The sequence below is a fragment of the Embleya sp. NPDC005971 genome (assembly GCF_040629175.1).
Taxonomy (GTDB): domain Bacteria; phylum Actinomycetota; class Actinomycetes; order Streptomycetales; family Streptomycetaceae; genus Embleya.
On record NZ_JBEXUX010000023.1, the window covers coordinates 38,414 to 96,084 of the forward strand.

Annotated in this window: 46 protein-coding genes and 1 pseudogene (1 of these 47 cut by a window edge); 25 read left to right on the forward strand and 22 right to left on the reverse strand. The window is 71.9% G+C overall.

From position 1 onward, the window contains the following. Window positions 1–241: 241 nt before the first annotated feature. The 3 genes from ABZ374_RS21295 to ABZ374_RS21305 all read right to left on the reverse strand — a co-directional run bounded on the left by ABZ374_RS21295 (window position 242) and on the right by ABZ374_RS21305 (window position 3,126). A complete protein-coding gene (locus ABZ374_RS21295) occupies window positions 242–1,096 on the reverse strand; it encodes a class II fructose-bisphosphate aldolase (protein WP_360313277.1) in 855 nt (284 codons plus the stop codon). A 166-nt stretch (window positions 1,097–1,262) separates the two neighbouring features. Then, on the reverse strand, window positions 1,263–2,195 hold the full coding sequence (locus tag ABZ374_RS21300; RefSeq protein WP_360313279.1) for a hexose kinase: 933 nt from the start codon (window positions 2,193–2,195) through the stop codon (window positions 1,263–1,265). A gap of 40 nt (window positions 2,196–2,235) precedes the next feature. Beyond that, on the reverse strand, window positions 2,236–3,126 hold the full coding sequence (locus ABZ374_RS21305; RefSeq protein WP_360313281.1) for an SIS domain-containing protein: 891 nt from the start codon (window positions 3,124–3,126) through the stop codon (window positions 2,236–2,238). Window positions 3,127–3,882: 756 nt separating this feature from the next. Here ABZ374_RS21305 and ABZ374_RS21310 point away from each other — a divergent pair. The 4 genes from ABZ374_RS21310 to ABZ374_RS21325 all read left to right on the forward strand — a co-directional run bounded on the left by ABZ374_RS21310 (window position 3,883) and on the right by ABZ374_RS21325 (window position 9,766). Next, the gene (locus ABZ374_RS21310; RefSeq protein ID WP_360313283.1) at window positions 3,883–5,418 is read left to right on the forward strand and encodes a carboxyl transferase domain-containing protein; all 1,536 of its coding nucleotides are present in this window, start codon (window positions 3,883–3,885) and stop codon (window positions 5,416–5,418) included. 9 nt (window positions 5,419–5,427) lie between these two features. Then, complete coding sequence (locus ABZ374_RS21315) at window positions 5,428–6,273, forward strand: AraC family transcriptional regulator (protein WP_360313285.1); 846 nt, start codon at window positions 5,428–5,430, stop codon at window positions 6,271–6,273. Window positions 6,274–6,422: 149 nt separating this feature from the next. After that, window positions 6,423–7,280: an NAD(P)H-binding protein gene (locus ABZ374_RS21320; RefSeq protein WP_360313287.1), complete on the forward strand. Its 858-nt coding sequence runs from the start codon at window positions 6,423–6,425 to the stop codon at window positions 7,278–7,280. A 971-nt stretch (window positions 7,281–8,251) separates the two neighbouring features. After that, window positions 8,252–9,766: an RNA polymerase sigma factor gene (locus tag ABZ374_RS21325; RefSeq protein WP_360313289.1), complete on the forward strand. Its 1,515-nt coding sequence runs from the start codon at window positions 8,252–8,254 to the stop codon at window positions 9,764–9,766. Between the two features lie 77 nt (window positions 9,767–9,843). On the opposite strand, the gene aspS is transcribed toward ABZ374_RS21325, so the two are convergent. Further along, window positions 9,844–11,145: an aspartate--tRNA(Asn) ligase gene (gene aspS / locus ABZ374_RS21330; RefSeq protein ID WP_360313291.1), complete on the reverse strand. Its 1,302-nt coding sequence runs from the start codon at window positions 11,143–11,145 to the stop codon at window positions 9,844–9,846. 333 nt (window positions 11,146–11,478) lie between these two features. Here aspS and ABZ374_RS21335 point away from each other — a divergent pair, with 333 nt between their 5' ends. Together ABZ374_RS21335 and ABZ374_RS21340 are read left to right on the forward strand one after the other, a co-directional pair. Continuing rightward, the gene (locus ABZ374_RS21335; protein ID WP_360313293.1) at window positions 11,479–12,318 is read left to right on the forward strand and encodes an SAM-dependent methyltransferase; all 840 of its coding nucleotides are present in this window, start codon (window positions 11,479–11,481) and stop codon (window positions 12,316–12,318) included. Between the two features lie 63 nt (window positions 12,319–12,381). After that, window positions 12,382–13,812, forward strand: a complete 1,431-nt coding sequence (locus tag ABZ374_RS21340) for a PLP-dependent aminotransferase family protein (RefSeq protein WP_360313295.1) — start codon at window positions 12,382–12,384, stop codon at window positions 13,810–13,812. A 432-nt stretch (window positions 13,813–14,244) separates the two neighbouring features. On the opposite strand, the gene ABZ374_RS21345 is transcribed toward ABZ374_RS21340, so the two are convergent. From ABZ374_RS21345 to ABZ374_RS21355, 3 genes are read right to left on the reverse strand one after another with little or no spacing between them, the layout of a single operon-like run. Further along, the gene (locus tag ABZ374_RS21345; RefSeq protein ID WP_360313297.1) at window positions 14,245–15,258 is read right to left on the reverse strand and encodes an NAD(P)/FAD-dependent oxidoreductase; all 1,014 of its coding nucleotides are present in this window, start codon (window positions 15,256–15,258) and stop codon (window positions 14,245–14,247) included. Then, window positions 15,255–15,773, reverse strand: a complete 519-nt coding sequence (locus tag ABZ374_RS21350) for an isoprenylcysteine carboxylmethyltransferase family protein (protein WP_360313299.1) — start codon at window positions 15,771–15,773, stop codon at window positions 15,255–15,257. The genes ABZ374_RS21345 and ABZ374_RS21350 overlap by 4 nt, the downstream gene beginning before the upstream one ends. 6 nt (window positions 15,774–15,779) lie before the next feature. Further along, window positions 15,780–16,835 (reverse strand): 3-oxoacyl-[acyl-carrier-protein] synthase III C-terminal domain-containing protein, encoded by a 1,056-nt coding sequence (locus ABZ374_RS21355; protein WP_360313301.1) that lies wholly within the window; start codon window positions 16,833–16,835, stop codon window positions 15,780–15,782. Between the two features lie 182 nt (window positions 16,836–17,017). Between ABZ374_RS21355 and ABZ374_RS21360 the strand changes: the two genes are divergently transcribed. The 5 genes from ABZ374_RS21360 (at window position 17,018) to ABZ374_RS21380 (ending at window position 22,441) form a co-directional block, all read left to right on the forward strand. Beyond that, window positions 17,018–17,941 carry a UbiA family prenyltransferase gene (locus ABZ374_RS21360; RefSeq protein WP_360313303.1) on the forward strand — a complete coding sequence of 308 codons (924 nt, stop codon included), beginning with the start codon at window positions 17,018–17,020 and terminating at the stop codon, window positions 17,939–17,941. Between the two features lie 264 nt (window positions 17,942–18,205). After that, window positions 18,206–19,111, forward strand: a complete 906-nt coding sequence (locus tag ABZ374_RS21365) for an ABC transporter substrate-binding protein (protein ID WP_360313305.1) — start codon at window positions 18,206–18,208, stop codon at window positions 19,109–19,111. 109 nt (window positions 19,112–19,220) lie between these two features. After that, on the forward strand, window positions 19,221–20,135 hold the full coding sequence (locus tag ABZ374_RS21370) for an amino acid ABC transporter permease (RefSeq protein ID WP_360313307.1): 915 nt from the start codon (window positions 19,221–19,223) through the stop codon (window positions 20,133–20,135). 53 nt (window positions 20,136–20,188) lie between these two features. Continuing rightward, on the forward strand, window positions 20,189–20,941 hold the full coding sequence (locus ABZ374_RS21375) for an amino acid ABC transporter ATP-binding protein (protein WP_360313442.1): 753 nt from the start codon (window positions 20,189–20,191) through the stop codon (window positions 20,939–20,941). A gap of 171 nt (window positions 20,942–21,112) precedes the next feature. After that, the gene (locus ABZ374_RS21380) at window positions 21,113–22,441 is read left to right on the forward strand and encodes a cyclopropane-fatty-acyl-phospholipid synthase family protein (protein ID WP_360313309.1); all 1,329 of its coding nucleotides are present in this window, start codon (window positions 21,113–21,115) and stop codon (window positions 22,439–22,441) included. A gap of 256 nt (window positions 22,442–22,697) precedes the next feature. Here ABZ374_RS21380 and ABZ374_RS21385 read toward each other — a convergent pair whose 3' ends face one another. The 3 genes from ABZ374_RS21385 to ABZ374_RS21395 are packed head-to-tail and all read right to left on the reverse strand — an operon-like array spanning window position 22,698 to window position 24,207. Then, a complete protein-coding gene (locus ABZ374_RS21385) occupies window positions 22,698–23,795 on the reverse strand; it encodes a methyltransferase domain-containing protein (protein WP_360313311.1) in 1,098 nt (365 codons plus the stop codon). Beyond that, on the reverse strand, window positions 23,792–23,992 hold the full coding sequence (locus ABZ374_RS21390) for a hypothetical protein (RefSeq protein ID WP_360313313.1): 201 nt from the start codon (window positions 23,990–23,992) through the stop codon (window positions 23,792–23,794). Before ABZ374_RS21390 ends, ABZ374_RS21385 begins: the two co-directional genes overlap by 4 nt. Continuing rightward, window positions 23,992–24,207, reverse strand: coding sequence for a hypothetical protein (locus tag ABZ374_RS21395; RefSeq protein WP_360313315.1), 216 nt, complete (start codon window positions 24,205–24,207; stop codon window positions 23,992–23,994). The genes ABZ374_RS21390 and ABZ374_RS21395 overlap by 1 nt, the downstream gene beginning before the upstream one ends. 955 nt (window positions 24,208–25,162) lie before the next feature. Between ABZ374_RS21395 and ABZ374_RS21400 the strand changes: the two are divergent. Both ABZ374_RS21400 and ABZ374_RS21405 read left to right on the forward strand, forming a co-directional pair. Further along, window positions 25,163–25,714, forward strand: a pseudogene (locus tag ABZ374_RS21400) (DUF5753 domain-containing protein); the annotation flags it as partial. A 35-nt stretch (window positions 25,715–25,749) separates the two neighbouring features. After that, window positions 25,750–25,947 (forward strand): DUF397 domain-containing protein, encoded by a 198-nt coding sequence (locus tag ABZ374_RS21405; RefSeq protein WP_360313317.1) that lies wholly within the window; start codon window positions 25,750–25,752, stop codon window positions 25,945–25,947. A 326-nt stretch (window positions 25,948–26,273) separates the two neighbouring features. On the opposite strand, the gene ABZ374_RS21410 is transcribed toward ABZ374_RS21405, so the two are convergent. The 3 genes from ABZ374_RS21410 to ABZ374_RS21420 all read right to left on the reverse strand — a co-directional run bounded on the left by ABZ374_RS21410 (window position 26,274) and on the right by ABZ374_RS21420 (window position 28,507). Then, complete coding sequence (locus ABZ374_RS21410; protein ID WP_360313319.1) at window positions 26,274–26,996, reverse strand: hypothetical protein; 723 nt, start codon at window positions 26,994–26,996, stop codon at window positions 26,274–26,276. A 163-nt stretch (window positions 26,997–27,159) separates the two neighbouring features. Continuing rightward, a complete protein-coding gene (locus tag ABZ374_RS21415; RefSeq protein WP_360313321.1) occupies window positions 27,160–27,783 on the reverse strand; it encodes a GNAT family N-acetyltransferase in 624 nt (207 codons plus the stop codon). An 82-nt stretch (window positions 27,784–27,865) separates the two neighbouring features. After that, on the reverse strand, window positions 27,866–28,507 hold the full coding sequence (locus tag ABZ374_RS21420; protein ID WP_360313323.1) for a TetR/AcrR family transcriptional regulator: 642 nt from the start codon (window positions 28,505–28,507) through the stop codon (window positions 27,866–27,868). Between the two features lie 147 nt (window positions 28,508–28,654). Here ABZ374_RS21420 and ABZ374_RS21425 point away from each other — a divergent pair, with 147 nt between their 5' ends. Genes ABZ374_RS21425 through ABZ374_RS21435 form a run of 3 tightly spaced genes read left to right on the forward strand, consistent with a single transcriptional unit; the run spans window position 28,655 to window position 31,433 of the window. Continuing rightward, entirely contained in the window at window positions 28,655–29,881 is a 1,227-nt protein-coding gene (locus ABZ374_RS21425) for an acyl-CoA dehydrogenase family protein (RefSeq protein WP_360313325.1), read from the forward strand. Continuing rightward, entirely contained in the window at window positions 29,878–30,630 is a 753-nt protein-coding gene (locus tag ABZ374_RS21430; RefSeq protein ID WP_360313327.1) for an SDR family oxidoreductase, read from the forward strand. Before ABZ374_RS21425 ends, ABZ374_RS21430 begins: the two co-directional genes overlap by 4 nt. Next, window positions 30,630–31,433: an SDR family oxidoreductase gene (locus ABZ374_RS21435; RefSeq protein WP_360313329.1), complete on the forward strand. Its 804-nt coding sequence runs from the start codon at window positions 30,630–30,632 to the stop codon at window positions 31,431–31,433. The genes ABZ374_RS21430 and ABZ374_RS21435 overlap by 1 nt, the downstream gene beginning before the upstream one ends. 44 nt (window positions 31,434–31,477) lie before the next feature. Here ABZ374_RS21435 and ABZ374_RS21440 read toward each other — a convergent pair whose 3' ends face one another. The 5 genes from ABZ374_RS21440 to ABZ374_RS21460 all read right to left on the reverse strand — a co-directional run bounded on the left by ABZ374_RS21440 (window position 31,478) and on the right by ABZ374_RS21460 (window position 36,477). Then, the gene (locus tag ABZ374_RS21440) at window positions 31,478–32,110 is read right to left on the reverse strand and encodes an FMN reductase (protein WP_360313331.1); all 633 of its coding nucleotides are present in this window, start codon (window positions 32,108–32,110) and stop codon (window positions 31,478–31,480) included. A 59-nt stretch (window positions 32,111–32,169) separates the two neighbouring features. Next, window positions 32,170–33,288 (reverse strand): LLM class flavin-dependent oxidoreductase, encoded by a 1,119-nt coding sequence (locus tag ABZ374_RS21445; RefSeq protein WP_360313333.1) that lies wholly within the window; start codon window positions 33,286–33,288, stop codon window positions 32,170–32,172. 128 nt (window positions 33,289–33,416) lie between these two features. Continuing rightward, window positions 33,417–34,109 carry an FCD domain-containing protein gene (locus ABZ374_RS21450; RefSeq protein WP_360313335.1) on the reverse strand — a complete coding sequence of 231 codons (693 nt, stop codon included), beginning with the start codon at window positions 34,107–34,109 and terminating at the stop codon, window positions 33,417–33,419. A gap of 45 nt (window positions 34,110–34,154) precedes the next feature. After that, on the reverse strand, window positions 34,155–35,966 hold the full coding sequence (gene leuA / locus ABZ374_RS21455; protein ID WP_360313337.1) for a 2-isopropylmalate synthase: 1,812 nt from the start codon (window positions 35,964–35,966) through the stop codon (window positions 34,155–34,157). 289 nt (window positions 35,967–36,255) lie between these two features. Then, window positions 36,256–36,477, reverse strand: coding sequence for a hypothetical protein (locus ABZ374_RS21460; RefSeq protein ID WP_026218929.1), 222 nt, complete (start codon window positions 36,475–36,477; stop codon window positions 36,256–36,258). A gap of 384 nt (window positions 36,478–36,861) precedes the next feature. Between ABZ374_RS21460 and ABZ374_RS21465 the strand changes: the two genes are divergently transcribed. The 5 genes from ABZ374_RS21465 to ABZ374_RS21485 all read left to right on the forward strand — a co-directional run bounded on the left by ABZ374_RS21465 (window position 36,862) and on the right by ABZ374_RS21485 (window position 42,487). Continuing rightward, the gene (locus ABZ374_RS21465; RefSeq protein WP_360313339.1) at window positions 36,862–37,566 is read left to right on the forward strand and encodes a hypothetical protein; all 705 of its coding nucleotides are present in this window, start codon (window positions 36,862–36,864) and stop codon (window positions 37,564–37,566) included. Window positions 37,567–37,865: 299 nt separating this feature from the next. Then, on the forward strand, window positions 37,866–39,470 hold the full coding sequence (locus tag ABZ374_RS21470; RefSeq protein WP_360313341.1) for a DHA2 family efflux MFS transporter permease subunit: 1,605 nt from the start codon (window positions 37,866–37,868) through the stop codon (window positions 39,468–39,470). Between the two features lie 136 nt (window positions 39,471–39,606). Further along, window positions 39,607–40,233, forward strand: a complete 627-nt coding sequence (locus tag ABZ374_RS21475) for a TetR/AcrR family transcriptional regulator (RefSeq protein WP_360313343.1) — start codon at window positions 39,607–39,609, stop codon at window positions 40,231–40,233. A gap of 138 nt (window positions 40,234–40,371) precedes the next feature. Then, a complete protein-coding gene (locus ABZ374_RS21480; RefSeq protein WP_355547702.1) occupies window positions 40,372–40,602 on the forward strand; it encodes a DUF5302 domain-containing protein in 231 nt (76 codons plus the stop codon). A 139-nt stretch (window positions 40,603–40,741) separates the two neighbouring features. Next, entirely contained in the window at window positions 40,742–42,487 is a 1,746-nt protein-coding gene (locus ABZ374_RS21485) for a GMC family oxidoreductase (protein ID WP_360313345.1), read from the forward strand. A gap of 35 nt (window positions 42,488–42,522) precedes the next feature. Here ABZ374_RS21485 and ABZ374_RS21490 read toward each other — a convergent pair whose 3' ends face one another. Further along, window positions 42,523–46,005 carry a BTAD domain-containing putative transcriptional regulator gene (locus ABZ374_RS21490; RefSeq protein ID WP_360313347.1) on the reverse strand — a complete coding sequence of 1,161 codons (3,483 nt, stop codon included), beginning with the start codon at window positions 46,003–46,005 and terminating at the stop codon, window positions 42,523–42,525. Between the two features lie 167 nt (window positions 46,006–46,172). Between ABZ374_RS21490 and ABZ374_RS21495 the strand changes: the two genes are divergently transcribed. Both ABZ374_RS21495 and ABZ374_RS21500 read left to right on the forward strand, forming a co-directional pair. Further along, window positions 46,173–46,850 carry a hemerythrin domain-containing protein gene (locus ABZ374_RS21495; RefSeq protein WP_360313349.1) on the forward strand — a complete coding sequence of 226 codons (678 nt, stop codon included), beginning with the start codon at window positions 46,173–46,175 and terminating at the stop codon, window positions 46,848–46,850. A 251-nt stretch (window positions 46,851–47,101) separates the two neighbouring features. Then, on the forward strand, window positions 47,102–47,647 hold the full coding sequence (locus ABZ374_RS21500) for a YbaK/EbsC family protein (RefSeq protein ID WP_360313351.1): 546 nt from the start codon (window positions 47,102–47,104) through the stop codon (window positions 47,645–47,647). 79 nt (window positions 47,648–47,726) lie between these two features. Here the strand turns inward: ABZ374_RS21500 and ABZ374_RS21505 are convergent, their stop codons facing one another. Both ABZ374_RS21505 and ABZ374_RS21510 read right to left on the reverse strand, forming a co-directional pair. After that, the gene (locus ABZ374_RS21505; RefSeq protein WP_360313353.1) at window positions 47,727–49,520 is read right to left on the reverse strand and encodes an amidohydrolase; all 1,794 of its coding nucleotides are present in this window, start codon (window positions 49,518–49,520) and stop codon (window positions 47,727–47,729) included. A gap of 183 nt (window positions 49,521–49,703) precedes the next feature. Then, complete coding sequence (locus tag ABZ374_RS21510) at window positions 49,704–50,816, reverse strand: glutamate--cysteine ligase (protein ID WP_360313355.1); 1,113 nt, start codon at window positions 50,814–50,816, stop codon at window positions 49,704–49,706. Window positions 50,817–51,168: 352 nt separating this feature from the next. Here ABZ374_RS21510 and ABZ374_RS21515 point away from each other — a divergent pair, with 352 nt between their 5' ends. Further along, window positions 51,169–55,800 carry a hypothetical protein gene (locus ABZ374_RS21515; protein WP_360313357.1) on the forward strand — a complete coding sequence of 1,544 codons (4,632 nt, stop codon included), beginning with the start codon at window positions 51,169–51,171 and terminating at the stop codon, window positions 55,798–55,800. Window positions 55,801–56,106: 306 nt separating this feature from the next. Continuing rightward, a complete protein-coding gene (locus ABZ374_RS21520) occupies window positions 56,107–57,057 on the forward strand; it encodes an ATP-dependent DNA ligase (protein WP_360313359.1) in 951 nt (316 codons plus the stop codon). Window positions 57,058–57,110: 53 nt separating this feature from the next. Here ABZ374_RS21520 and ligD read toward each other — a convergent pair whose 3' ends face one another. Beyond that, window positions 57,111–57,671, reverse strand: the 3' portion of a protein-coding gene (ligD, locus tag ABZ374_RS21525; protein WP_360313361.1) for a non-homologous end-joining DNA ligase. The gene runs 321 nt beyond the window's last position; the window shows 561 of its 882 coding nt (coding positions 322–882); its start codon lies beyond the right edge, outside the window; its stop codon occupies window positions 57,111–57,113.

Below are 57,671 nucleotides of genomic sequence, written 5' to 3' on the forward strand. Positions count from 1 at the left end.
CCGGCGCTTGAGGACAACCAAAGCTCGGCCCCACCACACCGCAACCCGAGGGGCGAACCCCCCTCCAGCCCGTCCGGCGCTTGAGGACAACCAAAGCTCGGCCCCACCACACCGCAACCCGAGGGGCGAACCCCCCTCCAGCCCGTCCGGCGCTTGAGGACAACCAAAATCCCGCCCCACCACACCGCAACCCGAGAAACGAACCCCCTCAGCCCGTCCGGCGTTTGAGGACCCCGCGCGCTCAGTGCCCGGTGATCACCCGCAACAACGCCCCGACCGCATCCGCCACCGCCCCGCGCGAAGCGGAAAGCGCCGGCCGCGGATCCGCCTTCCCCGGCTCGGCCACCAACCGCGACCGCAACGTCCCGGTGTAGGCGATGTTGAGCGCCGTGCCCACGTTGATCTTCGTCATCCCAGCGGCCACCGCACTCCGCAGCTCGTCGTCCGGCACCCCCGAGGACCCGTGCAGCACCAGCGGTACGTCCACCGCCGCCCGCAACCGCGCGATCAGTTCGTGGTCGAGCGTGGCGGTCCGATCCAGCATCGCGTGGCTGCTGCCGACCGCGACGGCCAACGCGTCGACGCCGGTCGCCCGCACGTACGCGGCGGCCTCGTCCGGATCCGTCCGGGCCCCCGGCGCGTGCGCGTCGAGCGCCGGATGCCCCGGCTTGCCGCCGACTTCGCCGAGTTCGGCCTCCAGCGTGATCCCGCGCTCGTGTGCCCAGGCCACCGCGTCCGAGGTGGCCGCCACGTTGTCCGCGTAGCTCAGCCGCGACGCGTCGAACATGACCGAGCTGATCCCGGTCCCCTCGACGGCGTGCAACAGGTCCACCGATTCGACGTGGTCCAGGTGCAGCGCGACCGGTACCGCAGCCTCCTCCGCCAACACGCGACACGCGGCCGCGAACGGACCGAGCCGCCCGCGTCGGAACTTCACCGCGTTCTCGCTGATCGCCACCACGACCGGCAGCCCCGCCGCCTCCGCCGCGATCAGCACCCCCTCGGCGTGCTCCAAGGTGATCACGTTGAACGCGGCCACCCCCACCCCGTCCGCGCGCGCCGCGTCGGTCAATATCCCCGTCGAGGTCAACGGCATGTCATCTCTCCTCGTGAACGATCCCGACCACCATCAACCCCGAGCCCAGCCATCCCAAGCCCAGCCGTCCCGCGCCCGGCCGTCCCGCGCCCGGCAACCCCGAGCCCACCCGCGCCCGGACCCGCGCGGACACCGGCCCGCGCCCCGCCGAACCCTCGGCCGTACCTCATCGCGGCGGCTCCACCACATCGACCCGCACCCTCGGCCGCCAGGTCCGGTACAGCTCGCCGTCCACGTCCCCCGCCACCGGCGCGGCCACCGCCGCCGCCGACAGGGCCACCGCGTCCCGCAACCGGTCCGGCCAAGGGCTGCCCTCGGCCAACCCGCGCGCCAACGCCGCCACCGCCGCGTCCCCCGCGCCCGTGGCGTTGCCGTGCACCGAAGTCGGCGGCGCGGCCCGCCACCATCCCGCACCGGTCCCGGCGACCATGCCCTCCGAACCGAAGGAGGCAACCACCGCCGTGTCGGCCCGCGCCTCGCGCAACAGCCGCGCCACCGCCCGCAGCGGATCGCTCTCGCCCGTCGCCGCGAGCAACTCGTCGGCGTTCGGCTTGACCACGTCCGGCCCGGCCGCGACCCCGGCCACCAACGCCGGCCCCGACGCGTCCAGCAGCACCGGCACCCGCGCGGCGCGCGCAAGCGTCACCAACTCCGCGTAGCCGCCCGCCGCAACCCCCGGCGGCAGACTCCCGGAAAGCACCAACACCGTTGCCCCAGGCAAGAGTTCGGCCGTGGCGGCAACCACCCGCGCCCACTCCTGCGCGGTCCGCGCGGCGCCGAGTTCGTTGAGCGAGGTCGCGCCGCCCGAGCCGGTCTCCACGATCGTGGTGGTGCTGCGCGTCTCGCCCACCACCGGCACCGCCGTCAACGCGATGTCCGCCGCCGCGAGATCGGCCCGTATTCGTTCGCCCGTCACGCCGCCCAGCGGGGCCACCGCCGCGACGGCGACCCCCAGCGAACGCAACACGCGTGCGACGTTGATGCCCTTGCCCCCGGCGCGCCCGCCGACCGACACCGGCCGATTCGCGCCGTCCCGGATCATCCGGTCCAGGTGGTAGGTGACATCCCAGGCCGGATTCGGCGTCACCGTGAGGATCACGAGGTCTCCCGCCGGTCCCGGGCCCCGCCGCCGCCGTTCGTCACGACGCGTCCAACACCACGGACCGGGTCAGGTGCCTCGGCTCGTCCGGGTTCAGCCCCCGGCCCTCCGCGACGGCGACCGCGAGCTTCTGTACTCGGACCAATTCCGCCATCGGGTCGAGCGCACCGGCCACGAACATGCCGCCGGTGGCCGCGACCTGTTCGGCGAGGCCCTCCGGCACCGGCCCGAACACCCAGGTGATCCGGTTCGGCGCGGCGATGCTGATCGGCCCGTGCCGGTACTCCATCGCCGGGTAGCTCTCGGTCCAGGCGCCGGCGGCCTCGCGCATCTTCAGCGCGGCCTCCGCCGCGAGACCGGTCGACCAGCCCGAGCCCAGGAAGGTGAACTGCTCCGCCGCCACGAGCGCGGCGTCGGGCACCCAGGCAACAGCCGTCTCCGCGTCCCGTACCGCCGCCGCCGGGTCTTCCCCGACGTGCGCCCGCAGCAGCGCGAGCGCGGTGGTGGCGAACCGGGTCTGCACGACGGACTGTTCGTCCGCGAAGTCGAGCATCACGATCTCGTCCGCCGAGGTCATGATCGGCGTGCCCGGCGTGCCGGTGATCGCGGTCGTCGCGACGGCGCCGCGAATGTCCGCCAGCAGCCGCAACACCTCGGTGGTGGTGCCCGAACGGGTCAACGCGATCACCCGGTCGTAGTCCCGCACGCCGGGGAACTCCGACGCCGCAAAGGCGTCGGTGACCCCGAGCCCGGCACGCTCACGCAGCACCGCATACGCCTGACCGATGAACCACGACGTCCCACACCCGACGATGGCCACCCGCTCACCGGACTTGGGCAGTCCCACACAGTCCCCGGCCAACGCGGCGGCCCGCGCCCACAACTCGGGCTGGGTGGCGATCTCGGCAGAGGTATGGCTCACGGTCGTCATGGCGCTCCCGGGTCCTTGGCAGTGCGCACTGCTGCACTCCCATGCTTGAAACTATTCATTTGATAGCAGTTTCAAGCACGAATGAGCAATCCCGCGCGCTCCATCACCGCCCAATAAGCCCTATTAATCCCAAATCTCCCCCATCCCACCAGCGCCGCAGCGCCGCAGCTCGGCACCGCGGCCGCAGGAGGCACAGCATCGCGGCGACGAGGGTTGGCAAGGTGGCAACACGGAGCGAGCGGAGCCGCGCGGGGCAGAGCTGGTTGCCGGCATGAGGCGATCGGAGCAAGTCGACGGCTTGGCGACGAGGGCCACGCGGTGAGCGGGGTTGCGCAGCGCCGAGGCGACAACACCGGCGGTGACCCGAAGACAACCGCACCAGCACGCAACCACACAGGCGAACCACACGAAGGCAACCCGCGCCAGGAGACAACGCAAACGCCACACCCGAACAAGCGACCCGAGCCGCCCCCACAAGCAGGCAACACGGACGCGACCGCACCGGCGTGCCACGCAGGAACGACCACCACCGGGCCGTCCCGAACCGACGCTCGGCCCGCCGTGTGGGTTGATCGGCCCAAGGGCGGGTGGTGCCGGGACCCGGGTGGTTCCCGTATCGGCCGCGCCGCAGGTGGATGGGGTGTGGGGCTGTCGTTCGTGAGGCTGCGGCGTTACATTGGCGCGGCTCGCGGAGCAGGGCGTCGGGCGTGGGTTCGCGCCGGGGTCTGCTGCTTGATCGACGGGGGATCCGTACACATGGGAGAGGCCGACAACCGGGCCGCCTGGGGGCCGTTGGTTGCCGATCTGGCGCGGCGGCGGGCCGGGTCCCGGGCCATGGGTGGGCCGGCGAAGGTCGCCCGATACACGGCTGCGGTACCGGGGCGGCTGCCCGCCCGGGCCAGGGTCGCCGCGCTCCTGGACGAGGACTCGTTCGCCGAACTCGGCACGCTCACCGGCGGCGCGGAAATCCCCTCCGACGCGTTCGTCGCCGGTTCCGGCCTGATCGACGGCCGCCCGGTGTTCGTCGGCGCCGAGGACTTCACCGTCCAGGGCGGCTCGATCGGCCCGGGCGCCGCCGCCAAGCGGGCCCGGCTGGTCCGCCTGGCCGGCCAGGAACGCGCGCCGCTGGTGACCCTGCTCGAAGGCGCCGGCCACCGCGCGGGCAACGCACTCGCCGGGCACACCGCGACCCCCAACGACCTCCAGGCCCTGGTCGATCTCGCCGGCCTGGTCCCCACCGTCGCGATCGTGCACGGCCCGTCCGCCGGACACGGCGCGCTGACCGCCCCGCTGTCCGACTTCGTGATCATGGTCGAGGGCACCGGCGCCCTGTTCACCGCCGGCCCCCCGCTGGTCGCCGCCGCCACCGGCGAACGAGTCGACAAGCACACCCTCGGCGGCAGCCGGGTGCACTGCGTGGTCAGCGGCGTCGCACACAACGCCGTGCCCGACGATGCGGCCGCGCTCCGACTGGCCCGCCGATACCTCTCCTACTTCCCGTCCCACGCCTGGCAACATCCGCCGTACGCGGGACCGGAGTCGGGCAACACCGATGTCGGCCCGCGCGGCACCGAGGCCCTCCTGGACCTGATCCCCCCGGACGCCCGCCGCCCGTACGACATCAAGCCCGTCCTGACCGAGGTCTTCGACGCGGGCACGGTCCTGGAGCTGCAACCCGCGCACGGCGCCTCCATCGTCACCGCGCTCGCCCGCCTCGGCGGCCACGCGGTGGCGGTACTGGCGAACCAACCGGCGGTCCGGGCCGGCACCATCGACACCGACGCCGCCGACAAGGCCGCCCGATTCGTCCACCTCGCGGGCGCGTTCCACCTCCCGGTGGTCTTCCTCGCCGACAACCCCGGCGTCCTGGCCGGCACCGCCGCCGAGCAATCGGGCGTCCTGCGCGCGGCGGCCCGCCTGTTCGCCGCCCAGCACCGGCTACGCGTCCCGAAGCTGCACGTGACGCTGCGCAAGGCGTTCGGATTCGGCAGCTCGGTGATGGCGATGAACCCGTTCGACGCGCAGACCGTCTCGTACGCGCTCCCGGGCGTCACCCTCGGCGGCATCCCGGCCGCCGCCGGCGCCGCCGCCGCCAAGCACGACGCGGACACCACCGAGCGGCTCACCGCGAACGAGGCGAGCGGCCCGTGGCGCTCGGCGAACGCGCTCTCCTACGACGACGTGATCGCACCGACCGAGGTACGCGACGCCCTGCTCGCGGGCCTGACCCGCGCCCGCGCCCGGCTCACCGGCCCGGTCGAGCCGATTCGGCGGCCCGAGTACCTGCCTTAGGCTCACCCCATGGACGGTTTGGGTGATCTGCTGCGCGGGATCCGGGCGGACGGCGCGCTGTTCGACCGACGGGTCCTGCCGCCGGGCGCGTCCGCCGAGGTCACCAGCGGCGCCCCGCTGACCCTGTACTCCGTGGTCCGCGGCAGCGGCCGGCTCCTGCCCGAAGGCGGCCCGGCACTGCCCCTGGGCCCCGGCGACGCCGCCCTGATCCGCGGCTGCACCCCGGTCACCTTCGTCACCGACGCCCACCCGGACGGGGCCGCCGGCCCCACCACCGAACTGCTCTCCGGCGCCTACCGCGCACACGCCGACATCGGCCGCCGGCTACCCGCCGCCCTCCCCCGGGCGCTGCTCGTCCCGGACGACGAGGGCTGCGACGAGGTGCTGAACTTCGTCTCGGCCGAGATCGCCGCCGACAAGCCGGGCCAACAGTTCGTCCTGGACCGACTGCTCGACTGGATGCTGGTCTGCACTCTCCGCGCCTGGTTCGACCGCCCCGAGGCACAGCCGCCCGCGTGGTACCTGGCCCTGGCCGACCCGGTCGTGGGCACCGCCCTGCGCGCAGTCCACGACGCGCCGGCCCGGCCCTGGACGATCGCCGCCCTGGCCGCCGAGGCGGGCGTCTCGCGCACCTCCCTCTCCGAGAGGTTCACCACCCGAGTCGGCCAACCACCCCTCACCTACCTGACCGAGTGGCGCATGTCGCTGGCCGCCGACCTGCTCACCGAGCCGGACGCCACGGTCGCCGCGGTGGCCCGCCGCGTCGGCTACGCCGACCCGTTCGCGTTCAGCACCGCGTTCAAACGCGTCCGCGGCCTGAGCCCGACCGCCTACCGCAACACCCGCGCGGCCTAGCCAGGCCCGTCCGGCGGCAATCCTCCGCCGAAGCACCCGACGCGGCGCCCACAACACCCCGACGGCTCCGCGCGCGGCCCGGACGCACGGACATGTGCCCCGGCTTCTCGCCCATGGTCACCCCGCCCGGCCGCGTCCAGGCTGGACACATGACAGAAGCGACGCAGCAACACCCGATCCTCGTCATCGGCGGCACCGGCAAGACCGGCAGCCGGGTGGTGGACGCGCTCCGCGCCCGAGGCGCCGCCGTGCGGGTGGCCTCCCGCTCCGCCGAACAACACTTCGACTGGTACGACGACAGCACCTGGGCCCCCGCGCTGGCCGGCGTGTCCGCGCTCTACCTGGTCCCGCTGGACGGTATGTCGACCGGTCCGGCCTTCGTCCGGCAGGCCGTCGCGACCGGGGTCGAGCGGATCGTCCTGCTCTCCGCTCGCGGCACCGACACCCCCGGCCACTTCGCCGACGACGACCCGGCCAATCACGCCCGCCTGGAGCTGGAGGCGGCCGTGCGCGACAGCGGCGCCCAGTGGACGATCCTGCGTCCCGGTTGGTTCGCGCAGAACTTCAGCGAGGGCCTGTTCCGGGACGAGATCCGCGCCGGCGAGCTGTACCTGCCGACCGGGAGCGCCCCGGTGTCCTTCGTGGACACCGAGGACATCGCCGCGGTCGCGGCGACGGCCCTGCTCGACCCCGGCCACGCGGGCGAGACCTACGAACTCTCCGGCCCTCGCGCGGTGACCTTCGACGAGGCCCTCGCCGAGATCGCCGCGGCGACCGGACACCGGGCCCGCTACATCCCGGTCGAGCCCGCCGCGTACACCGCCGCGCTGGTCGAGCGGGGCGTGCCCGAGTTCGACGCGGGCCTGTGGACCTCGGCCCTGAACGGAATCCTGCACGGCCTGGAGGCCAGGATCTCCGACGGCATCCCCCGCGCCCTGGGCCGGGCGGGCCGCGACTTCACCGAGTTCGTCCGGGCCGCGGCCCCCACCGGTGCCTGGACCCCCTGACCCGTCCACCCACCACCGTGAGGGCGGCCGACGACCACGTCGTCGGCCGCCCTCACGGGTTCCCGCCCGGTCGGTAAACCCGCCGATGATCGAATTCCGGGTGGATTCACCGCGCGCATATCCACCGACGTTCACTCGCACGACATCAGCACACGACACCGACGACACATCTTCTTCGACACCCGGTCAATCCCGCGCCGCCGAATCCGGATCGCTTTCCCGAATCGATCTCCGGGCGATCGATCGCCGGCGTCGTTTTCGATTGACGAAATACCCGGACAATGATCGTCCCGATTCACCCCGCGGCGCGATATCCGACCCGCCGCCGGCGAACATCGGTGACCGCCGTCACCCGGACGGCCGATAAAGTCGCAATCCATCCTCGGCGATTTCCCGACCGTCCCACCGCCGGCCATTACCGGCGCACCGGCCCGGAAGAATCCCCCCACCACTTTCCGGCCGGCCGCCCGCCGCACCCCGCGACCCCCGCCCCGGAGCCCGCGCCGAGCCGCCCCGAGCGGGCCGCCGAGGCACGGAGCCACACCGCGGTGGCCCGTCCCGCGCGTAACGCGGCGGAGGACGGGCATTCTCAAGACAGGTTCAGGACCGTACGACCGACGCCGGTGCCCGACCCCGATCCGCATGCTCCAGGAAAAATCCGACCCTCCACCACCGGCGTTCGGATATCGTCGATCCCCGGCCACGACGGCCGTGCCGGGCCCGAAACCCCGGGCCCACCGGCACGACCGTGCAGATCACCGGGCCGTCCCGCACACTGGGGAACCCACCGCACGAAGCCGCTGCGGACCGACGTGACCCAGGTCACGCTCGCGGGGGCGTAACACTTGTGCCGATCGGAGCGATGCCTTGAGTGGCGCCGGCAGCGCCGACGGATCCGGTCCCGCGGATCCGTCATCGATTCGGTGTAGTTGCGGCGCCGCAGCATGCCCGCGTGAACCGAGAGGTTATTTGTGACCCCGAGCTCGTCCAGCACGCTTCCCAACAGAATCGCCGAATCGGAATCTCTGGTGGCGCTCATCGAGCGTGGCCGTGCCGAAGGATCGATTACCGGCGAGGACATACGCCGAGCCTTCGAAACCGATGCCATCCCTGCAACGCAGTGGAAGAGCATCCTCCGTAGCCTCAACGAGGTCCTCGATGAGGCCGGTGTGACGTTGACCGTCAACCCGGTCAAAGAGACCCCGCGGAGAGACGTAGCCACAACTCGGCGATCTGTCAAGAAGACGCTATCCACGCGCTCAACCCGTGTCAAGAACACAGAGACCTTGCCCGCGCAAGTCACGCCCGCGGCAACGGAATCGGGAGAGTCCGTCGTGGAATCTGCTCCGAAGCCGAAGAAGGCTGCAGCCAAGAAGAAGACGGCGGCCAAGAAGACCACCGCCACCGAGACGACCGCCGTCGAGTCGCCCGCCCCCAAGGACGGCGACGAGGCACTGGTCGAAGAAGACCTTTTCGACGAGCCCGCCGAGGCCGCGGCCCCCGAGGTCGGTCCCAGCGGCTTCGTCCTCACCACGGACGAGGACGACGCCCCGCAGCAGCAGGTCACCACTCCGGGTGCCACCGCGGACCCGGTCAAGGACTACCTGCGGCTGATCGGCAAGGTCTCGCTGCTCAACGCCGAGCAGGAGGTGTCGATCGCCAAGCGCATCGAGGCCGGCCTGTTCGCGTTGGAGAAGCTGGACTCCGAGCCCGGCCTCACGCCGCAGTTCCGGCACGAGCTCGAACTCGTCGCCGAGGACGGCAAGCGGGCCAAGAACCACCTGCTGGAGGCCAACCTCCGCCTGGTGGTCTCGCTGGCCAAGCGCTACACCGGCCGCGGCATGCTCTTCCTGGACCTGATCCAGGAGGGCAACGTGGGTCTCATTCGTGCGGTCGAGAAGTTCGACTACACGAAGGGCTTCAAGTTCTCCACCTATGCGACCTGGTGGATCCGGCAGGCGATCACCCGGGCCATGGCCGACCAGGCGCGGACCATCCGCATCCCGGTCCACATGGTCGAGGTGATCAACAAGCTGGCCCGCGTGCAGCGCCAGATGCTCCAGGACCTGGGCCGCGAGCCCACCCCGGAGGAGCTGGCCAAGGAACTCGACATGACCCCGGAAAAGGTCGTCGAGGTGCAGAAGTACGGCCGCGAGCCGATCTCCCTGCACACCCCCCTCGGCGAGGAGGGCGACAGCGAGTTCGGTGACCTGATCGAGGACACCGAGGCGATCCGCCCGGCCGACGCGGTCAGCTTCACCCTGCTCCAGGAGCAGCTCCACTCGGTCCTGGACACCCTGGCGGAGCGCGAGGCCGGCGTGATCTCGATGCGTTTCGGGCTCACCGACGGTCAGCCCAAGACGCTCGACGAGATCGGCAAGGTCTACGGGGTCACCCGGGAGCGCATCCGCCAGATCGAGTCGAAGACCATGTCGAAGCTGCGCCACCCGTCCCGCTCCCAGGTGCTGCGCGACTACCTGGACTAGGCAGGACCCCGGGTACGGACGGACCGCCATCGCGGCGGCCTCCGTCCGTACCCGGCGCCACACCCCAAGCCGCGCCGTCAGGGCGTCAGTCGGTGCGGACCGCGGAACAGGAACATCGCGTCCCGGATCGAGGGCAGGTCCAGGAGCAACATCAGCAGTCGGCCCAGCCCCAGTCCCAGGCCCCCGTGCGGCGGCGTGCCGTAGCGGAAGCAGTCCAGGTAGGACGCGAGCGGCGCCGGGTCGAGGCCCTTTTCCCGCAATTGCGCGAGCAGTCGGTCGTGACGATGCTCGCGTTGGGCGCCCGTGGTGATCTCGACGCCTTTCCAGAGCAGGTCGAAGCTCTCCGTGACCGTGGGGTCGTCGTCCGGGCGCAGGTGGTAGAACGGCCGGATCCCGGCCGGGAAGCGGGTCACGAAGACGAACTCGTGTCCGGTCTCCGCCGCGATCAGGGCGGACAGCGCCCGTTCGCCCTCGGGGTCCAGGTCGACCCGCAGGCCCGCCGGGTCCCAGCCCCCGGCGCGCAGTCGGGTCAGTGCGTCGGCCATGGTGATCCGCGGGAACGGCCGCTCGGGGACGGTGACCTCGACGCCCAGGAGTTCCGCGATCGTGGCACCGTGCACGGCGCGGACGTCGGCCAGTACCGCCCGCAGCAGACGCTCCTCGAAAGCCATCACGTCCTCGACGCCGTCGATCCAGGCCAGTTCGGCATCGACGCCGGTGAACTCGGTGGCGTGGCGGGACGTGTACGAGGGTTCGGCACGAAAGACCGGGCCGATCTCGAAGACCTTGTCGATGCCCGCCGCGATGGCCATCTGCTTGTGGAACTGCGGTGATTGGGCCAGGTAGGCGGGCCGGCCGAAGTAGTCGACGGTGAACACCTCGGCGCCGGATTCGGACGCGGTGCCCATCAGCTTGGGCGTGTGCAGCTCGGTGAAGCCCTCCGCCGCGGTGACCGCGCGCATCGCCTGTTCGACCGTGGTCTGTACGTCCAGGATCAGTCGCCGTTCGGGACGGCGGAGGTCGAGGAAGCGCCAGTCGAGGCGGCGGTCGGGGCCGGTGTGGGCGTCGATCGGCAGTCCGGGTTCGGCGAGCGAGAGGATCTCGACGCGTTCGGGCCGCAGTTCCAGGCCGCCGAGGCGGACCGCGGTGTTGGCCACCACCTTGCCGGTGATCCGTACCGCCGACTCGACGGTGACCTGTTCGAACGCGGCCTCGATCGGGTCGTCGGCGCGGGGGTGCACGAGCTGGACTCGGCCGGTGTGGTCGCGGAGTACGACGAACTGCATGCGGCGTTGCAGCCGGAGCGTGTCGATCCAACCGTGCACGGTGACCGTCTCGTCGAGATGCTCGGACAGGTCCCTCACGAGGGTGCGCGACATGGCGGCAACTCCCTTGGTTGCGGGCGCGTTGGTCGCGCCGGGTACGTCGGGTGGTAGACGGCCACCCGCGGGGTTCGTCAGCGTAGCCGGCCGGGTGGGCGATGTCCTGGGGTTATTCGGCGGCGGCGGGCATGGGTCCGTGTGGACGTAGCGGCCGGCGATCCGGCTCCTGCGCATAACCGGCAGGGCCGTACATCACCCGACTTGTCCGAGTGCTTGATCACGAACTCCCGCCGATGGGACGGCAATTGGCGACGATGCGCGTTACCTGCGGTTTACCATCGGCGGTGTGCCGCACCACCCCGACCGGCGGCCCCGAGAGGTGTCGAGAACATGTCCGAGAACGCTGGAGACCGTGTGTGGTCGATCGAGGCCGCCGACGAGCGACCGCCGGCCGGCATCGACGTCAACGTGCCGAGCGTCGCCCGCATCTACGACTACCTGATCGGCGGCAAGGACAATTACGCCGCCGACCGCGAGGTGGCCCACAAGTTGATCGAGGTGGCCCCCGCCCTCGAACACGACGCGGGTGCGCATCGCCGGATCCTGCACCGCGGCGTGCGTTTCCTGGTCGAGCAGGGCATCCGGCAGTTCGTCGACATCGGGTCGGGGCTGCCGACGGCGCAGAACACCCACCAGGTCGCCCAGGCGGTGGCGCCGGAGACCACCGTGGTCTACGTGGACAACGACCCGATCGTGCTCGCGCACGGTCGGGCGCTGCTGGCCGAGAACGAGCGGACCACGGTGATCACCGCCGACCTGCGCGAGCCCGATTCGATCCTGAAGAACCCGGACCTGCTGCGGCTGATCGACTTCGATCGGCCGGTCGCGCTGATGTTGCTCGGGGTGATCCACCACATCAACGACGACGAGGACCCGGCCGGCCTGGTGCGCACCTACCTCGACGCGTTGCCGTCCGGGAGTTGGCTGTTCCTGACCCACTTCCTGCGCGGCGGCCCGGAGTCGGAGCGGCTGGAGCAGGTGATGCAGGGCTCGCACAAGAGCGGGCGCTTCCGCGAGCGTGCGGAGATCCTGGCCTACCTGGACGGTCTGGAGCAGGCCGAGCCGGGGCTGGTCTACATCGACCTGTGGCGTCCCGAGGAGCCGGTGGACGAGAGCAGTCTGTCGGTCAGCCAGCGGCTGGTCCTGGGGGCGGTGGCCCGCAAGCCGTAGCGTCGCTCGGGGCGCGGCGGGGGGCGGCGGGCACGTCGGCGAGCGGGTATATCGTTCGTCCACATGTCGGAAATCGAGGTCGATTCCGCCCCCTGGGTCGGCCGTGACCTGCATCTGGAGCTGTCCGGTACGGGCAGCCGGCGGGCCGTGTTGATCCGGGCGATCCGGGACGCGATCCGGACCGGGCGACTGGCTGCCGAGACGCCACTGCCGCCGTACCGCTCGCTCGCGGCCGATCTGGGCATCGCGCGCAACACGGTCGCCGACGCGTACGCCGAGTTGGTCGCGGAGGGCTGGCTGACGGCGCGTCAGGGCTCCGGGACCCGGGTCGCCCGGCGGGCCGAACCGCTCGCCGCGCCGCGCCGCCGGGCCCGGACCGATCCGCCCGCGCGGCCCGCCGGCTCCACGCACGATCTGCGCCAGGGGCAGCCGGACGCGGCGTCCTTCCCGCGTGGCGCCTGGGTCGCGTCGGTGCGTCGGGCGCTGAACGCCGCGCCGAACGAGGCGTTCGGGCCCGGTGATCCCCAGGGACGCCCGGAGTTGCGAGCCGCGCTGACGGACTATCTCGCGCGGGTGCGCGGGGTGCGCACGCATCCGGACCGGATCGTGATCTGCTCGGGCTTCGCGCACGCGTTGCGGTTGCTGTTCGCCGGGCCGTTGCGCGGACCGGTCGCGGTCGAGTCGTACGGGCTCGCCTTCCACCGTTCGATCCTGGCCGCCGCGTCGACCCGTACGTTGCCCCTGCGTATCGACGAACACGGCGCCGACACCGAGGCGTTGGCCGCCCTGCCGGGTGCGCGGGTGGCGGTGCTGACGCCGGCACACCAATTCCCCACCGGTGGGCCGCTGTCGCCCGATCGGCGGGTCGCGGCGCTGGATTGGGCGCGGGCCGGCGGTGGGATCGTGTTGGAGGACGACTACGACGGCGAGTTCCGCTACGACCGCCGTCCGGTGGGCGCGGTCCAGGGCATGGATCCGGACCGGGTGGTGTACGTGGGCTCGGTCAGCAAGAGCCTGTCCCCCGCGATCCGGCTCGGTTGGATGGTGCTGCCCGAGCCGTTGGTGGCGGACGTCCTGGCGGTGAAGGGTCTGCGCGAGGCGTGGGCCGGCGTCACCGATCAACTCACCCTCGCCGACTTCGTCGAGGGCGGCCACTACGACCGGCACATCCGTCGTATGCGTCGGCACTACCGCGCCCGCCGCGATCACCTGCTCGCCGAGTTGGCCGCACACGCCCCGCACGTCACCGCGACCGGCATCGCCGCCGGCCTGCACGCCGTCCTGCGGCTGCCGGCCGGCACCGAGCCCGCCGCCGTCGCCGCCGCCGCGTCGCGGGGTCTGGCCCTCGACGGCCTGTCCGCGTTCCGCCACCCGGACGCGACCGGCCCGGCCCCGGACGGCCTGGTGGTCGGCTACGCGACACCCCCCGACCACGCATACCCGGCGGCGGTACAGACGCTCTGCCGGTCGCTGCCGCCGGCCGCGCACGGGTGACGCGACCCGCCGACACGGGCACCGAACCGAGCCGCGTCCACGAGGACGACAACTCGGGGCACGCCCACGACGGAGGCCGCTTTCGGCCACGATGTCCCACGAAGACCGGCCGGGCCGGGACAGCGACACCGGCGGGCTGCGCACCACCTCGTCAACAACCGTGCCGAACGCCACCGGCGGCCCGATGTGGGCCGCGAGAACGGCGATTCGAAGTGCATCCGCAATCAGGTCTAGTCGACCACGGTCGCCCACGACGGCCGGGCCGGGACGGCGGGGGCGGGGGCGGGGGCACGCCAACGGACGATCGTGCCGAACACCACCGGCAGGTGGTACCGACCGCAGGACGGCGACGCGGGGTGCTCCCGCGATCGGGTCGTGATCGGCCCCGCTTCGGCGCGACGATCGGGCGGCGCGCACGGCGGGCGGGACGGGCTAGGCCAGCGCGTTGACGATCGTGCCGAAGGCCGCCGGTAGGTGGTGGGCCGTGGGGACGATCAGGCGGGCCGTTCGTGGGCGGGAGCGGGCGGTGAGGAGGGTTTCGGTGAGGATGCGGTGGCGGCGGGACAACCGACGCCAGTCGGCTTCGTAGCGCTCGGGGCGGCCCGCGACGAGGGCGGCGACCAGGGCTTGGGCCGAGGCCAGGGCCAGCGCGATGCCCTCTCCGGTGAGCGCGTCGGTGTAGCCCGCCGCGTCGCCGACCAGCAGGACGCGGCCCGCGACCCGGGTGCGGACCCGGCGGCGCAGCGGCCCCGCACCGCGTACGTCGCCGGCCGCCGCGCCCGCCAGCCTGGCGCGCAGCGTGGGGAACGCGGCCAGGTGCTCGTGGTAGGGCCGCCCGCGCGGACCCAGCACCGCGACGCCGACCAGATCCGGCCCGACCGGCGTCACGTACGCCTCGCCGTGCGGCGACCAGTGCACCTCGACGAAGTCGGTCCACGGGGCGACCTCGAAGTGCCGGCGCAGCCCGTACCGCCGAGCGCGTCGATCCGGCACGGTGGGTCCGAGCGCGGCCCGGATCGGCGAGTGCAGGCCGTCCGCCGCTACCAGCCAGTGTGCGGTGAGGCCGGCGGCGGCCACCCCGTGCGCGTCCTGCCGCACGTCGCCGACCCGCCCGACCCGGTGTTCGACCCCGAGCGCCGACGCCCGTTCGTACAGTGCGGCGTGCAGCGTGGTGCGGCGCACGCCCAGGCCCGGCCCGACCCGGAACCGGGCCTCGACCGCGTGCCGGTCGTCCAGGTATCGGATCCCGGCCAACGGCCGCCCGGCGGGCACGACGCCCAGCCGGGCGAGCGCGGTCACGCCCGTGGGCATCAGCCCCTCGCCGCACGCCTTGTCCACCGGCGCCGGCCGCGGCTCCACCACGACCACCCGCAGCCCGGCGAGCGCACCGTGGATCGCGGTGGCCAGGCCGGCCGGTCCGCCGCCCGCCACGAGCAGGTCGATCACGCGGTCGCCGCCGACAGCGCGGCGGACTCGCAGCGGATCCGGACCACCATCAGCGCGGCGTTGAGGCCGGTGAACACGAACGCGGTGACCCACGCGCCGTGCACGAGGGGCAGCGCCAGGCCCTCGACCGCGACGGCGAGGTAGTTCGGGTGCCGCAGCCAGGTCGATCGATACGGCCCGCCGCGTACCAACGGCAGCCCCGGCACCACCACCACCCGGGTGTTCCAGTGCGGCCCGAGCGCGGTGATGCACCACCAGCGCAGCGCCTGCGCGGCGAGCACGAGGGCGACCATGGTCCACCCGAACCACGGCACGAACGGCCGATCGCCGAGCCACACTTCGAGCACACACGCGGCCAACAGGCCGACGTGCAGCACGACCATCGGCGGGTAGTGCCGCCCTCCGCTGACCACACCGCCCCGGGCCAGGCTCCAGGCCAGGTTGCGCCGGGCCACCACCAACTCGGCGAGCCGTTCGAGGGCGACCAGGCCGACCAGGGCGAAGTACCAGTACATCGCGACCTACCACTCCACCAGGACGAGTTCGGAGCAGAACCCCGGGCCCATCGCGATCATCAGGCCCGGGGTGCCGGGCTCCGGTCGGGCGGCCATCGTGTCGCGCAGCACGTGCAGCACCGAGGTGGACGACAGGTTTCCCGTCGCGGCCAGCGAACGCCAGGTCAGGTCCAGTGCGCCGGCCGGGAGTTCGAGCGTCTCGGCGACGGCTTCGAGCACCTTGGGGCCGCCCGGGTGGCATACCCACGCGGTGATGTCGGCCGTGGTCAGTTCGTGTTCGGCGAGGAAGGAGCGCACGTCGCCGGCCAGATACTCGTGGACCACGTCGGGCACGTTCGCGCCGAGCACGATCCGAAAGCCGGAGCCGCCCACGTCCCAGCCCATCACCCGCGCCGAGTCCGGATACATCCGACTGCGGCCGGCCACCACCCTGGGGCCGCGTCCCGGGCCGGTGCGCGCGTCCCCGCAGGCGACCACCGCCGCCGCGCCGTCGCCGAACAGCGCACCCGCGACCAGGTTGGCGATCGAGGCGTCGGCGCGTTGCACGGTGAGCGAGCACAACTCGACCGAGACCAGCAGCGCGACGTGCTCGGGCCAGCCGCGCAGGTAGTCGTGTACCCGGGCGATCCCGGCGGCGCCGGCGACGCAGCCGAGGCCGAAGACCGGCAGTCGCTTGACGTCGGGGCGCAGGCCGAGCCGGCCGACCAGGCGGGCGTCGATCGAGGGCACCGCGAGCCCGGTCACCGTGGTGAACACGATCAGGTCCACGTCGCGCGCGCTCAGTCCGGCCGCGCCGAGTGCGGACTCGATCGCCTCGGCCGCGAGGTCGACCGCGACCTCCAGGTAGGCGTCGTTGGCCGCGCCGAAGTCGTCCAGCTTGGCGTAGTGGTCCAGGGGCAGGGCCAGGTGGCGGGTGTCCACCCGAGCACTCGCGTGCAGCCGGTCCAGGACCCGGCGATCGGCGCCGGTCGGCAGGCACAGCGCCGCGAACGCCTCGGTGATCTCGGCTTGTGGGTAACGGTGCGGCGGCAGGGCACCACGGACGGCGGCGATGCGGGTCACGACGAACCCCCACGGGATGAAGGAACGAGAAAACCGGACGGCGGAGGGCGGCGATCGGAACCGCCGGCGTTGGGGAACGCTGGAACAGTGCCCAGCGGGAACAGCGAACCCACGTCGTTTGCCCGCGCTCGTGGCCCGCATGCGCCGGTCCCGCGCCCGACCCTCCCGGAAAGGTCCCCCACGTGAGCGAAGCCGCAACGTCGAGCCACTCGACCGTGATCACCACCCGTCCGCACGAACACGCCCCGCTCGTCGGTCTCCTGCTCGCCTGCCATCCGGGCCCGACCGTCGCCGTCACGGCCCTGGTGACGACCCTGGCCGCCGCCGCGGGCCGGGACGCCGGGGGTTGCGTGCTGGTCGGCGCGGCGGTGCTCAGCGGGCAGTTGTCGGTCGGCTGGTGCAACGACGCGGTGGACGCCGCCCGCGATCGATCCGCCGGGCGGACCGGCAAGCCGGTGGTGGCCGGGCTGGTCGGGGCCGAACGGGTGGCCCTGGCCGCCCGGTCCGCGCTCGTGGTGTGCCTGCCGCTGTCCTTCGCGTCGGGGCCGGCGGCGGGCACCGCGCATCTGGTCGGGGTGGGCGCCGCGTGGGCCTACAACCTCGGGGTCAAGGGCACCGCCTGGTCCTGGGTGCCCTACGCGGTCGGCTTCGCCGGCCTGCCGGCGTTCGTCGCGTTCGGGCTGCCCGGACGGCCCGGGCCCACGTGGTGGGTGGTCGGCGCCGGCGCGCTGCTGGGCTGCGGGGCGCATCTGGCCGACGCGCTGCCGGACCTGGCGGGCGACCGGGCGACCGGCGTACGCGGCCTGCCGCACCGACTCGGGCCGGCCGGCATCCGCACGCTCGCCCCGCTGCCGCTGCTCGGCGCCACCGCGCTGCTCGCGTACGGCCGCCCGGACCAAGCCGGTCGACTCGCCCTGATCGGCGCCGGCGCCCTGACCGGTGCGGGTGCGCTGCTCGGCGGTCGGCGGCCCCGGGTCCCGTTCGCCGCCGCGATCGCCGTCGCCGCGATCGACGTGGCCCTGCTGCTGCGCCGGGGTACCGGCATCGCCCGATCCGGAGCCCGCCGGGTCCACCGGGTCCGCCGGGCATCACGCCAATGCGCGTAGACCGTGGCCGACCAGAGCCGTTTCGGTATGTCCTATAAAAGCACCTGATCGGATGAAATAAACTGACCCCTGCTTGACAATCTGTCAAATTGGATCTTCGTATTTAACAATCTGTCCCATTGTCCAGTTCAGAGCACCAGGAAATCATTCATGCCCATAGCTCGATCCCGGTTTGGCCCAAACCGCCCGCAGATCGGGCAACGTGAGCCAGCCCGAGCCGTGCCGGCCCCCCTGTTGTCCCCGCATACCTGGAGGAACCCGCACATGAGCGGACGCCTTACCCACCGCCGCCTGATCGCCTGCGCCGCAACCTTGATCGCGGGCTCCATGCTCTTGACCGGCTGTGGGGACGACGGCGGCGACAGCGCACTCGGCAAGAAGGACGAGAACGCGCCGTTCTTCAAGATGCTCCCGCCCGACGTGCAGAAGTCCGGCAAGCTCAAGATCGGCTCGGAGATCGCGTACGCGCCGATCGAGTTCATGAAGGACGGCAAGGCGGTCGGCGTCGACCCCGAGCTGGCCGCCGCGCTCAGCAAGCAACTCGGCGTCAAGTACGAGTACAAGAACTCGCAGTTCGACTCGCTGATCACCGGGATCACCTCCAAGCGCTTCGACATGGTCATGTCCGCGATGACCGACAAGAAGGAACGCCAGGGCCAGGGGCTGGCGTTCGTGGACTACTTCCGCGCCGGTACCTCGATCCTGGTGCAGAAGGGCAACCCGCAGAACATCAAGACCCTCGACGACCTGTGCGGCAAGACCGTCGCGCTGCAGCAGGCGACGACCAACGAGGACGTCGCGATCGCCCAGTCCAAGAAGTGCGAGGAGGCGGGCAAGGGCGCGATCACGATCCAGAAGTACGAGCACGACGGCGAGGCCCTGCTCAAGCTCAAGACCGGCGCCTCGGTCGCCGACCTCAACGACTTCCCGGTCGCCGCCTACAACGCGCAGACCTCCGGTGACGGCAAGGACTTCGAGGTCACCGGCGAGCAGGTCGACGCCGGCCTGTACGGCATCGGTGTCGGCAAGGACAACCAGCAGCTCCAGCAGGCGCTCAAGTCCGCTCTGGAGGCCCTGATCAAGAACGGCGAGTACGCCAAGATCCTGGGCAACTGGAAGGTCGAGGCCGGCGCCGTCACCGAGGTCACCATCAACGGCGGCACCTCCTGATCCCGGGGTCCGGCCCCGCCCTCCCGGCGGGGTCGGACCCGGCGGACCGTGCCATCGGTCCACCCGCGCCAGCCCCCGCACTCGTGCTCCAAGAGGAGGTCACCTTCCCGTGACCACGCCCGACACCCCCGCCGCCGACAAGCAGCCGGCCAAGCGGGAACACATCAAAGCGATCCCGGTGCCGCACTACGGGCGTTGGGTCGCCGCCGTCGTGGTCCTGGTCCTGGTCGGCCTCCTGATCAACGCGTTCGCGACCGCGAAGATCCAATGGAGCATGACCGGCAAGTACCTGTTCGACGACCAGATCATGAAGGGCGCCGGCAACACGCTCCTGATCAGCCTCGCCTCGATGGCGCTCGGCCTGCTCCTGGGCATCGTCGCGGCGATCATGCGGCTGTCCGGCAACCCGGTCACCTCGACCGTCTCCTCGGTCTACATCTGGTTCTTCCGCGGCACGCCGGTCCTGGTCCAGTTGCTCATCTGGGGCAACCTCGCGCTGGTCTTCCCGACCATGTTCGGCAGCAACACCAACGACGTGATCACCCCGTTCATGGCGGCCTTCCTCGGTCTGGGCATCAACGAGGGCGCGTACATGGCCGAGATCGTGCGCTCGGGCATCCAGTCCGTCGACGAGGGACAGACCGAGGCCGCGCACGCGCTCGGCATGTCCAAGGGCCGCACCCTGTGGCGGATCGTGCTGCCGCAGGCGATGCGGGTGATCGTGCCGCCGACCGGCAACGAGTTCATCAACATGCTCAAGACGTCCTCGCTGGCCAGCGCGGTGGTCTACCCCGAGGTACTGCAGAAGGCCAAGGACGTGTACACCAACAACCTCGCCGTGATGGAGCTGCTCTTCGCGGCCTGTTTCTGGTACCTGCTGCTCACCACGGTCTTCAGCATCGGCCAGTACTACCTGGAGCGATACTTCTCGCGCGGGGCCAGCCGGGCGCTGCCGCCCACGCCGCTCCAGCGCATCCGGGCCAACCTGTTCCCCACCCGGCGTCCGGGGGTCGAGATCCGATGACGACCAGTTTCGAGAAGAACGCGCCCGAACCGGCCTTCGCCGGGCGGCAACCGATGGTCAAGGCCCAGGACGTCTGCAAGTCGTTCGGCTTCCTGGAGGTGCTCAAGGGCATCGACCTGGAGGTGGGCGCGGGCGAGGTGATGTGCATCGTCGGCCCCTCGGGTTCCGGCAAGTCCACCTTCCTGCGCTGTATCAACCACCTGGAGAAGATCAACGCCGGGCGGTTGTGGGTCGACGGCGAACTCGTCGGCTACCGGGAGAAGGACGGCAAGCTCTACGAACTCCGGGACAGCGAGGTCGCGCTCAAACGACGCGACATCGGCATGGTGTTCCAGCGGTTCAACCTGTTCCCGCACATGACCGCCGCGGAGAACATCATGGAGGCGCCCACCCAGGTCAAGGGCATCGCCAAGCCCGCCGCCCGGGAGCGCGCGCACCAACTCCTGGCCCGGGTCGGGCTGGCCGACAAGGCGAGCGCCTACCCCGCCCAGCTCTCCGGCGGCCAGCAGCAGCGGGTGGCCATCGCCCGGGCACTGGCGATGGACCCCAAGCTGATGTTGTTCGACGAGCCGACCTCGGCGCTCGACCCCGAACTGGTCGGCGAGGTGCTGGACGTGATGCGCGACCTCGCCCGGGACGGCATGACGATGATCGTGGTCACCCACGAGATGGGCTTCGCCCGCGAGGTCGGCGACTCGCTGGTGTTCATGGACGACGGCGTCGTGGTCGAGGCCGGCGTGCCGCGCGAAGTGCTCGGCAACCCGCAACACGAGCGCACCAAGGCGTTCCTGTCCAAGGTGTTGTGACGCGGCTCGACGGTGACGTGACCGGGGCCGGCCCCGCACACCATGCTCCGTCCGGGGCGGATCACCGCCTCGGACGGAGCAATTCCGTTCGCGGTCCGGGCCCGGTGGGGTAGGCGAACCGGTGTCGTCCCGGCTCGGGAGCCCGGGATCCACACCGCGGAGGAATCCGGCATGCCGCACACCGCCGACCGCCTGGCCACGCTGGCCGGGCAGGTACTCGGCCGCCCCACACCGATCAGGATCCGGGCCTGGGACGGCAGCGAGGCGGGGCCGCCCGACGGTCCGGCCCTGGTCGTGCGCAATCGACGCGCGCTGCGCCGACTGTTGTGGAAACCGGGCGAGCTGGGCTTCGCCCGCGGTTGGGTGTCCGGCGACCTGGACGTGGACGGCGACCTCTACGACGCGCTCGACCGGATGGTCGGCATCGCCCTGCACCGCGAACCGCCGACCGGGAGCACCACACCGACCGGGGCGGTCGCGGCACGCTCCGAGCCGGGCCGGCCGGCGGTGCGGGCCGCACTGGACGCGCTGCGGCCGATGGGCGCGGCGCTCGCGCTGACCGGGCTGCCGGTGCCGCCGCCGGCGCCCGCCGAGGAGGTCCGCCGCCGCCGGGGCATCCTGCACAGCCTGCGCCGTGACCAGGAGGCGATCCGGTATCACTACGACGTCGGCAACGACTTCTACGCGCTGATCCTGGGCCCCTCGATGGTCTACTCGTGCGCCTACTGGGACCGCCCCGACGCGACGCTGGAGGACGCCCAGCGGGCCAAGCTCGACCTGGTCTGCCGCAAGCTGGCCCTGGGCCCCGGCATGCGTCTGCTGGACGTGGGTTGCGGGTGGGGCTCGATGGCGCTGCACGCCGCCGAGCACTACGGCGTCCAGGTGGTCGGCATCACCCTCTCCTACGAACAGGCCGAACTGGCCCGCAAACGCGTCTCCGAGGCGGGCCTGACCGGTCGGGTCGAGATCCGGATCCAGGACTACCGCGAACACGCCGACGGCCCCTACGACGCGATCTCCTCGATCGGCATGGCCGAACATGTGGGCCGGACCGGCTACCGCGAGTACGCCGACATCCTCTACGAACTCCTGGACTCCGGCGGCCGGTTGCTCAACCATCAGATCGCCCGCCGGCCGGCACCGAACGAAGCGGCCTACCACGTCGACGAGTTCATCGACCGCTACGTCTTCCCGGACGGCGAACTGGCCCCGGTGGGCAGCACGGTGTCGGTCCTGGAGGAGGCGGGCTTCGAGGTCCGGGACGTACACGCGCTGCGCGAACACTACGCGACCACGCTCCGCGCCTGGGTGGCCAACCTGGAGGCCGCCGGCGACCGCCCGGCCCGGCTCACCTCACCCGGCCGGGCCCGCGTCTGGCGCCTCTACATGGCCGCCTCGGCCCTGGCCTTCGAACAGAACCGCATCGGCGTGAACCAGATCCTGGCCGTCAGGACACCGGCGTCGGGGTACTCGGGGATGCCACCGACCCGCACGCTGTGAGCGGTTGGGGGCGGGCGGTTGGGGGCGGACGGTAACGGCGCGGCGCGACGGACGAGATCGGGGCGGGCGACGGTGGGCGGAGCGGGAGGGACGGACGGCCCGGGCCGTTTCGCGTGGAGCCGTCAGCCGTCAGCCGTCAGCCGTCAGCCGTCAGCCGTCGCGCCGACGCACCGGGGCCGACGCCGAGGTCGGAACAGCCCCGACACCGCGTGACTTCGAGAGTCGGGGCTGCTCCTGCGGTCCTCCGGGGAGCCTCTCAGCGAGCCGACGCCGCGCGGTCCACGCGACCGCGCGGTCCGGCGTGCCACGTCCACTGGCCATCGCCGGTCACCGTGACGCCGTGCTGCTCGCGTGGGGGTTCACCCCGCGCCCGCCACGCTTGGTAGGCGGCCTCGATCTCCCGCCACAGGTCACGCGGCCCGCCCTCGTTGACCTCGAACACGCGGGCGTCCGGTACGTAGTCGACGGCTGCCCAGGACTCCCCGTCGACGTACCACGTGGTGAACTCCCCGGCCCGCGCGCCCGATCCGAAGAACGTGCGTTGCTCGACATCGGGCAGCCGAAGGCCGATCGCGAAGTCCGCGTGCTCCTCCTGAAGGGGGCGCGGATCGGTCGTCGTGTGGCGGATCCTGCCCGCGTTCGGGTCCGCGATCACGTCGCCCACGAAACGCCGGGCCTCGAACCTCGGTCGCTGCGACCGGGCCCACATGAAGTTGACGTTTCCCACGAACCGGCCCGACGCCGTGCCGTCGCCCGCGACGACCAGACGCAGGAGCCCGGAGTTGTGGAAGGCCGTGCCCCAGGGCGTAAGAATCACCCCTCCGGGCCGGACCTGTTCCACCCACGCGTAGGGCACGTTCCGCACCGCCATGGCGGCGATGAGGCGATCGTAGGGAGCGCCCTCCTGGTACCCGCGCAACCCGTCGCCGACGATCAGGGTCGGCCTCGAATCGGCGGCACGCAGGGACTCCTGCGCCTGGATCGCCACGAGGGGATCCACTTCGACCGAGGTCACCCGACCGGCCGTGAGCGCGGTGGCCAACAACGCGGTGGACCACCCGGTACCGGTCCCGATTTCGAGAATCTCGTGATCCGGGTCGACGTCGAGTTGTTCGAGCATGAGCCGCACGAGCGAGGGTTGCGACGCCGACGACGTCGGGATCAGGCTCCCGCCCGGCATGCCGTCATCCACTTGGGTGACAAGCGGGATGTCGGCCGCCACGACCTCCGCCCACGCCTCGGGATCGACGTCCCGGTCGATCCGGGCGTCGTCGCTCCTCCACACCACCGCCGGGACGTACGAGCGCCGGGGCGTCGCCGCGAACACGGCGTCCCAGTCGACCGAGGCGCTCACTGGTCCTTCTCCTTGTCCTGGTCCTTGTCCTTGTCTTTGGGCGGCACGGGCCTGTCCCACCGGCCATCGCACTGCCGCTGGGGGGTCTTGGCGTCGCCGTCCTTGTCGTCTTTGGCATGGTCCGCCATCGTCGTGCCTTCCGAGTCGGTGGGTGTCGGGTCGTTGTCGGTCGGTGGCGGCATCGGTATCGCCGTCATTACCCCTCCTCTTCGTCGAGCGGAAACGGAGGCTCCGACCAATCGGCCACGGCGCCCAACAGGCAGCCGACGCGCTCCAGATCGGACAACAACGCGAACCACTCGGCGCCGACCGGCGGTCGCACCGTCGCCAACATGCCCTGGTCCACAGCGCACAACTCCGCGAGCGTGCCGTCCGGCCGAAGGGTCGCGTCTTCCCCGCCGACGTATCTCACGCTCCGGTACAGAATCGGCGTAGGCGGCCGAAGAATGACCAAATCCCCAACCCGGCAAGCGAATTCGATCCCACTGCGCAGCCGGAGGTGAACCTGCCGCCCCCGCACGTCCATAAGCACACCCTCGCGCCCCGAATACGCGTCGCGACACCACGCATGCCGATAGCGCTCGAAGAACGCCCACCCCCGATCGAGATCCTCCTGCGTACTCCCCGAAGCCCGCTGCCGAGTGGTCATCGAACGTTCCGTCCCCCCGAGCGCACCACGCGGAACCGAACCGACAACCGCCAGGTCCACAACAAACGAAGGTACGACCGAACTCGCGGCCTCCGGGGTGGGATGAACGCAGCACTATCGGCTTCCGCCCCGCCGACCCACTCCCGAACCAGCAGGCTCAACCGCTCGTCCTGCCAGTCGCGATCCACCACCGGCACAGGTACCGAACCGCGTTGAGTCCACCCGAATTGATATGTCATCGTGGGCACGTGTCCTTTCTGTGAGGCACGCGGGGAGTGGGGCGACTCGCCAAAGTTGAGCCCCACTCCCTACGCCCGTCGCGGCCCCATCCTTCGACCTGCGACGTTTTGAGCAAGGGAGTTGCCTCTCCGTTCCGTACACAGTCTGTCGCTCTACGTCCCCATCATGGGTCGGGAGAGCTAGCCTGTGCATCTCGGCACCGTTACCGATTTGCGGTGGAACGGAAGGGGGAACACCCGTGCGATATCAGCAGAAAGACCTCGAACCTCAGGGCTCGCCACGTCAGATGTTCGGGCGCGAGATTCGGGTCAAGCGCAACGGCGTGGGCATGTCACTGACGGCATGCGCGTCGATCCTGGGCTACAGCAAAGCCGCGATGTCTCGATACGAGACCGGTGAGAGCACCATCCCACCGGACATGCCGGCAAAACTGGATATCGCGTTCGAGACGGACGGGTTGTTCGTGCGGCTCTACCAGATGGTGGAGCACGACCAATTCCCCAGTCGCTACCGCGCGATCATTGCGCTTACGGCGGCAGCGACCAGGATCTGGCAGTACGCCGGGGCCACTGTGCCCGGGCTGTTGCAGATTCCGGACTACGCTCGGGCGCAGTTCGTCGGAGGCGAACCCGGGGCATCAGACGCCGAGATCGAACGACGTGTGATCGCGCGCATGAATCGGCAACGCATCTTCACCCGGGAGCACCCACCACAGTACGGCGCCATCCTTGACCAAGCGGCCATCAGTCGTCAGATTGGTGGCCCGGCCGTCATGCGCGCCCAACTCGAAGTGCTGTTGCCCCGGATGGACACGCAGTACGGCACGATCCAGGTCCTACCGTTCAGCTCCGAAGCCCATCCGCAGTTGGGCGGTTCCCTGACACTGCTGACGCTGCCGGACAGTGAGCCCGTCGCATATCGCGAAGGCAGCCACGCCGGACAATTGCACGAAGATCCCACTACCGTCGCAGACCATCAAGCGACGTACGATCGTCTACGCGCCTACGCTCTTTCCCCTAGAGAGTCGGCAGCGATGATCCAGGCAGCCATCAAGGAGTTGGAATCATGCCAGGACCCCGAGGCGCAAACGTCACGACGTGGCGCAAAAGCACGTACAGCAACGCGGATCAAGGCGAATGCGTCGAGGTCCGCAGTGATCTCTCGGGCATCGTCCCGATACGCGACTCGAAGGACCCGAGCATCGGACACCTGACGATCGGCGCGGCATCCTGGACGGCACTGACCGACGCACTCCGCGACTGACCCGGCCCTGACCGCACCCGCGTTCTACGCGATACGCAATCGGTCGGCGAGAGCCAGTAGTTGCGTCGGCCTGCGGCGTTCGCGCGAGATCAGGTCCGCGACGACTCGGCGGGACGTGCCGTGGTAGCGCATCCATTCGGGGGCGGTGTGTTCGGCCTTGAGGATGGCGCGGGTTGCCCGGTCGTCGTTGACGAGGTCGATGTCGATGCGGTCGGCGCCGATCCGGGCGGCGGCGTTGGCGAGGCCCGGCTCACCCGCCCTCCGCTCCCCGTGCCTCGAAATTCTCGTGGCACAGGGAGCGTCGGCGGTTCTCTCGATGAGGGCCTTCAGACGGTGTCGACCCAGAAGGCTTCGATCCAGCGTGCCTGACCGGTGCTACCGATCCAGTAGGCGCCGACCCACGGCCACCCCCACGGATACCCCGATTCGGGCTGGAAATAGGTGCCCCCTTGCCAGCCGACATCTTGTATGTGGCCGGCTGCCACGACCGAGTTCGGTCCGGAGTTGAAGAAGGCCAGCTCCTCCAAAGGCTGCAAAAGCGGGGTATACATGACTACCGAGGCGTCTGCATTATTGTCGTCGAAGCTGAGGGGAAATATCGACCCATAGCCGAAATCGCTCCAATGACCTCGGAGTCCCAGGTTGTAGCCGAACGGCGGATGCTGGTACCACAGAAACTGAACGGCGACGATGGGGTCGTTATTGCCTGCATTCCCCACATAACCGGGATTTAGCACATCATTGGAGAGTTTCCAGTCCCCCCAGACCTGCGTATTGCTCCGGCTCAGTGCGCGGTACCACAGGGTGCCACCGTCGGCACTGCGGGCCGACCCTGCCGGAGCGGCCTCTCGCCGCATCTTGGACAAGGTCTCGGCGGGGACCTTGACCCTCGCCCCACCGTCCCGGTCGGCACTCTTGGGGACGACGAACCTCTCCCCGCCCAGGGTGATCGTCTTGGTGGATTCTTCGTTCGCCTGAGCCGAAGCCGGGACGATTGCCCCCGCCAGTCCTATCAGGGAAGCCGCCAGCAATACGGCAATTCTTCGCATGGAAAACCCAATCGCAGATTGAAGTTAATTGATTAAGTCATCCATACTCGAACGCGTCAAGGCTGCATTTTCGGCCAGCAGAATTGCCCTGTAATCGACTACATACCCGCCATAATGTGATTCCCCGGCGTCCGGTCACCGGCCCGGACTCGGCTCGTTTCCCTCACGCGCCGAACATGTCGCGGCACGCCGCCAGTCCCTCGATCTCGGCCGGGATCGTGCGGTGTTCGAGCCAGGCGTCCCTCGTCAGGCGCAGGCGTTGCAGTGGGCGCGGGGTGTTGTCCTCGTTGTGCAGGACGTCGAGGCCGTCGTCGGCGTAACCCAGGCGTCGCGACACCGCGAGGGAGGGGGCGTTGTCCGGGAAGGCGGACGAGACGGCCCAGTGTGCGCCGAGGCCGGCGAAGGCCAACTCCAGGATCGCGGCCCGCATTTCGGTGCCGAAGCCGCGCCCCTGGTGGGCCTGTCCCAGCCACGATCCGGAGGAGACCTCGCGCCGACGGGCGAAGTCCTTGGCGCCGCAGTCCTGGGTACCGATGATCACGCCGTCGTGGACGACCGCGAGGAGCAGTCGCCAGTTCTCCGGCTGCCAGTTCGCCCAGGTGGCCCAGTAGTGCTTGAGGCCGTTGCGGGCGAACATCGGTTGCGGCTGACGTGTCCACGGCTCGCTGAAGGGCATCCGGTCGGGCGCGTGGATGCCGCGCGCGGCCAGTTCCACCAGCTCTACCAGGTCGTCCTGGCTCGCCGTACGCAGTTCCAGTCGGGGCGTGGTCACTCGCAGCCCGAACACGGGCCAATGGTCAGTCAGCATGGTCGATTCTCGACGCCACACACGGTCCCACGCGAGCGAATTCCGCCGCCGAGACGGCCTGCTACCGCGCTCCCGCCGCCGGGGCCAGCCCATGCAGCAGCAGGTCGGCGAACGCGTCGCCGACCTGTCGCGGCGACATCGGGCCGTCGAGCTGATACCAGCTGTTGAGGTGGTGGACGCCGCCGAAGAAGTTGTGGGTGGCGATGTCGGCCGACACGTCCGCGCGCAACAGGCCCTCGTGCTGGCCCTGTTCGATCAGCGAGCGGAAGCGGTCGTGGTAGCGCCGCCGCTCGGCCCGGATCTCGTTGCGCTTGTCCGGCGCGAGCAGATGCATCGAGCGGAAGTAGACGACGGCGTCGTCGATGTTGCCCAGCGTGGTGACCACGACATCCGCCGCCGCCTCGCGCAGGCGGTCCACGACCGGCTCGGAGCCGTCCGCGATGGTGTTCAGCCGCTCGGTCTGCATCGCGAGCACCCGGTGGTAGATCTCCACCAGGAGGTCGTCCTTGGACGCGTAATAGTGGTACATCGCGCCCTTGGTGACGCCGGCGGCGGCCACGATCTCCTGGACCGAGGTGCTCTCGAAGCCCCGCTCGGCGAACATCCGTGAGGCGATCCGCAACAGTCGCTGGGGCAGGGGCGCCCCGTCGACCTCGGCCTCGGACCCAACCGGTGCCGCGTTGCCGCGACCTCTAGCCGCCATGATGTCCAACCTTTCGAGGGAGCGTTCGACGCTACCCTAGCCAAGATACCGACCGGTCGGTACCGTATTTTGCGCACGGTACGTTTTCGCGCACCCTACGGCCACGAAACGTCCGCGCCGTCCGCGACCAGGGAGAGGCAGGCGCCGGTGGACTTCAGCTACGACGCACGGACCGAGGAACTGCGCGAGCGGCTGCTCGCGTTCATGGCCGAGCACGTGTACCCCGCCGAAGCCGTGTTCACCGAACAGGTGGCCGAGCCGGGTGCCGATCCGTGGGGCCGGCCGCCGGTGATCGAGGAGCTCAAGGTCGAAGCCCGCAAGCGCGGCCTGTGGAATCTGTTCCTGCCGGGCGCCGAGGGCGCGGGGCTGAGCAACCTCCAGTACGCGCCGCTGGCCGAGATCGCCGGCCGCAGTCCGCACCTGGGCCCGGAGGCGCTCAACTGCGCCGCGCCGGACACCGGCAACATGGAGCTGTTGCACGACTTCGGCACGCCCGAGCAGCAGGAGCAATGGCTGAAGCCGCTCCTGGAAGGCACCATCCGCTCGGCGTTCTGCATGACCGAGCCCGACGTCGCCTCCTCCGACGCCACCAACATCACCACGCGCATCGTGCGCGACGGCGACGAGTACGTGATCGACGGCCGCAAGTGGTGGTCCTCCGGCGCGATGGCGCCCACGTGCGAGATCCTGGTCGTGATGGGCAAGACCGACCCGGACGCGCCGCGCCACCGCCGGCAGAGCATGATCCTGGTGCCGCGCGACACCCCGGGCGTGCGGATCCGCCGCGGCATGCACGTCTTCGGCTACACCGACGGGCCGCACGGCGGGCACGCCGAGGTGGTCTTCGACAACGTACGGGTGCCCGCCGCGAACCTGGTCGGCAACGCCGGCGACGGCTTCGCCATCGCGCAGGCCCGGCTGGGCCCCGGCCGGATCCACCACTGCATGCGGCTGATCGGGATGGCCGAACGCGGCCTGGAGCTGATGTGCCGCCGAGTGGTCGCCCGCGAGGCGTTCGGCGGACCGCTCGCCGACCAGGGCGTGATCCAGGAGTGGATCGCCGAATCCCGGGTGCGCATCGAGCAGTTGCGCCTGCTCGTGCTCAAGACCGCGTGGCTGATGGACACCGTCGGCAACCGCGGCGCGCACCGGGAGATCCAGTCGATCAAGATCGCCACGCCGCTCACCGTCGAATGGATCCTGGACAAGGCCATCCAGGCGCACGGCGCCGGCGGCCTGTCCCAGGACTTCGTGCTCGCGTCGTTGTGGACGCACGCCCGCACACTGCGGCTGGCCGACGGGCCGGACGAGGTACACCGCCGTTCGCTCGCCCAGCGCGAGCTCAAGTCCTACCGAGAGGCAGCCGCCCAGTGAGTGACGCGTCCCGTCCCGTAGCCATCGTCACCGGCGCCAGCCGAGGCATCGGCCTGGGCATCGCCCAGGCCCTGGTCGCACGCGGCGACCGGGTCTGCGTGACCGCGCGCGGCGCGGACACACTCGCCGAGGTGGTCGCCTCACTCGGCGGCCCCGAACACGCGATCGGCGTCGCCGGAAAGGCGCACGACCCGGCCCACCAGGACGCGGCGGTGACCGCGACCATGGAGGCGTTCGGCCGGATCGACATGCTGGTCAACAACGCCGGCATCAACCCGGTGTACGGCCCGCTGGTGGAACTCGACCTCGACGCCGGGCGCAAGATCCTGGAGGTCAACCTGCTAGCCGCGCTCGCCTGGACCCAGCGTGTGCACAAGGCGTGGTTGGGCGAGCACGGCGGCGCGATCGTCAACGTCTCCTCGCTGGCCGGCGAGCGGCCCGCCCACGGGATCGGCTTCTACGGCGTCAGCAAGGCCGCGCTGACCCACCTGACCGCCCAGCTCGCGAGCGAACTCGGCCCGCGGGTAAGGGTGAACGCGGTGGCGCCGGCCGTGGTCAAGACGGTCTTCGCGAACGCGCTGTACGAGGGCCGCGAGGACGAGGTCGCGGCGGCGTATCCGCTGGCCCGGCTCGGCGTGCCCGAGGACGTGGCCGGCGCGGTGGCGTTCCTGCTGTCCGAGCAGGCGAGCTGGATCACCGGTCAGACGCTGCTGGTCGACGGCGGCGTGAGCCTGTCCGGCGGCGTCTGATGACCGCGCTCGCCGGCGCCGGCGTGGTGATCACCGGCTCCGGCGCCGGGATCGGCGCGGCGCTGGCCCGGCGCTTCGCCGCCGACGGCGCCCGGGTGGTGGTCAACGACCTGGATCCGGACGCGTGCCGTGCCGTCGCCGCCGAGATCGACGGCATCGCGCTGCCCGGCGACGCGGCCGGCGAGGAGGGTGTCGCGGCGCTGGTCACCGGCGCCCGCAAGGCGCTCGGCGGCGAGATCGACATCTACTGCGCCAACGCCGGAATCGGCGAGGGCAGCGGCCTGGACGCCTCGGAGCAGTCCTGGGACCGCTCGTGGGACGTCAACGTGATGGCGCACGTACGCGCCGCCCGGCTGCTCACCCCGGCCTGGCTGGCCCGGGGGCGCGGCCACCTGGTCACCACGGTCTCCGCCGCGGGCCTGCTCACCATGCTGGACGCGGCGGCGTACTCGGTCACCAAGCACGCGGCCTACGCGTTCGCCGAGTGGATGTCGATCACCTACGGCGCCAAGGGCATCACCGTGCAGGCGGTCTGCCCGCTGGGGGTGCGCACCGCGCTGATGGGCGCGTCCGGCGAGGCGGCCCGGCTGCTCCTGGACGACGGGGCGATCAGTGCGGCGGAGGTCGCCGAGGTGGTCGCCGAGGCGATCACGGGCAACGCCCCGTTCCTGGTCCTGCCGCACCCCGAGGTGGCCCGGATGTACGCGGGCCGGGCCGCCGACCCGGATCGTTGGCTGGCCGGGATGCGCAGACTCCAGTCGCGACTGGAACAGGCGAAGGAAGACCGAGCGCGGGAGAACTGACCGCCGGACCCGGGGCCGAAGCACATCTTCGGCCCCGGGCGGGCTCATCCGCGTCGCAGCGCGGCCAACTGCTCGGCGAACGGCACCACTTCCTCGACCGGGTCGGGCCCGGCCGCGGCCTGCGGCAACCCCGCCGCGAGGTCGGCGAGTTCGCCACCCGCGCGGGCGATCCGCGCGGCCAGGTCGTCGCCGGCACCCGCCGACGTGCCCCAGTCCTCCGTCGCCGCGTAGACCGAGGTCGGTACGACCGCGGCCCGCAGGTAGGCGAACAGCGGGCGCAGCGCGTGCTCCAGGGCCAGCGAGTGGCGTGCGGTGCCGCCGGTCGCCGCGATCAGCACCGGCTTCCCGGTCAGCGCGGTGTTGTCCAACACGTCGAAGAACGACTTGAACAGCCCGCTGTAGGACGCGGTGAAGATCGGCGTGACCGCGATCAGGGCGTCCGCCCGGGTGACCGTGTCGATCGCCGCGCGCAGCCCCGGCGGCGGGAAGCCGGTGATCAGGTTGTGCGCGATGTCCACCGCGACGTCGCGTAGTTCGACCGTGTGCACGTCGACCTCGACGCCCCGATCGACCGACTGCCGCCTGGTCGCCTCGGCCAGTCGGTCGCCGAGCATGCGGGTGGACGAGGGTTTGCCCAGCCCGGCCGAGACGACCACCAGCTTGACCGGTTGCGCCATGGTGATCCCTGTTCCCTTCTCTGTCGTTGCGCCGGATGTCCGGTGATGGGTGGGACCGGTCAGAGCGCCGGCGCGCTCTCGCCGGCCGCGACCTGCGCCGCCGCCTCGTCCCGCCGGGCGACCAGTGCCGCGTGGGTCGGACCGGCCGGCACGTCGGCCGCGCGTCGGGCGGCGAACTCCCGGCGCAACACCGGCAGTACCTCCTCGCCGAGCAGGTCGAGCTGTTCCAGCACGGTCTTCAGCGGGAGTCCCGCGTGGTCCATCAGGAAGAGCTGACGCTGGTAGTCGCCGAACGAGTCGCGGAAGGTCAGCGTCTTGTCGATGACCTCCTGCGGGCTGCCCACGGTCAGCGGCGTCTGGTCGGTGAACTCCTCCAGCGACGGACCGTGGCCGTACACCGGCGCGTTGTCGAAGTAGGGGCGGAACTCGCGTACCGCGTCCTGCGAGTTCCGGCGCATGAACACCTGGCCGCCGACCCCGACGATGGCCTGCTCGCGCGTACCGTGGCCGTAGTGCTCGAAGCGGTCGCGGTAGAGGTTGATCAGCCGGACGAAGTGGTCGCGGGGCCAGAAGATGTTGTTGGCGAAGAATCCGTCACCGTAGTAGGCGGCCTGTTCGGCGATCTCGGGGCTGCGGATCGAGCCGTGCCACACGAACGGCGGGACGCCGTCCAGCGGTCGCGGGGTCGAGGTGAAGCCCTGGAGCGGGGTCCGGAACCGGCCCTCCCAGTCCACCACGTCGTTGCGCCACAGCTCGTGCAGGAGCGCGTAGTTCTCGATCGCCAGCGGGATGCCCTGGCGGATGTCCTGGCCGAACCACGGGTAGACCGGCCCGGTGTTGCCGCGACCCATCATCAGGTCCACCCGCCCGTCGGCCAGGTGCTGGAGCATCGCGTAGTCCTCGGCGATCTTCACCGGGTCGTTGGTGGTGATCAGCGTGGTGGACGTGGAGAGGATGATCCGCTCGGTCCGGGCGGCGACGTAGCCGAGCAGCGTGGTCGGCGACGAGGGCACGAACGGCGGGTTGTGGTGCTCACCGGTCGCGAACACGTCCAGGCCGACCTCCTCGGCCTTGAGCGCGATCGCCACCATCGCCTTGATCCGCTCGTGCTCGGTGGGCTCCCGGCCGGTGGTGGGGTCGACGGTGACGTCTCCGACGGTGAAGATCCCGAACTGCACGATGACCACTCTCTCAGTAGTTGAACACTCAATCAACTGATGAAAGCAGGATCGGGTCCGAGCTATTCCCGAAGCGCGCACGGGCCTGCGGCCGGATCCGCCACCCCTTCCTCGCTGCTCGCTACTCGCTACTCGCGCAGGATTTGCAGGCTTACCGCCAGTTCGGCTTCGGTCACCCGGGCTGCCGTGGTGGCGTCGCGGGCTCGGATGGCGGCCACCATGGCCGCGTGGGCGTCGGCGCCCGGGTCGGCGGAGGCAGTGCGCAGGCCCTGTTCGTCCATGGCCGCCAGCAGGTCGAGCAGGCCCGGGCGCATGGTCACCTGGAAGACGGCGAACAGGTCGGTCAGCACCTCGTTGTGGGCCGCCGCGACGATGCTCGCGTGGAAGGCGATGTCCGCGTCGATGTACGCCTCGTCGTCGCCGAGCGCCGCGGCCCGCGCGGCCAGGCCCGCCTCCAGCGCGGCGAGGTCCTCGTCGGTGCGCCGCTCCGCGGCCAACATCGCGGCCCGTACCTCGATCAGATTGCGTACCTCGTACACCTCGACCGCCGAGGCCCGCCGCAACCGCGCCGGCAGATCCTCGACCGGTTCGGTGGCGATCACGAAGACGCCGGACCCCTGCCGGGACTCGACCAGGCCGGCTCCCGCCAGGGCCCGGATCGCCTCGCGCACGGTCGAGCGGCCGATGCCCAGTTCCGCGCCGAGCGCCACCTCGCCGGGCAACTTGCCGCCCACCGGCCAGCGCCCGGCGGCGATCTGGTCGCGAAGCCGCTCGGCCGCCTGGCCGACCAGCGGGCTGCGGCGCAGGGGGCCGAACGTCATCGCGTCACCATCACGTCTCAGGTTGTCTGACGAATTGCCCGAATCCTAGCCGGGAAGCACGCCCACCCCCTCCCGCTCCCCCGCGCGAGCCCGATTCACCGCCGAGATCGTCGCGCGCACCGAGGCGGCCAGGATCGAGGTGTCGATGCCGACGCCCCACCGGGTGACCCCGTCGACGCGGCACTCCAGGTACGACGCCGCCTGTCGGTCGCCCCCCGCGCCGATCGAGTGCTCGACGTAGTCCAGGATCTCGACCCGGATGCCGGCCGCGCCCAGAGCCGAGGTCAGCGCGGACAGCGGACCGTTGCCGGTGCCGTCCACCGGGCGACGGCCGGCCGCGTCGGTCAGGGTCCCGGTGAACCGGTGCCGCCCGGGTCCGCCCTCCTGCACCCGCCATTCGGTGACCTCGATCGGCGAGTGCCGGTCCAGGTACTCGCCCTGGAACAACGCGCCCAGTTCGGCCGCGGTGATCTCCTCGCCGCTGTCGTCGGTGGCCTCCTGGACCACCCGGGAGAACTCGATCCGGAGCCGGCGCGGCAGGTCCAGCCCGTGCGCGCTCTGCATCAGGTAGGCGATGCCGCCCTTGCCGGACTGGCTGTTGACCCGGATCACCGCCTCGTAGTCACGACCCACGTCGGCCGGGTCGATCGGCAGGTACGGCACGTCCCACGGCGCCTGCGCCGCGGTCGAGCCCAGCCGTTCGGCCTGCCGCGCGTGGTGCGCGAAGCCCTTCCCGATCGCGTCCTGGTGGGTGCCGGAAAACGCGGTGTAGACCAGGTCGCCGCCATAGGGATGTCGCGCGGGTACCTCGATCCGGTTCGCGTACTCGACCGTGCGCCGGATCTCGTCGATGTCGGAGAAGTCGATCATCGGATCCACGCCCTGCGTGTGCAGGTTCAGCGCGAGCGTGACCAGGTCCACGTTGCCGGTGCGCTCGCCGTTGCCGAACAGGCAGCCCTCGATCCGCTGCGCCCCGGCCAGCAACGCCAGTTCGGCGCAGGCGACCCCGGTACCACGATCGTTGTGCGGATGCACGGACAGGATCACCGCGTCCCGGCGGGCCAGATGGCGGTGCATGTACTCGATCTGGTCGGCGTAGACGTTCGGCGTGGCGATCTCGACCGTGGCCGGCAGGTTGTGGATCACCGGTCGATCCGGGCTCGCGTCCCACAACTCGGTGAGGCTGTCGCACACCTCCAGGACGTAGTCGGGTTCGGTCAGGTTGAACACCTCGGGCGAGAACTCGAAGCGGATGTCCGCCCCCGGCCGCGCGTCCGCGCCGCGGGCCACGTCCTTCGCGCCGGCCAGGATCAGGCCGTGCAGCGCGGCCCGGTCGTGCCCGAGCACGACGTCGCGCCAGGTCGGCGCGGTCGCGGTGTACATGTGTACGACGGTGTGCGGCAGGCCCTCGATGGACCGATGGGTGCGTTCGATCAGGTCGGTCCGGGCGGCGGTGAAGACCACGATCGTCACGTCGTCCGGAACCGCGTCGCTCTCGACCAGGTGTCGGACGAAGTCGTAGTCGGCGCGGCTCGCCGACGGGTAGCCGACCTCGATCTCCTTGAAGCCCATCGCCACCTGCAGGTCGAACATCCGCCGCTTGCGCGCCGGGTCCATCGGCTCGGCCAGCGCCTGATTGCCGTCGCGCAGGTCCACCGGGACCCACAGCGGGGCCTGTTCGATCCGCCGGGTCGGCCAGGTGCGTCGGTCGGGGTCGATCTCGACCCGAACCCGCTCGTGCGCCGGGCGGTAGCGGTGATACGGCATCGCGCTCGAACGTTGCCGGTTCCAGTGCGGTCGGCCGTCGGGAATCGGGCCGGCCGGGGTGCGCAGGGTGGGAAAGCCGTGTTCGGTCATGGTGCGGGGTCGTCCTCGCCGTTCGAAGGGGTCGACCGGCAGCACCGAACCCCGCGGCGGGGCGCCGGTCGGCTCAGACCCCGCCGCGGCGACCGAGAAGAAGGACGCGCGGCTTCATGGCGGTGACGCTAGCACAAGTTGTCTGACAACCTGATGTCTTTGGGCGGGAGTGAACGCCTGCGAATGTGCGTGCGGAACGCCGCGAACAAGGCCACGCAAACAAGAAGGAGGCGCCGACCCGGTTACCCGGGGGCGCCTCCCCTGTGCCGACCGCGTGGAGTCGGGACGTTCAGAGGTTGCTCAGCTTCGCGTAGGGACGGCAGATGCGCTCCTGGCGCGATCCGAAATCGACAGTGACCGCGATGTCCTCTTCGACACCGACGATCCGACCGAGTCCGTACTGATCGTGCGTCACTCGTGCACCGAGTTCGAAATCCTCGATGATGGGAGCGACCGGGACATTGAAGGGACTGGTGGGCAGAATGCGCCGGGTCACGGCTGACGTCGTCATCCCCACCAGTATGCGCCTGTCGGGTGACGCGCGGGGCGTTCGGGGGCGGTATAGGCGAAGCCGTAACCGGAAAGTGTCCCCACGATATGGCGGTTCGAATCCCGTATGCGCCCGTCGAACCCGACCGATATGCCCCGCTCGCAACTTCGCCGCAGGTCACGCGGGATCCGGCCACAACCGGGCCGTGCACCGTATGCGCACAACGCCCCGGTAAACCCGATTGAGCCGATCGGGCGACGCCCGAACGGATCGCCGACGCCCGTTCGGGGGCACCGCACGGGGCGGCGCCGAGACGCTCGCGACGGGGTCGCGACCCGCCGCCACGACGCCCCGCGACACCCCGAGCCACCCGGTCCGGCCGCCGCCCGCCGATAGGGTCGCGGCATGAGCGAGAGCACTGCCCCGGTGGACATCGAGCTGGTCAGGCCGCCCGAAATCCTGCTTGCGCACGAGGAGGTACGGGTCTTCCACGGCGGCATCCTGCGGACGCCGGCCGGGCTGTACACCACGATCGGCATGGAGACCTCGGCCCGGCCCGCCGGCCCGCGCCCGCCGGCGCCGCCGCTGTTCGGGCAGTACGGGGTATCGGTGACCCGCTCGGGCGACCGCTTCGCCCGGTCGGCGCTGGCCACGACGTTGTCGGCCGGGCCGATCCGGTTCACCTCCTGTTTGTTCGGCCATGTCCCGGACGGCGATCTCGTGCTGGACCTGGTATTGCCGACCATCCCGCGTCGCCTGGTGTTGCGCTTCGACTCGGAGCGGCACGACGGCACCGGATTGGCACTGGTCGTGCCGCCCGCCATCGTGCGCAACGAGGCGGGCGTGACGTTGTGGCACGCGGGCGTATTGGCCACGGAGGCCGGTCGACTCACCCACGTGGAGGCGACCTCCGCCGACGATCGCGCGCTGGGCGGCGCCCGCTGGGACGTCGAGCACAAGCCGCTCGCGGTGACCTGGGACGACCCGACGCCGGCCCGCGAGGCGCAGCAGCGGGGGCGGGACTTCGTGAGCACGGACAGTTGGATCGCCGCACCGCACGCGCGCGGCACGTTGTCCTGCGGACCGCTGGACGTGACGCGGGAGTTCTGACCGAGGGCGATCCGCCGGCGGGCGGCGGGCGGGCCGGCGCCGCGCCGGGTCCGGGCCGGGGTCCGGCGACGTGTGGCCGCCCGGCCTGGAGGTCCGAGCGGCCGGTTTGCCGCGCAGCCGGTCCGCGGTGACGTGGGTGTCGTGGGTGTCGTGGGTGACGTCGGGGTCGTTGCCACAGAAGCTCCATCGGGCCGACCGGGCCGGTTCGGTGCGCTTTGCCAATTCTTGGCTTTACGGGCGTATAGCCACGAGCTATGTTTACAGCCGTAAGCACACATGCGTTAATCAGGGGGTACCGCGTGAGCAGCCAAGAATCCCGATCACCCGATGCCGGCTCCGCCGACGTTTCGGAGGCCGCCGGCCACCCGCGTCGGTGGGCCGCGCTGCTCGTGCTCAGTTCGACGCTGGTCGCGGTGACGCTCGACAACTCGGTGCTCAACACCGCGCTGCCCTCGTTGGCGAAGGGGCTGGACGCGTCGACGTCGGATCTGCAATGGATCACCGACGCCTACACGCTGGTCTTCGCCGCCCTGCTGCTCCTGGCCGGCAGCCTGGGCGCCCGGTTCGGCGCCCGGCGCGCGCTGCTCGGCGGTCTCGCGTTGTTCGGCGCCGGATCGGCGATCGCGGCGCTGTCCTCGACCGCGGCCGAACTGATCGCCTGGCGGGCGGTGATGGGCCTGGGCGCGGCGTTCGTGATGCCCGCGACGCTGGCCATCATCATCCGGATGTTCCCGCCGGTGGAACGCCCCAAGGCGTTCGCCGTCTGGTCCGCCGCGGCCGGCGTGGGGGTGCTGATCGGCCCGGTCACCGGTGGCGCGCTGCTGATGCACTTCTCCTGGTCCAGCGCGTTCTGGATCAACGTGCCTCTCGTGCTCGCCGCGCTCGTCGGCATCCTGCGCATCGTGCCGAGCGTTGCGCGCCAGGGCACCACCCGACTCGACCTGCCCGCCGCCGTGTTGTCCGTCGTCGGCCTGGGCGCGCTGGTCGACGCGATCATCGAGGCGCCCGAGCGCGGCTGGACCGCGCCGCTCACCCTCGTCGAGGCGGGCGTATTCGTGCTGTGCACCGCCGCGTTCGTGGCCTGGGAACTGCGCCGCGACGAACCGATGGTGCAGGTACGGCTGTTCGCCAACCGGGGCTTCGTGCTCGCCGCCGCGACGCTGGCGGTGACCTTCTTCGCGCTTTTCGGCACACTGTTCGTGCTGTCCCAGTACTTCCAGCTCGTACACGGATACAGCCCGCTGAAGGCGGGCCTGTCCGCGATGCCGTTCGCGGTGGCGATGGCCACGATGTCCGGCCTGTCGCCGGTGGTCACCGCCCGGCTGGGCATTCGCGGCACGCTCACCGGCGGACTCGGCGCGATCGCGATCGGCCTGTCGGTGCTCGGCCTGACCACCGACGCCGACACCCCGTTCGTCGTACTGGCCGCGGAGATGGCCCTGGTCGGAGCCGGCATGGGCATGATGATGGCCCCGGCGAGCATGGAGATCACCGCGTCGGTGCCGGCCCGGTTCTCGGCGATGGCGGGTGCACTCAACAGCGTGGTCCGCGAACTCGGCGGCGTGCTGGGCATCGCGGTGGTCGGCACCCTGGTCTCCACGCACTACCGGTCCGAGATGGCCGACCTGCACCCGACCGGCCCGGCCTCGGTGGCCGAACGCGACCTGCCCAGCGCGCACGCCGTTGCCGCGCACCTGTCCCCCGAGGACGGCCACCGGCTCACCTCGGCCGCCGACCACGCCTTCACCACGGCGATGAACAACGGCGCCCTGGTGGCGGCGGCGGTCGCCGCGATCGGCGCGATCGTGGTCGCCTTCGGCCTCCCGCGCCGCACGGTCAGCACCTCGGTGGCCACCGGGCGACCCACCGAATCGACCGACGCCCGGGCGGTGCCCGCCGCCTGACGGAGCGTCATCCCGGCACCCGGCGACCGGCCCGACCCGGTCGCCGGGCATCCGTCGTCGGGCGGCCCGTCGGCGACACACCGGAGGAGGCACCATGCCCGCGAGCGCCGCCGGCCCGCCTCGTACGCTGGCCGCCATGGACGACGATCACGGACCCACCCGCCGACGCAATCGCCGCGGCCAGGGAGCGAGGTTGCGGGACGACATCCTGGCCGCGGCCACCGCCCTCATCGAACGCGACGGACACGCGGGCGATGTGACGCTGCGCCGGATCGCACGCGAGGCCGAGATCACCGCGCCGTCGATCTACGCGCACTTCAACGACCTGAACGACATCCTCGACACCGTGCTCAACGGCTACTTCGACGAGTTGCACGCCACCATCGTGGCGGCCTCCGCCGCGGACGCCGAACCGAATGGGGCGCTGCTCAAGGGCTGTCGGGCCTACGCCCGGTTCGCGATGGACCGCCCCGGCCGCTACCGCGCGCTGTTCCTGCGGATGCCCCCGCAGGTCGTCGACCCGGCGGCTCCGCCGTTGCCGCCGCCCAGTCGCCGGGAGGTCTTCCAGACCCTGGTCGACGCGGTGGCGAACACCTCGTCGGCCGACCGCCCGACGGGGACGGACCCGTTCGAGGACGCGTTGGCCGTGTGGGCGGCGATGCACGGCGCGATCCTGCTGCGGATGACGACGCCCGGCTTCGGCTGGCCGCCGCTCAACGATTTCATCGACACGCTGGTCACCCGGACGGCGCGGCTCACCTGAGCGACCCGGCACAGGTCGGCACCGGCAGCCGGTATGTCCGCTCTTGTGAGCGTTACCCGATGCGGGCGTGCCATCCCGGGCTCGGACGTGGAAGGGTGTCCCCACGGATCGCATCCAGTTCGAGAGCAGGAACGCACCATGGCTGACGAGACACCCGCGAACGAGACACCCGAGGAGACGGTCGTCGAGGCCACCGAGCCGGAGACGCCCGAGGACGAGACCAAGCGCAAGTTCCGCGAGGCGCTCGCCCGCAAGCGCGGCACCAAGACCGACGGCACCGGCGACGGTCCGGGCGGCGACGGGTCCAAGATCCACGGTGCGCACGGGCCCGCCGCGCAGCAGCGCTCGTTCCGTCGCAAGAGCGGCTGAATCGGACCACCCCGCACGCCGATTCGAGTCACCGAATCGGACCAGCGAGGGACTGCCTTCGCCGGGTTACCGAGCAGTAGGATCGCCGGATCGCGAGATCTCGTGGCATGCCTCCTGCCCGCCCGGCGAAGGGTCCCCCGTGTTCGACTACGACGTTCTGGTCATCGGTTCGGGTTTCGGCGGTTCGGTCGCCGCGTTGCGGCTGACCGAGAAGGGCTACCGGGTCGGCGTACTCGAAGCCGGTCGCCGGTTCGCCGATGCCGACTTCCCCAAAACCTCGTGGCAGTTGCGCGACTTCCTGTGGGCGCCGGCCCTGGGTCTGACCGGCATCCAGCGCATCCACGTGCTCAAGGACGTGGTGGTGCTGGCCGGCGCGGGTGTGGGCGGCGGTTCGCTGAACTACGCGAACACGCTGTACGAGCCGCCGCAACCCTTCTTCGACGACCCGCAGTGGGCCCGCATCACCGACTGGCACGCCGAACTCGCGCCGTACTACGCCCAGGCCGAACGCATGCTGGGCGTGGTGACGAACCCGCACATGACGCCCGCCGACGAGCACATGAAGGCCGTCGCCGAGGAAATGGGCGCGGGCGACACCTTCCGTCTCGCGCCGGTCGGCGTGTTGTTCCCCGAGGAGGGACAGTCGCCCGGCGAGGAGGTGGCCGACCCGTTCTTCGGCGGAGCCGGGCCGCGCCGGACCACGTGTACCGAATGTGGTTCGTGCATGACCGGTTGCCGGGTCGGCGCGAAGAACACGCTGCTCAAGAACTACCTGTACCTGGCCGAACGGGCGGGCGCCCAGGTGCACGCGGAGCGTACGGTGGGCCGGGTCCGCCCGCTGGGCGCGGGCCGGCACCCGGACGGGTCCACCGGCGGCTATGCGGTGGAGACCGTCCACACCGGGCCCGCGACGGCGCCGCGCGCGCCCCGCACCTGGACCGCCGAGCAGGTGGTGTTCGCCGCCGGCACGCTGGGCACCCAGCGGTTGCTGCACCGGATGGCGGCCGAGGGTACGCTGCCGCACCTGTCCGGCACGCTCGGCCGGTTGACCCGGACCAACTCCGAGGCGCTGGTCGGCGCGGTCGCCCCGACCACCGGGGTGATCGACGCCACGCGCGGAGTGGCCATCACCTCCTCGTGGCACCCGGACGCGGACACCCACATCGAACCGGTTCGCTACGGCAAGGGCTCCAACGCGATGGGGCTGTTGCAGACCCTGCTCACCGACGGGGACCGGCCCCGGGTGCGCCAATTCCTGCGCGAGTCGTGGCAACACCCGGCCCGGTTGCGGCTGATGAACGTGCGCAACTGGTCCGAGCGGGCGATCATCGCGCTGGTCATGCAGTCCCGGGACAACTCGCTGACGGTGTATCGCCGACGCGGCCTGTTCGGCCGGACCCGGATCACCACCCGACAGGGCCACGGCGAGCCCAACCCGAACTGGATCCCGGCCGGCCACGAGGCGGTCCGACGGATCGCCCGACGACTGGGCGGGGTGGCCGGCGGCACCTGGGGCGATCTGGCCAACGTGCCGATGACCGCGCACATTCTGGGCGGTTGCGTGATCGGCGACTCGGCCGCGACCGGGGTGGTCGACCCGTACCAGCGCGTGTACGGGCATCCGGGACTGCATGTCCTGGACGGTGCGGCGGTCAGCGCGAACCTGGGCGTCAACCCGTCCCTGACCATCACCGCCCAGGCGGAGCGTGCGACGGCGCTGTGGCCCAACCGCGGCGAGGCCGATCCCCGGCCGGAGTTGGGCTCGGCCTATCGGCGGATCGCCCGCACCGCACCGGTGGCGCCGGCGGTCCCGGCGGACGCGCCGGGGGCGTTGCGACTGCCGATCGTGGAGGTGCGGTCGGGACCGCGGTCGGCACAGGACTGACGGCGGGCGCGGCAGCGGCTCGGTTCGTGTAGTCCCTAGCCACGTGCCGCTCGGGCGTCGGCCGCCCATTGCTTCGCGTGCCAGGTGTCCGCGATCTCGGCGGCGCGGTCGAAGTGTGCGCGGGCTTCCCTCTCCCGGCCCAGGAAGCGGGCCAGTTCGCCCAGGTCGTGGGCCGGTGGCCGGATCGCCAGGGACAACCCCGCGCACGCGGGTGCGGCGTCGCGCAGCGGGAGCAGGGTCGGGTAGAGCGCGGCGGCCTCCTCGTGTTCGCCCAACGCCACCACCACCGCCGCGCGGAAGACCGACATCGGGGTGTGGAAGAAGTCGCGGCGGATCGGCTCGATCACCGCCCGGATCGCCCGCGCCTGCTCGATCCGACCGTCGGCGGCCACCGCGAGGGCGCACAGGTCGGCCACGAACGGCCCGAAGTCGGCCAGGATCCCCGGTGCCTGTGGCGCGAGTTCGCGGATCCGGCCGCGGCCGAGCAGGATCGTGGCGAGGGCGAGCCGGCGCAGACCGTACGCGTGCAGCGAACCCTGCGCGATCATCGGCTCGGTGGCCCGGAGGTAGTACTCCTCGGCCTCGTCGTGGCGGCCGTCGATGTGCGCGAGAGTGGCGAGCGCGCAGCCGCCGACGCCGATCGCCTCCGGCATCCGGTAGCTTTCCGCGATCGCCGTGCTCTCCTCGACCAACCGGCGCGCGACGGCCGGATCGTTTTGGTCGGCCGCGGCGATGGCCTGGTTGTACCGGCTGTACCAGCGATACTCCGGCAGGTCGAACGCATCTGCGATCCGGGCCAGTTCGGCGGCGGCCTCGGCCCGGGCCGGCGCGTCCGGCAGGCTGTCCAGGTTGCCGGTGAGCGTGGTCAGGGCGAGTGCGTGCAGGTCGGGATCGCCCAGGTCGGCGGCGAGCGCGACGGCCTCCTCGGCCATCGCCCTGGGCCTCGGCTCGATGTCCTCCCCCATCAGCTCGCCTGCGTAGCCGTTCAACAACCGGCATCGGGTCCGCGGGTCGAGGTCGGTGCGCGCGATCAGCCGGCGCAACACCGCCAGCACACCCAGGTCCAGGCTTCCGTACGGCCGGCTCTGCCACGGCGTGGGCACCGTCCACGCGGTGAACGCGGCGATCGTCAGGTCGTCGCGGTGCATCGACTCGGCGGCCTCGAAGGCGCGTTGCCGGGTCAACCGGGCCGCCCCGACGTCGCCGGCCCGGACCTGGGCGCGCAGCAGCCGGCCGAACAGGTCGGCCCGCCGCCCGTCCCGGTCGCCGGCGGTGTCGGCGGGAATCCGGTCCAGGCATTCCAGCGCCCGGCCGAGCAGCTCGACGGCCGTGTCGTGGGCGAACCGGCGCTCGGCCAACTCGGCTGCGGCCACGCACACTTCGACGGCCCGGGCGGCGGTGCCGGCGGTGGCCGCGTGGCCGTAGTGGTAGGCCAGCGCCGAGACGTCGCCGCTGCCGAGCCGTTCCAGGGCGGCGGCGATGCGGCCGTGCATCCGGGTGCGGCGCAGCCCGCTCAGGTCCGCGACCATCGTGTCGCGGACCAGCGCGTGCACGAACCGCACCCGCCCGGGGGCCGGTTCGGTGAGCAGCCCGGCGATCAGGCCGGCGTCCAACGCGTCCAGCACGCCGCCCTCCTCGACCTCGGCCGCGTGCACCAGCACGTCCACGTCGACCTCGCGGCCCGCCACCGAGGCCAACCGCAGTACCGCGACGGCGGGTTCGGGCAGCCGGGCCAGCCGTCGGCGCAGCACGTCGCGGACCCCCTCGGGCACGTCGGAGAGCGCGACCAGGGCCCCTTCGCTGTCCAGCAGGCGGGCGCTCTCCCGCACGTAGAACGGATTGCCGCCGGTGCGTTCGGCCAACGCGGTGATCGTCGCGGGGTCGACGGGCGTCTGGGACACGGCGTCCACGACCCGGGCCACGGCGGCCTCCGGCAGGCCGGGCAGCGCCAGTCGGACCGGCGATCGGCGGGCCAGTCCGGCCAGGGTCTCGGTGAGCCGGCCGGCCACCTCGTCGGGACGGTAGGCGGCGACCACGAACAGCGGCGCGCCGGCGGCCTCGCCGTCGGCCGCGGCGGCGAGCAGGGCCAGCGTTTCGGCGTCGGCGCGGTGCAGGTCGTCCAGCAGGATGGCCAGCGGCCGACGCCGGGCGCCGGCGGCCAGCCAGGACCAGACCGCGCGGTGCAGCCGGAACCGGCCCGCCGCGGTGTCCTGCCCGGGCCCCTCCGCCGGGTCGTCGCCCAGCAGCGGCGCGAGGGCGGCGGCCGACTCGGCCGGCGGCGGCACGATCTCGGCGATCGCCCGCAGCGCCTCCACCCACGCCCACGCGGGCGGTGCGCCGTCGACCTCGGGACACCGTCCGGTGGCCACGAGCAGCCCGGCCCGTTCCAGTTCGCCGGCGAGTCGGCTCAGCAGCGCGGATTTGCCCAGTCCGGCCTCCCCGGTCACCAGCGCGACCCGCAGGCCGGCCGCTCCGACCCGGCCGGCCGCGCCCAGCAGCGCGGCGAGTTCGTCGTCCCGTCCGACGAACAGGTCCGCGGGGCCGCCGGGTCGGGGGTGGATGTCGGCGTCGGGGACCGCGCCGAAGGCCGGCGCCGCGGTCGGGTGCGCCAAACTCGCGGGCACCGCGTCGCGGTCGGTACGGGCAGCGGGCCGGTCGGCGTCGGCGCGACCGGTCGTCGGTCGGCCGGCCGCCCCGGCGGTTGCCTCGTCCCGATCGCCCGCCGCAGCCCGGTCGGCGACGCCGGTCGCCGACCGGAGTACGTCCATGCGGCGACCCAGGATCGCCGCCTCGACCTCGGCGAGGGCGGGCCCCGGGTCCAGGCCGACGTCGGCCGCCAGGACCGCGCGGGCCCGGCGCAGCGTGGCCAGCGCGTCCGCTTGTCGGTTGTCCGCCCACAGCGCCAGGGCGTGCAGACGCCAACCCTCCTCGCGCAACGGCGCCTCGTGGGTGAGCCGTTCGGCGTCCGCAGCCGCGCCCGCCGCGGCGCCCGAGCGCAGGCCGGCGGCGATGTGCAGTTCGCGTGCGCTCAGTTGCAGTTCGCTCAACCGGGCGGCCTCGGCGAGGGCCCACGGCTCGTCCGAGGCGGCGGCGAACGCCGGGCCGCGCCACAACGCGAGCGCCGCCTCGACCAGGGTGCGCGCCTGGGCCGGGTCGGTCTCGGCCCGCTCCCGCGCGGCGCGGAGCAGGTGCTCGAAGCGCCACGCGTCCACCGCGTCGTCCGGCAGGCGCAGGGCGTAGCCGGGTGCCGCGCTGACCAGGATCGTGGCCGGGGCCCGTCGCGGTCGACCCGGTTCGAGCAGGCGACGCAGGTTGGACACGTACGCCTGGAGGGAGGTGACGGCCTGGGCGGGTGGTTCGCCGCGCCACAGGTCCTCGATCATCCGGTCGATCGACACGACCCGCCCGCGCGCGGCCACCAGGAGCGCGAGCACGGCGCGCTGGCGCGGACCACCCAGTGGCACGGTCGCATCGTCCACGTCGGCCTCGAACGGGCCGAGCACACGCAGGTAGACCATCCATCCCCCTATCCGGTTCGAGCGGCTCGGCCGGCGGCGAGCCGCTCGCCGGACAACTCCGTCGGGCGGCTCCATGTTCCTTCCAGGATTCCTCCAAGACGCCCGGACCAGGCTATGAGCATGCCCGGCGACACCACGCCGAGGGCCCACCGAAGGGATCACCCGCCATGACCGCCTCGTCCTCCTCGCCCGTCTCCCCCGCCTCGGCCGGCTTCGACACCCGGGACATGGTGATCGTCCACCGCGGGCTGCGCCGCGAATCGCGGCTGCTGATCGAGTTGGTCGCCGCCGTCGAGCCGGGCGACACCGCCCGGGCCAAGGTACTCGCCGACCACTTCGACCTGTACCGGTTGGGCCTGCACGGGCACCACACCGGCGAGGACGAGTTGTTGTGGCCGCCGCTGCTGGCGCGGGTCGACCTGGAGGCCGATCTGGTGCTGCGGATGGAGGCCCAGCACGAGCGGGTGGCCGGTTCGCTGACCACCGCCGGGGAACTGCTCGCGGCGTGGGCGGCGAACGCCGGGGGCAACGAGCGGGACGCGCTGGTCGCGGCGCTGGTCGAGCACCGCGCGGCGCTGATCGAGCACCTCGACGAGGAGGAGGCCGAACTGCTTCCGCTGGCTCAGCGGCTGCTCACCGCGCAGGAGTGGCACGCGATGGGCGAGCACTTCGTGGAGACCACGCCCAAGCCGCAGATCCTGCTTCTGCTGGGGGTGGTGCTGGAGGACGCCCGCCCGGCCGAGCGGGCCACGATGCTCGGTGGGCTGCCGCTCCCGGCCCGGCTGCTCTGGCACCTGGTCGGGCGCCCGATGTACGCCCGCATGGTCCGCCGGGTCCGGGGCTGAACGCATCGACTCCCGGTGCCCGTGCGCCTGTCCGCCCGCGGCCGGATCCGCGCCCCCGCGACGCGCACGCACCGCCGGGTCCGGCGCGATCCGGGGGTCCCGACCCGACTCGACCCAGGCGACGCCGGTCTCGGCGACCCGGAGCCGGCCCGCACCCACCGCACGCGGCCCACTCCCATCGACGCGCCGGTGGCGCACATTCGGCCCCGCGCGCCGACCCGAAAGTGTCGTCGATTGGGTTGGATGGCCTCATGAGCACCGCACTTGCCGTTCATCCCGCCCTGTCCCACCCCGAGTTGCTGGCCGAACCGGTGGCCCGTGCCCTGGCCGGTTGGCCGGCCGGGGCCGCCGATCCGGTCGAGGTCGCCGCGATCGATCCCGAACTGGCCGACACCGCCGCGTTCTGCGCCCGCTACGACGTGGCCCCGGCCGACGGAGCGAACTGCGTGGTGATCGCCGCCAAGCGCGGCGGCACGGTCACCTACGCGGCGTGTCTGGTCACCGCCACCACCAGGGCGGACGTGAACGGCCTGGTCCGCCGGCACCTCGACGCCCGCAAGGCGTCGTTCGCGCCGGTGGACGTGGTGCTCGCGGCGACCGGGATGCAGTACGGCGGGATCACCCCGATCGGGCTGCCCGCGGACTGGCCGATCCTGATCGACGCCGCCGTCGCCGCGCACCCGCGCATCGTGGTCGGTTCCGGGATTCGCGGCTCCAAGCTGTGGGTACCCGGCCGCCTGCTGGCCGAACTCCCGGGCGCGCGGGTGCTGCCCGGCCTCGGCGTCCCCCTGGCCTGATTCCCGGTCCTCCCGCCCGTGCCGATCCGGCCGTGCCGACCGCCCGTGCCGATCCGGTCCGGGCGGGAGGACCACGCCGTCAGCAGTGGTGCGTGAACAACTGCAATCCCACGCCCGAGGGCACCGGAACGGGCATCTCCTCGATCGGCGGGTGGATCGTGCGACCCGCCTTGATCGTCTCCTCGATGGTGATCCTCGCGATCGCCTCACCCGGTACGGTCACCGGATTCGCGCTCAGGATCACCAGGTCGGCCAGCTTGCCCACCTCGATGCTGCCCTTGTCGGCCTCCTCGCCGTACTGGTAGGCCGCGTTGATGGTGATCGACCGCACCGCGTCCGCCCCCGAGACGCACTGATGTTTGCCCAGGACCATGCCCTTGCGGGTCCTGCGGGTGACCTGGCCGGACAGGATCGCGATCGAACTCGGCCGGGCCACCGGCGCGTCGTGGTGCGACGTGTAGACCATGCCGCGGGCCAGGGCCCATTGCGCGGGCGAGATGTCGACGGCGCGCTCCTCCCCGAGCACCGTCTCGTAGTACCAGTCGCCCCAGTAGAACGTGTGCATCGAGAAGAACGACGGGATGATGCCCAGCCGGCGAAACTCCTCGATCTGGTCCTCGCCCGCCGTCTGACAGTGGATGCCGGTCGTGCGCCGATCGGCCGGCCGCGCCTCCCGGGTGGCGATCCGCACGCAGCGGATCAACTGGGCGATCGCCTCGTCGCCGTTGACGTGGGCGATCACCTGCCAGCCGTGCGCGAAGCCGGCCCGGACCTGGTCGAGGGCGACCTCCTCCTCCAGGGTCGGGTAGCCGCAGTAGTCGTCGTCCAGGCCCTCCGGCGGCGTCAGGTACGGCTCGCGCAGCCAGGCCGTCCGGCCCTGCGGAGAGCCGTCCAGGTTGAGTTTGATCCCGGCCGCCCGCAGACCGTTCAGGTAGTCCGGGCTCGCCTCGACCAGATGCGGCGCCTCGATCGCCTCGGCCGCCTTGACGTAGACCACGACGTCCAGGGGCAACGGCGCGACCGCCGCGAGGGCGCGCAGGTCGCCCAGCACCGCCAACTCCGCGGCGCCCTCCTGCACCGTGGTGAAGCCGTAACTCGCCGCCGCCTGCAGACCCTTGGCCAGGAACCGGGCCCGGTCCTGTTCGGCGATGCCGATGATCGCGTGACCGGAGGCGGGGAAGAACGCGGTCTCCTCCAGCACCCCGTTCGGTTCGCCGAACGGCAGTACCGACTCGTCGCCGCGCCGGATCACCCCGCCCTTGGGGTTCTTCGTCGCGGCGCTGTACTCCAGGAGTTCCAGCCCCTTGCTGTTCACCGCGCCCAGGTGGAACGACTGGTGGATGGCCAGCACCGGTCGCTCCGTGGAGACCCGGTCCAGGTCCTCCCGGGTCGGGTGTTGCCCGCCGGCCAGCCGCGCGTCGTCGTAGCCGAAGCCGACGATCCACGCCGATCGCCGGCCGACCTCGCCGTCCGCGAACTCGCGCAACTTGCGCACGATCGCGTCGACGTCCCCGACGTCGCCGTCCGGATCGCCGAGCAGGTCGGCGATCGTCTCCTGGAGTCCGGTGCCGACCACGTGGCCGTGCGGATCGATGAAGCCCGGCAACAACGCCCGGCCGGCCAGGTCGTACAACCGGGTCTCGGGCCCGCGCCAGTGTTCCAGCGCCCGGTCCAGGTCGCCGACGAAGACGATCCGGCCGTCCTTGACGGCGACCGCCTCGGGCCGCGCACCCGGCTCCGCCCCGACCACCTCGGGGCCGGGCCCACCCGCCACCGTCTCGATTTCGCCGCCGTGGAAAATCACGTCGGCCGCGCCGGGCTCGGCTCCCGGGCCCCCTTGTGCGCCCGTCTCCGGCGCGAATCCCTCCGACATCACCGCTCACCCCGTCCTTCGTTGTATCGACACCCGTGTCGCTATGCAGTCTGTCGGCGACGGACCGTTACATCGAAGGTGATATTCGGACATCCTGTGTCGGTCGGGCCGACCAGGGGACGAATCGGGCCCACGCGTCGGCGGGCCACTCGGCCGAGCTCAACCGGCATGGCAGGCCGACGGCTACCCGGCCGACGTATCCGAGACCATCAGGTCCAGCACGCCCGGCAGCCCCCCGGCCACGAATGCCGCCCGCTGCCGATCGGCCCCCGTCCCCTGCCGGATCAGCCGATCCACCAGGGCGAACACCCGCGTGGTGTCCCCGAAGCGATCCAACACGGGGGTGACGTGCGCGAGCATCTCGTGGACCAGGTCGCCCGCCTCGACCCGACGGGCCGTGCCCGCCGGCCCCACCGGCCCGAACAGATCCCCCTCCAGCCCGTCCCGGGCCGCCAACCAGCACGCCGCACGCAGCAGTTCCGGGTCGGGTGCGGCGTACGGCGCCTTCTCGCCGTGCTGTTGCAGCGCGGTGACCACCAGTGCCCGGATCAGCCCGGCCAGCATCACCGCGTCGTCCGCCCGCAACTGCACGTCCGGACAGCGGATCTCGATGGTGGGGAATCGTTCGGACAGTCGCACCTGCCAGTACACCTGACCTCGGTCGAGCATCACTCCCACCGCCAGCAGCGCGTCCACCCTGCGTTCGTACTCCTCCAGGTCGACGAACACCGGTGGTTGACCCTCGACCGGCCAGCGCGCGTAATGGATCGTGCGCCAACTCGCGAACCCGGTGTCCACCCCCTGCCAGAGCGGCGAGTTGGCGCCCATCGCGACCAACAGCGGCAACCACGGCCGGATCCGGTTGACGACCTGCACACCCGTCTCCCGATCCGGCACCGCCACGTGCACGTGCATCCCGTGGATGAGTTGCACGTCGGCCAATCGCCGGGCGTTCTCGGCGATCGCGAGGTAGCGCGGATGTTCGCTGATCTCCATCGGCTTCCCGTCGCCCGCGGGCGTGGTCCCGCAGGCGACCAGCCGGCAGCCGACCCGTTCGGCCGCCGCCGACAGTTCGCGTCGCATCCGGTACAGGTGCCGGCCTATCTCGTCGAGCGAGGAACACACCGGAGTGGCCACCTCCAACTGGGCCTTCAGCAGTTCGGGCTGCACGTCTCCGACGCCGTACCCGGGCCGTAAGCTCACCTCGGCCCGGACCCGCTCGGCCGCCGGCACCGGCAGTCCGCTGACCGGGTCCACGAGCAGGTACTCCTCCTCGACACCCAGGGTGGTCTTCACCGAACCGTCCTTTCGAGCGGGCGAACCCGCCGGGCAGGGCCTCCACTCGGACCCGACCCGTCCGCAGCCGGTATGCGCCACGACCGCGCCCGGTTGCTCATCGGCTCCGGGAACACCCCGGCACCCCACCGGGTTCGGCATCGCGACGCAGTACGTACTCGACCAAGATCCGGACAGGCCGTACTACTTGGGAGGACTCGCTCGGTTGTACCCGTATCCACCGCAGGTCGACACGTCGACCCGGGGTCGCGTCCGAGTCGGGCGAGTCCGCTTCGGGGTCGGCGTCCCCGATGTCCGGGCGTTGTGATGAGGTGGAACCCGCAAGTGGAACGGGCGAGTACGGGGGCACGTGATGTCACGGGTGCAGGTCGCGAACAAGGCTCTCCTGGTCGGGCTGCTGTTCGAGGGGGCCGCCGTCGGCGACCTGGGCCGAGTCCGCCGGCGGATCGGCGACGACGTGATCGCCGCCCTCCTGGGCGACCGGAAACTCTCGCCCGCCCTGCGGGCGTTGGCGGCACACGATCCCGACCCGTGGGTCCGCCGCCGGCTCGCGCACAACGGGACGGTGCTCACGCCGACCGACCTGGCCGCGCTGTTGGAGCAACCGGACCCGGTGGTCGACCGGATCGTGCACACGCATCCCGAGGCGACCACCTGGATGCGTCGGGTCGTGCTCGCCCCCGGGCGCCACACCGGGACGCCGCACCCGTTGAGCGCGCTGCACGAGGAGTTGCTCGCCCGGTCCGCCGAGGATCCGCCGGCCCGCGGACCGGCCGCCGCGGTGGTCGCCGAACGACCGGAGCTGGTCGCACACGCGCTGCGGGTGTGCGCCGGCACCCTGACCGCCGCCGAGGAACTGCGCGGCCTGCTGTCCCTGAGCCGACACGGCGGCACCGACCTGCTGCCCGAGGCGCTGCGCCACGTGCGCCCCGAGGTGGCCGCGCTGCTCGACCGCCCGGGCGAGCCGGCCGGGGCACACCGGGCCGCGGCCGACGCGCTCGCCGTCGCGGTGGCCGAGGCCGAGGGCCCCGCCGGACTGATCGCCGAACTGCGCGCCGGATTCCATCCCTCGACCTGGCGCCGGGAGGTCGACTGGGCCGCGCTGCGGGTCGAGCAGGGGCGCGAGCCGCTGCCGGAGGCCGCCGCCGCGCTGCTGGCCGCCGACCCGGACTGCCCCGAGGACCTGCTGGTCGCGCTCTACACCGCGCATCCGACGACGGTGGGCCCGGTGGCCCGGCCGACGCTCGCGGTGTTGCGGGCGGCGATCGGCACGCCCAAGCACCCCGCACTGGCCCGGATCGCCGCGCTCGCCCGCGAGTTGGCCGAACCCGCCGACCCGGCCCGGGTGTTGACCGAGGTGACCCCCGCCCGGACCGCGGTCGCCACGTTGGTCGAACTGCCGGAGTGCCCCGAACTGCGCGCGTTGCTGCACCGACACCTGGGCCGCCACGCCGGCCGCTGGAACACCCTGCGGGCCGTGCTGCCCCGGCACCGCGACGCGCTGCCGACCCTGCTGGCGGGCATCGAGGCGGGCACCGTGACCGCGCCGCCGGAGCAGGCCGGCGGTCCCCCGCCGACCCTGACCAAGCCGTTCCGCCACCTGCTCGTCTGCGCCGACCCCGACGACCTGCGCGAGTTGTTGCCCGAGTTGCCCGACACCCTGGTGCGCGACCTGCTCTCCAGCGGCTCGCTTCCCCCGCACGTGCACGAGGCGGCGATCACCTCGACCGACCCGCGTGCGTGGCAGGCGCTGGCCGGCAATGTCGGTCTGGACATCCGCGAACTCGCCCGCCTGGTCGCCAAGCAGGTCCCGGCGGTGGACGCCGCCGCCTATCTCGGCATGCGCGCGACCCCGTCGCTGCGCCGCGTCATCGCCCGACGCGCACCGCTGGACCCGGGCCTGCGCAGCGAGTTGCTCGCGCACGGCGACCGGCGCACGCTGCTGCCGCTGGTGGCCGGCGGCGAACCGGAACTGGCCGCGCGGGCGCTGGCGTTCGGTTGCCGCAAGATCGCCCAACAGTACGCCTACATCAAGGTGTGGGAGCGGCACGGCCCGGACGGCGTGCGCACCCTCCTGGACCGGAGCGGGGCCGACACCGCGGCGCAGATCCGCAAGCGGGTGGAGGCCGCCCTCAAGGCCGAGGACGGCCTGGCCGACCTGCGTGCGAGCGGCGAGCCCTACGACGACCCGGCCACGTTGCCGCACCGTCTGCAGACCCGGACCAGTCGCACCACCGTGCGCGACCTGGTGCACGAGCCGTACGCCCACGACTTCCCGCTGCTGATGGCGGCCAACCGGGCGGAACCGTTCGCCTTCGAGGCGATCGACGACCTGATCCGGCACGAGGACGCCACCGACGAGGATCGGGCCCGGTTGTGCCTGATGCTGGTCAACGCCCAGCGCACCTACGCACGCCGGACGATCGACACCCCGCCGCCGGAGTGGCTGCGCGCCGAGCCGTTCGGCCGGGACGAAGCCTGGGTGAACGCGGCGGTGGAGAACGACCTGCTCGATCCGGTGCAACTGATCGACGTGGCCCATCCGGCTCAGGCCGTGGTCCAGTCCGCGCATTCGATGAACCCGGAGACCGTGCTGGCCCCGATGCGGGCCCGGCTGGCCGAGCTGACCCGGGAGCATCTCGCGGGCCACACCGAGGCGTTGGCCGTCGCGGTCGGTCTGGTCGACGGCTTCACCGGGTCGCTCGCCGAGTTGGTGGTGCTGGCCGGCCAGGTGGCGGGTCCGCGTCCCGACGCCGATGAGCTGGCCCGCGCGGACGCCGCGACGCTGGAGGCCGCCCGGCGCGAGGCGGCGGAGAGCGCAAGCAGCGAACCGGCGGCCGAGCCGACGATCCGACGCGCCCGGGTCGGCCGCGCCGCCGAGCCCGATCGTTCGTCCCGGCTGGTGGCGGTGCAGGTACTGCGCACCCTGGCCTCGGGGCCCGATCCGCAGGGCGTTCCGGTGCCGGACGATCCGGACGTGCTCGCGGCGCTGGCGTCGGTGCGGATCGCCGACACGCCGGGCTACGAGTTCCCCGGTTGGCTCTACCAGGCGTGTTTCGACAGTGCTTCGGTGTGGCCGCGTGCGGCGTTGGGGCGCCGGGTGTTCGACGAGTCGGTGGCCAACGACCTGATCGACCTCGGCGAGCCCGAGGTGCTGGCAGCGATGGCCGAGAACAAGGACCTGGAGGAGCCGACCCGGGATCGGCTCGCCTCGATCCTGGCCGGCACGCCCGCAGAACGCCCGGAGCAGTACCCGACGTCGGACACCTGGCCGGGCCCGGCCCGGCCGGATTCGTACCTGCGCTGGATCCGCGAGTACTACGACGAGCAGCGTGGCGGTGGCGATTTCCTGGCCGAGAGCGCCTATCGGCACGGCTTCGTCGGGCCGCTCGACCTGCTCGGCGTGCTGCCCGCACGGGCGTTGACCCCGCTGCCCAGGAAGTGGCGCTCGCGGATCGTGGCGGATCCGCTGCACCGGGCGATCGAGGTGTCGGTGGCCGAGCGGCTGGGCGTGGACCCGGCCCGGTGGTCGGCCGCGCTGCTCGCCATGGGTACGGCCGGCGACCGCGCGTTGCCGGAACTCCTGGACGCGGCGGTGGAGTCGGCGGCGGTCGGCGGCGCGGGCGTGGGCGATTGGCGGCGGCTCCGGTCGCCGATCGTCGTCGAGTTCGAGGCGGCGTACGCGAACACTTGGCGGATTCGGCGCGGTTGGCGGTGGCCGGCCGGCGATCTGCTGCTGCGCGCGTCGCCCGAGGCGCTCGCGGTGCTGCTGCCGCTCCTGGGCACGCACGCCTACCCCACCCTGTGGGCGTATGCGCGCCACGTCGAGTACGCGTCGAGCGCGTTGGACGAATACGCGTTCCTGACCGGCGATCGGGACGCGTTGCGGATCCTGGCGGCCCGGCGTCGCGACGCCGAGGTCCGGGCCCGGCTGTTGCGGCTGGACGATCCGGAGTTGAACGCGGATCTGTACGGGACGCCGTCGGCGCGCGAGCACGTCGCGCTGCGCCGCGCGGTGTTGTCCCGGGTGCCGCAGGGTCGGCCCGCCGCCGGACCGGCGGATCTGCTCGCGCTGGACCCGGTGTTGCGCGAGCGGTTGTCGGCCGACCGTCGGGCCACCGCTTCGGTGCTGCCGGCGCTGCGGATCAAGGTCGAGGCGGCCGATCCGGAGCTGATCGAGCACGCACTGCGCCAGTTGGGCAAGAAGGCGTCGCTGCTGGACCGACTGCTGGGCCTGCGCGGCCTGTTGCGCCACGGCGGCGCGGATCGGATCGGCGACCTGGTCGAGCAGGGCGTGTTGGGCGCGACCGCCGGTCGGGTGGTGGTCAAGGCACTCGCGACGGCCGATCCGGACGCGGCGCTCACCGAGCGGATCGACCGTGAGCGGTCCGGCGAGAAGCTGGTGACCAAGCTGCGCAGGTGCTTCGATGGCACCGATGCCGGCGAAGTGCTCGACCTGCCGTATCTGCGCGACTGGGCCCTGATCGTGGCCGAGCACGAGCGGGAGCCGTTCCCGGCCGAGGTGGTGAACCGTCTCGTCCTCCAGCCGGATTCGCCCGCACGGCTGCTCGAACTGGGGCCGGTGTACTACCGGGTGGCCCGCACGGCGGCGACCCTGGACGCGGCGCACGCGCGCGCCTCGGTGGCCTTCGGGAACAGTGTCCTGGGCGACGCCGCGTGGTACACCCACCTGGACCACCTGGTCTCGGCCGGCCTGTTGACCGGCCACGACCTGGTACACCTCGCCCGCGGCGCCGGCTCGCTGCTGCGCTGGATCGCCGAGGCCACCCGGCGCATCGGGGTCGACCCCGCCATCCACGCCGCCGCCACCGAGGCGCACACGGAGATCGCCGCCCTGCTCAAGACCCACCTGGACCCCGACCCGACCCGGTGGCACCGAGTCTTCGCCGCCCTCGCCGGCTGCGACCCCACCTGGCTCCCGGAGTCCCCCGGCTCCACCATCGAGGCCCTGCTGACCCGCTGACCCCACCCGACCGAGCGGCCCCGATCGGCACACCGCGTTCGCGGGGTTTGCCCCGGGGTGAATCGCGGCAGAACCGGCGCTCCCCCGGGCGCCTCCGTGCTCAATGCCGCTCCCCCCGCACGACCGGGCGACCCTCGTCGACCGGTTCGTTCCGACAACACGCGGGCACCGAACGTAGCGGATCGGGCGACCGTCCACCACCGAGGTCGGCGCGCCGACGGCTTCGGTGGTGGGCGGACCGGGCGGCGTTGGGCCGTTCGGGGGGGCGGGTGTGTAACGGTGGGGTGGTGCGACCACGTTCCTCCCATGGTCGATCTGCCGGTGTATCCGCCCATGCTCGCCACCTCGGGGGTATTGCCGCCGGTCGCCGAGGACGACGCCTGGGCGTACGAGACGAAGTTGGACGGGCAGCGGTGTGTCGGCTACCTGCCGGGGGACGGCACGGTGGTGTTGCGGGCGCGGTCGGGGGCGGACATCACCGCGGCCTATCCGGAGTTGCGCGGGTTGCGGACCGCGTTGGGTACCCGGTCGGCGGTGCTGGACGGGGAGGTGGTCGCGCCGGACGAGCATGGGCACAGCGACTTCGAACGGCTCCAGTCCCGGATGGGGTTGGCCGGTCGGCCGGCCGAGGCGGCCCGAATGCGCGAGCGGGTGCCGGTGCGGCTGTTGTTGTTCGACGTGTTGTTCCTGGGCGGTGAGCCGCTGCTCCGCCGCTCGTACGCGGACCGGCGCCGGGTGCTCGAAGGGCTCGATCTGCGCGGCCCGCACTGGTCGACCCCGGCCGCGCTGGTCGGTCACGGCGAGGCCGCCCTCGCGGCGACCCGGGCGGAGGGTCTGGAGGGGCTGGTCTGCAAGCGGCTGGACTCGCTCTATACGCCCGGCGAGCGCTCGCCGAACTGGGTGAAGATCCGGCACGTGCACACCGTGGACGTGATCGTGGGTGGATGGGTGCCCGGTCGCGGCCGGCTCACCGGGCTGCCCGGCGCGTTGCTGGTGGGGGTGCGCGAGGGTGGGCTGTTGCGCTACGTCGGCGCGGTGGGCACCGGCTTCGGCATCCGGGATCGGGTCGTGCTGGGCGAGTTGCTCGAGGTGTCCTCGATCGACGCGTGCCCGTTCACGCCGCAACCCGTGGTGGCCGACGCGCGCTGGGTGTTGCCGCGGCTGGTCGGCGAGGTGCGGTACTCGATGCGTACCCGGGCCGGCCTGCTGCGCCATCCGTCCTGGCACCGGCTGCGGCCGGACCTGGCCGAGGACTGACCGGGTCGAGGTCCGACCGGACCGACAGCCGAGGACCGACCGACCAGGAAGCCCTACGGCAGCCTGCCCGTCGTCTCGGCGGCGAGCAGCGGCGCGAACCCGTCGCCGTCGCGGGCCACCCGTTCCAGCACCTGCGCCGGGGTGAAGACCAGCTCCGCGCGCGATTCGATCTCGGCCCAGGACACCGGTGTGGACACGGTCGGTTCGGGCTGCGCACGCAGGGTGTAGGGCGCGGCGGTGGTCTTCGCGCTCGCGTTCTGGCTCCAGTCCACGAACACGTGGTCGGTGCGCAGCTTCTTGGCCATCCGGTGCACGACCAGGTCCGGGTGCTCCCGCTCCAGGTGCATCGCGAGTGCCTTGGCGTAGGCGCCGACCGCCGCCTCCGGTGTCGGTTCCAGGGCCGCGTACAGGTGCAGCCCCTTGCTGCCCGAGGTCTTGACCACGCAGGTCAGCCCGTCGGCGGCGAGCAGGTCGCGGGCCAGCAGCGCGACCCGGCGACACTCGGGCAGGCCCGCGCCGGGTCCGGGGTCCAGGTCGAGCACGAGCCGGTCGTGGGCGTCCGGGTCGGTGCCCCACTGCGGCACGTGGATCTCGATCGCGGCCAGGTTGGCCGC

Bases quoted from the DNA above. Each gene is read 5' to 3' on its own strand.
- ABZ374_RS21495 (WP_360313349.1), top strand. From the start codon at position 46,173: ATGACCGCCTCGTCCTCCTCGCCCGTCTCCCCCGCCTCGGCCGGCTTC.
- leuA (WP_360313337.1), bottom strand. From the start codon at position 35,966: ATGACCGAACACGGCTTTCCCACCCTGCGCACCCCGGCCGGCCCGATT.
- ABZ374_RS21515 (WP_360313357.1), top strand. From the start codon at position 51,169: ATGTCACGGGTGCAGGTCGCGAACAAGGCTCTCCTGGTCGGGCTGCTG.
- ABZ374_RS21315 (WP_360313285.1), top strand. From the start codon at position 5,428: ATGGACGGTTTGGGTGATCTGCTGCGCGGGATCCGGGCGGACGGCGCG.
- ABZ374_RS21435 (WP_360313329.1), top strand. From the start codon at position 30,630: ATGACCGCGCTCGCCGGCGCCGGCGTGGTGATCACCGGCTCCGGCGCC.
- ABZ374_RS21305 (WP_360313281.1), bottom strand. From the start codon at position 3,126: ATGACGACCGTGAGCCATACCTCTGCCGAGATCGCCACCCAGCCCGAG.
- ABZ374_RS21350 (WP_360313299.1), bottom strand. From the start codon at position 15,773: ATGTACTGGTACTTCGCCCTGGTCGGCCTGGTCGCCCTCGAACGGCTC.
- ABZ374_RS21390 (WP_360313313.1), bottom strand. From the start codon at position 23,992: ATGACGGCGATACCGATGCCGCCACCGACCGACAACGACCCGACACCC.
- ABZ374_RS21375 (WP_360313442.1), top strand. From the start codon at position 20,189: ATGGTCAAGGCCCAGGACGTCTGCAAGTCGTTCGGCTTCCTGGAGGTG.
- ABZ374_RS21500 (WP_360313351.1), top strand. From the start codon at position 47,102: ATGAGCACCGCACTTGCCGTTCATCCCGCCCTGTCCCACCCCGAGTTG.
- ABZ374_RS21460 (WP_026218929.1), bottom strand. From the start codon at position 36,477: ATGACGACGTCAGCCGTGACCCGGCGCATTCTGCCCACCAGTCCCTTC.
- ABZ374_RS21310 (WP_360313283.1), top strand. From the start codon at position 3,883: ATGGGAGAGGCCGACAACCGGGCCGCCTGGGGGCCGTTGGTTGCCGAT.
- ABZ374_RS21520 (WP_360313359.1), top strand. From the start codon at position 56,107: ATGGTCGATCTGCCGGTGTATCCGCCCATGCTCGCCACCTCGGGGGTA.
- ABZ374_RS21420 (WP_360313323.1), bottom strand. From the start codon at position 28,507: ATGGCGGCTAGAGGTCGCGGCAACGCGGCACCGGTTGGGTCCGAGGCC.
- ABZ374_RS21475 (WP_360313343.1), top strand. From the start codon at position 39,607: ATGGACGACGATCACGGACCCACCCGCCGACGCAATCGCCGCGGCCAG.
- ABZ374_RS21380 (WP_360313309.1), top strand. From the start codon at position 21,113: ATGCCGCACACCGCCGACCGCCTGGCCACGCTGGCCGGGCAGGTACTC.
- ABZ374_RS21440 (WP_360313331.1), bottom strand. From the start codon at position 32,110: ATGGCGCAACCGGTCAAGCTGGTGGTCGTCTCGGCCGGGCTGGGCAAA.
- ABZ374_RS21465 (WP_360313339.1), top strand. From the start codon at position 36,862: ATGAGCGAGAGCACTGCCCCGGTGGACATCGAGCTGGTCAGGCCGCCC.
- ABZ374_RS21365 (WP_360313305.1), top strand. From the start codon at position 18,206: ATGAGCGGACGCCTTACCCACCGCCGCCTGATCGCCTGCGCCGCAACC.
- ABZ374_RS21450 (WP_360313335.1), bottom strand. From the start codon at position 34,109: ATGACGTTCGGCCCCCTGCGCCGCAGCCCGCTGGTCGGCCAGGCGGCC.
- ABZ374_RS21340 (WP_360313295.1), top strand. From the start codon at position 12,382: ATGTCGGAAATCGAGGTCGATTCCGCCCCCTGGGTCGGCCGTGACCTG.
- ABZ374_RS21490 (WP_360313347.1), bottom strand. From the start codon at position 46,005: ATGGTCTACCTGCGTGTGCTCGGCCCGTTCGAGGCCGACGTGGACGAT.
- aspS (WP_360313291.1), bottom strand. From the start codon at position 11,145: ATGTCGCGCACCCTCGTGAGGGACCTGTCCGAGCATCTCGACGAGACG.
- ABZ374_RS21410 (WP_360313319.1), bottom strand. From the start codon at position 26,996: ATGCGAAGAATTGCCGTATTGCTGGCGGCTTCCCTGATAGGACTGGCG.
- ABZ374_RS21505 (WP_360313353.1), bottom strand. From the start codon at position 49,520: ATGTCGGAGGGATTCGCGCCGGAGACGGGCGCACAAGGGGGCCCGGGA.
- ABZ374_RS21320 (WP_360313287.1), top strand. From the start codon at position 6,423: ATGACAGAAGCGACGCAGCAACACCCGATCCTCGTCATCGGCGGCACC.
- ABZ374_RS21405 (WP_360313317.1), top strand. From the start codon at position 25,750: ATGCCAGGACCCCGAGGCGCAAACGTCACGACGTGGCGCAAAAGCACG.
- ABZ374_RS21335 (WP_360313293.1), top strand. From the start codon at position 11,479: ATGTCCGAGAACGCTGGAGACCGTGTGTGGTCGATCGAGGCCGCCGAC.
- ABZ374_RS21295 (WP_360313277.1), bottom strand. From the start codon at position 1,096: ATGCCGTTGACCTCGACGGGGATATTGACCGACGCGGCGCGCGCGGAC.
- ABZ374_RS21480 (WP_355547702.1), top strand. From the start codon at position 40,372: ATGGCTGACGAGACACCCGCGAACGAGACACCCGAGGAGACGGTCGTC.